This is a genomic window from Scytonema sp. PCC 10023, from assembly GCF_963920835.1.
In the GTDB taxonomy this organism is placed as follows: Bacteria; Cyanobacteriota; Cyanobacteriia; order Cyanobacteriales; family Nostocaceae; genus Kalymmatonema.
This window is the reverse complement of the sequence record NZ_CAWUDP010000017.1, coordinates 1-57,227: the sequence shown is the minus strand read 5'-3', so window position 1 is coordinate 57,227 and position 57,227 is coordinate 1. Positions and strand designations below refer to the sequence as shown.

The following is a 57,227-nucleotide window of genomic DNA, read 5'->3' as shown; positions in this document are numbered from 1 at the left end:
TATAATAGTTTGTTAGGTTGAGTGCTCAAACTTGCTGCATCAACATTCCCTTTTGCCGATGCAGTACCAGCATTAACCGCAACAATCAATTCTTCTGTTCCCAAAACTCGCGCAAAGATGTAAAGTTCTCCTTGAGCATACAAGACTTTATAATCACCCGTACGCAAGCAAGGGTAAGCATGACGTAGAGCAATTAATTCGCGGTGGGTTTTGAGAATCTCCTTATCCCAACTGGCTTCTAGTGGAAAACCACGACGCGAGTCTGGATCTAAAGCTCCTGGTAAACCAACTTCATCACCATAATAGATACTGGGGGCACCAGGAAAGGTCAGGAGCAGTAAAGTTGCTAATTCCACACTCGCTTTATCATCGCCAGCAATAGTTAGCAACCGTGCTGTATCATGACTGGCAAGCAAATTTAATTGAGTCAGCGCGATTTCCCAAGGGTAAAGTTGCAGGAGTTCTTGGATTTTCTGAGCATACTCAGTGGCGAACAATGGTGGGTAGGGTTTGTAGTCACGGCTTTGGACTTGATCTAGGACAACGCGATCGCCTGCGCTAAAAGCGATCGTTGGTCCTGCAAACAGATAATTCATCACCCCGTCAAATTGAGTTCCATCCAACCACTCACGGGAATCTCCCCAAACTTCGCCGACAATATAAGCATCGGGATTAATCGCTTTGACTCGCTGACGGAACTCTTGCCAAAAACCAGGAGTTTTAATCTCAAAAGGCACATCTAAGCGCCAACCGTCAATGCCGAACTTTATCCAATATTCGGCAATTTCCATAATATATTCCCGCACCTCAGGGTTATCGTGGTTAAATACTGGCAACGCTCGATTTCCAGCCCAACCCTCATAATTGGCGGGAAACTCACCATTGTAGGGAGAAACGGGCCAATCGTAAATTCTAAACCAATCAACCCAAGGTGAATGAGGACCATTTTCCAAAATGTCGTGGAAAAAGAAAAAGCCCCGACTGGCGTGGTTAAACACCCCATCCAAAACAACTTTGATGTTCCTTTGATGAGCTGCGTCTAGCAATTCCTTGAAAGCCGGGTTACCTCCCAGCATCGGATCAACCTGATAATAATCGTGCGTGTGGTAGCGGTGATTGCTAGCCGATTGAAAGATAGGGGTAAAGTAAATCGCATTAATTCCCAGATCCTGTATGTAGTCTAACTGCTCGATAATGCCCCACAAATCCCCGCCCTTATAACCTTGGAGTGTTGGCATAGCTTCCCAATCTTCCCAACGAGCAGTGCGTAAAACCCGTTTGCGGGGTTGTTTGCTTATGGCAAATCGATCTGGAAAAATTTGGTAGAAAACAGCGTGTTTAACCCAGTCTGGTGTATGAATCTGCATGAATGCCTCTCTATCTCTCCATCGCAATAGTTGCAAATATCGGGTTGTTTGCAACTCACACTTGTGGTAGAAAAAGTGACTGCTGATCGCAATACTACTAGATAACTACCGCTGCCCGGAATTCAAAATTCAACTCCGTCGCGGCAAGGAGTCCCCATCCCTTTCTCCGCGTAGGGAGGGATTGGGGAGCTCGGGGTCCCCTGTGGGGATGAGGGGCAATGGGGATTAGGGATTGGGGACTGTTGCAGACTGTTCCCCAGTCCCAAATCCCGAGTCCTGGTTAAAAAGCTTTTTTTCTTTCCGGATGCTCTTTAACTTGTAACGGAAACCTGATAATAATCTCGTCCGCATGAGAGTAGTTGCTACCTGCTAACATCAAAATGGCTGAAAATTTATCCACCTGCTGAGGCGGGTTTTGTTTTCACCAACCTCGCCCGTCATGGACGAGGATTGACCAAACCAGTTTGGACAACGTAAGCGGTGAATAGCCCAAATTGAGCCTAATCCTGGCACAAACTTCCGGATGCTTCCCCAGTCCGGACTATCTTTAAGCTTGATTGGTCAAGCGTTGGGTAATGCCAAGCCATCTTGGATTAGGTGGGCGAGGGGACTAATTACGGGTTTGCTGGTTCCTGGGATTATATCCATTTAAAAACCAGCATTTAAATGTAAAGCCGTCCTACAAGGACGGGGTTTCAGACCCATAATTTTCAATGAGTCAGGAAAACATTAACCAACCCCGCTCGATCCCCAAACCCATTCCCCGACCAGACCGAGGTTCCCGACCAGAACGTGGTTCCCGACCAGAACGGAACTTTCAACAAGACTGGGACTCAGGACCAGAACCGGAACCAGTATTTGGGCAACATATCCGCTTGTTGGATGTTAACAAACCCGAAGGACGTGTCATTTGTGAGTGTTGGCATTGCACCGAAGGCGTGTTGATTCAGCACCAGCGAGAGCCACAACAAGAAGAAACCAGGGTCAGTTGTCCCCATTGTGGTAAGGTGGCGATTAAGTTACAGGTGGCAAAGATTCTGTCGGTGAATGCTATTCCGTCACCTTGGAAGTGAAAAGCATATACCACAAGCAAGGGGCACAGCATACTGTACCCCTGGAAACGACCTGTATTGCACCCAATTGAAAACGACTATATTCTCAGTCCTGCGTTCTGCATTCTGTGTCCTCAGTTCTCAATCTAACTGCTAGGAGTTGAATTCTGTAAATTTTTCGGAATCTCTTTTGGTACAGTCCAGAAGTAAACTGTTCTGCCATCTACTTGCTCGACTTTGTCAGCTTTCCAGTCGCCCATGTCAAAAGCGTGGGACACGATACGTGTACCTGGTGGAAGTTTCAACAGCTTGGGTCGCAACTTGACGTTGAGTTCGGGGAGCAGGTAAAGGGAGATCACTGTGGCATCGCTAAAGTCACTCGTAAACAGGTCTTGTTGGAGAAACTGTACCTTACCGGTAAGTCCTGCTTTTTGAGCATTTTCGTTAGCCTCTTTGATGCGTTGTGGGTCAATATCTATACCAACAGCCTTCTTAACTTTATACTTCTGTACTGCGGCAATGGGAATCCGTCCATCCCCACTACCAAGGTCATACAGAACATCATTTTTGCCAACCTTGGCAATTGTCAACATTCTATCGACAACTTCCGGAGGTGTTGGAACGTACACGACATCAGGCGTCCGTTGTGCAGTTTGAGATGCACCTGGAGACTTCTGCTGCACTTCCACAGTGGAAGGAGACGCTTCATCCTGTTGCTGAGAACTCACTTGCTGATTGGAAGTGCAACCAGCCAGCATTAGGCTACTTAAACTTACTGTTGCAAACAAAACCTTTAACGTTGCCTGTAATTTCATGACATCTTTCTCCATGAATTAAGGGTTTGTGGAAGTGGTTCGTTGACGGTTGAGAAGCAGTAAAGGAATACCTGTTAAAAGAACTATCAGACCGGTAATACCTCCGATACCTGCATAAGTGAGACTGGAGTATAGTAGGTAGCTACAAATAGCACAAAACAGTAATGGTGTCCAGGGGTAAAGAGGCACGCGGAAAGGACGGGGTACGTCTGGCTCTCGGGAGCGTAGCACCAGCAATGCTACCCCAGACAGGAGAAAAAAGAACCAGAAGACTGGAGCAGTGTAGTCCACCATTGTTTCAAAACCTTTGCGAGTTAGAGCCCCAAGTACCACCAACGCCAACGAAATTGCGCCTTGAACTATCAAGGCATTCTTTGGGGTACCAGTATTCTCTTGCCAACGTCCTAGGAAGGCAAACTTCCGAAAGTCCCTCCCTAAAGCGTAGTTAGTACGCGCACCAGTAAAAATAGTGGCATTGACTGCACCTAAGGCTGAAACTGCAACTAGTAAACTAACGAATCTTGCTCCGTTTTCTCCAACAGCGCGACGCATTAAATCAGCTGTTGGTGCTTCCGATGAAGCTAAACCTGCAAGTCCCAAACGGTAAATAAATGCCACGTTAATCAACAGAAAAATCACTGTGATGATGGCAATACTTCCCAACAATATACGTACCATATTGCGTTTGCCATTTCGCACTTCTGCTGAAATATAGGCAGCTTCATTCCAACCACCATAGGTTAGCAACACAAAAATCATTGCTTGACCAAATGCGTTGTTTTGAGCAGCCGCAGTTGATGTCTCTTGCGGCACTTGTCCAGCAAAGGCAAAACTCACAAGAACTATCAACAGCAAACCTAGCACTTTTGCCGCTGTTAGCCAGTTCTGAGTCCACTTCCCTTGCTGCACGCCTAAAATGTTTAAACCTGTCAGGCAAATGACTACACCTGCGGCGTAAATCGCTGAAGAGTATTCTCCTATAGGCAGCAACTGAGCAGCATAATCCCCAAACACGAACGCTGGTAAGGCGATGGAACCAGTTTGAATAACGGTCAGCCGCGCCCAAGCAAACAAGAAGGCAGGAATTTTGCCAAAGGCACGCATCAGATAGTGGTAAGTTCCCCCAGCATCGGGATAAGCGGTCGTTAACTCTGCATAGCACAGAGCACCGACGAAGGACATTCCTCCACCTAGTAACCACGCTAGCAGTGCAACCCCTGAACTTTGCGTGTTCCCTGCTACTAGGGCTGGTGTCTTAAATATGCCTACGCCGACTACCATGCCTACAATTAAGGCAACTGCGTCGATTGTAGAAAGTGTAGGCTTCGGCACTGTTACTTTTGTTGCCATAAGGTAAATCACCTGGAAATTTTGGTAATCAGCCAGGAGGAAACAACCTTAAAGCTTAGGATGCTGTTGACAAACTTTCAATCTGCACTAGGTATACTCTATCTTCCACATAGATTTAGGTGATAAAATTTAATCCATAGTCTTTGCTTTTTGTCAATAATATAAATTTATTTTGGTTTGAATAATGTTTATTGCTTCGAGCTTTAATAAGTCTTGTTAAGGCTCATGAATAACGAGAGGTTAGGGGATAGGTTTTTCCAAGATGACTAAATTCATGTTCTAGAAACTGGATTTCTAACGCACTGTGTTTTGGGTTTTGGCAAATTTAGTTTTCACAAAACCCAAAAATCTTCGAGAGTTTGCCCGAATAACTTTCCATTGCGCCAAAATATGAAGCAGGATAAACGCCAAAAATGTATAGGCGAGCCAAAAATGAGAGTTTCTTGCTATGTCGACAATTGCAGAATTTTGCGGAAATATGTCTGGTAAAACAATCCCGAAAAATTTTACGTTACTGCTTCGGTAGGAATTAGAGAGGAAAAAGCCAGTAACGGGAACCGCCCACATGAAAACATACAGACTTGTATGCAGGGCAAATGTTTTCAACCATTCCTTGGTAAACTTTGGCGGACGTTTTGTGTACTTCCTCCACCACACACCGAGTAGGATGAATACCCGCCAAGTCAGTAACGCCATTGTTAATGCGCCAACAGACTTATGAAAGTCATACAGTGAATCTCTAAAGAATAACTCTTCGGGCAACCGAGCCATGAACAAACCACTAACAAATATTACCAAATAGCAGACTGCCATTATCCAATGTATGGACATTAGTTGCTTAAAAGCAGAATTGATTCTAGATTTAGCGTTGCTTTTTTTGACTGGTTGCGGTGTACTCATAAAAATTCCAGTACCTAGTATGCAGCTTGTGTTACATTTCTTAATATAACTAAGTGACATAAATCGACAGTGAAATTTTTATGAAAGCCTTCGCAGACAAGGCTATAGCGCAGGAACAAAAGACCAGTAGCTATTGATTCATCGGCTGTTCCTCGTCATTTGCCGTATTTTCGACACATTTGTCTGTTTGTGACTTGTCCGAAACAATGATAAACTCAGTCTCTGTGTGAGACTTACTATCCCATTGATCCAAAACATCTTTTATCAACACTTCTTGCATCCAAATCTTCGCCACAACAGTTAGAGGTAACGCTAGAAACAAGCCTAAAAAGCCAAAGAACGTCACAAAAAATAGCTGTGAGATTAAGGTGATCGCTGGTAGCAGCGACACTTGATGCGCCATAACGATCGGCGTGATGAAATTGCCCTCAGTCTGCTGAATGATAAAATAGAGAATCAACACAGCCAAGACTTTCCAGGGAGCATCTAGAAGTGCGATCGCCATTGCTGGTATCACACTTAGTGTCGGACCAAGATTAGGGATCAAGTTTAAAAATCCCGCCAAAACTGCTAAAGCCAGTGCTGAACGCACGCGCAAAATTGATAAGCCAATTAAACTCATCAGTCCCACTGCACCCATCGCGATGGAAGCGCCTGTGATCCATCCCTCCAATGACACCTCGCATTTATCCAAAATTCCATCCACTCGCTGGCGATAAAACGAGGGAAACAGCCGCACAAATACTTTGCGGTAAGCTTCCGGGTTGGCTAAAAACATCCCTGTTAACACCAGCACTAAGAAAGTCTTGAGGAGAACTTCTAGCGAACCAGAGACAAAGGCGAAAGAGCTTCCTACTGCACGATTTATAATAGGCTGCGCTTGTTGGCTCAGGTTGTTAATATCAGGTATGTAAGGAGTCAACTGGCTGGGAACGCGAGTTCTCAATTCATCTAGCCAAGTATTAAAGCGCTCCAAACCTCTGGGAACCTGTTTTGTAAGTTCTTGAAACTGATCTACAAAAGGCGGCACAATCAGCCAGAAAAAACCGACAATTAAAGCTAAAAATATGCTTACTGAGAGGAATACAGCAAATCCACGCTTGATTCCTGAGCGTTGGAATCTTCGAGCCAGCCGATTTAAGGTAGTCGCTAAGACAACTGCGGCAAATATCAGCAACATGACTTCCCGAATCTGCCACAGAATGTACAAAGAAAGAACTATGGCGATTAAACCAATCCATTGACCTAGATTCACTCCCTGTCTCCCGGCTGTTGATGAGCTGCTATTTCCTCTGAATGCAGCTAGTTAGCTGATTCTAACAATTTCCACCTAGTTATTTTTAATTAATTTTGCTGTCGTTGTGATTGCGCTTTCCTTTGGGAGCAACCCTGAGCGATCGCTCTGCGCCATCGCCATAGTAAAACACTTGCCATAATCAAAGTCGGTAAAAAAACGATAATCACGGCGTTTGTCGCTGTCGCTGGAATAGATAAATTTGGCATAACGTACTTAATCAAGACAGACAGTCCAGAGGAGAGTAGAAAGACTTTTAGAACAAATCCAAGCTGATTTTGCATATAAGTACGGCAATTCCCATTCATCTGGGGGGTAGGTACGAAATAGAAGCATATGTCTCATTCTTTAAAATAAATTCAAGCAGACCAATAGACAACGCTCTGCTTGTACATCGCCATGATTTACTTGCCAGTGTCGCTCCTGCTATTTCGGGTGTTGTTACTGCTACTACCTTTTCTTTGGTTTCTTGCAGTAATAGACGTGGTGGAAATTGCAGTTACAAAATTAAAGTTTGCCCCTTCTATCGCCATTTTATGTACTAGCTGGGTTCTTGGAACTTTGATTAGTGCTGACTTACTGGTTCTTAAGGACATTTTACCTATGAGTCTAGGAGTCTTGAGTATAGGTGTTGCTGGCGTGTTTGATGGTATTGCTTGTGGTCTTTTTGCTCTTTTATTAACGTGAAATAGTCGCAAAATTGTGGTTAGTGGTTACTTAAAAAAACTAACGATGAGTAAGTAATAACAATAAGGAACAACATATTTTATTTGGATTCACGCACGAGCTAGACTAGTTGCTAATATTGGTTTTTGTAAGTTTGAAATTTGAATGAGCAAATTTTAAATTCTTTATTACCAGGAGGATCGAGCAAAAAATGCCAGTTGAAACTAATAACAATAAACGCCAAATGAAACCGCCAAAAATACGGCAATTGGGCGGCAGTTTGCTCATTCTGTTGACCCTTCTTTTTCTTCTGAACGCGATTGTTCCTAGCTTTTTTGGTCCCAAATTGCCGCAAGTACCCTATAGCGATTTTATTGCTCAGGTACAAGCAGGTAAAGTAGACCGGGCTGTTGTAGGGGGCGATCGCATTGAGTATTCCATCAAAACCCAAAACCCTGATGGTAAACCTGCTGAACAAGTCTTCGTTACCACACCGGTAGCGCTCGACCTGGATTTACCCAAAATTCTCCGGGACAATAATGTAGAGTTTGGTGCACCACCACCAAACGAAAATGGTTGGATTAGCACTCTTTTAAGCTGGGTTGCACCACCATTAATTTTCTTTGGTATTTGGGGCTTTTTGCTCAATCGTCAGGGGGGTGGTCCTGCGGCGCTGACAGTGGGTAAAAGTAAGGCTCGTATCTACTCTGAAGGCAGCACTGGTGTAAAATTTATCGATGTTGCTGGCGTAGATGAAGCAAAAGCCGAACTAGAAGAGATTGTCGATTTTCTCAAAAGTGCTGATAAATACACCCGCTTAGGAGCGAAAATTCCCAAAGGTGTGTTGGTGGTAGGACCTCCAGGAACGGGTAAAACACTTTTAGCCAAGGCAATTGCCGGTGAAGCTAGCGTACCCTTCTTCAGCATCTCTGGTTCTGAATTTATCGAACTTTTTGTTGGTGTAGGTGCGGCGCGAGTCCGCGACTTATTCGAGCAGGCAAAACAACAAGCTCCCTGTATCGTCTTTATTGATGAATTAGACGCACTAGGTAAGTCTCGCGGCGGTGCTGGTGGGTTTGTGGGTGGTAACGATGAACGCGAACAAACCCTCAACCAGTTGCTCACCGAAATGGATGGTTTTGATGCCAACACAGGCGTGATTATCATCGCCGCTACCAACCGTCCCGAAGTTCTCGATCCAGCATTGCGCCGTCCCGGTCGGTTTGACCGTCAAGTTGTTGTGGATCGTCCTGATAAAATTGGTCGCGAAGCCATTCTCAAAGTCCATGCCAGAAATGTCAAATTGGCTGAGGATGTAAACTTGGGAACCATCGCCATCAGAACACCTGGGTTTGCTGGGGCAGATTTAGCCAACTTGGTGAACGAAGCTGCACTCCTTGCTGCACGGCAAAATCGGGAAGCAGTGATCATGGCAGATTTTAACGAAGCCATTGAGCGTGTTGTTGCTGGTTTGGAAAAACGCTCTCGTGTTCTCAATGAAACTGAGAAAAAGACCGTGGCTTATCACGAAGTTGGTCACGCCATCATCGGTGCTTTGATGCCTGGAGCTGGTAAAGTCGAGAAAATCTCGGTTGTCCCGCGTGGCGTTGGTGCTTTGGGTTACACAATTCAAATGCCTGAAGAAGACCGCTTCTTGATGATAGAAGATGAAATTCGCGGTCGCATTGCTACCCTGTTGGGTGGACGTTCCGCAGAAGAAACCGTCTTTGGTAAAGTGTCCACTGGTGCGAGTGATGATATTCAAAAAGCCACTGACTTAGCAGAACGTTATGTCACCTTGTATGGTATGAGCCATGAACTTGGTCCTGTTGCCTTTGAAAAAGTCCAACAGCAGTTTCTTGAAGGTTACAGCAACCCCCGCCGTTCTGTTAGCCCGAAAGTGGCAGAAACAATTGATCGTGAGGTGAAGCAAATAGTGGATAATGCCCACCACATTGCTTTAAGTATTCTGCATGAAAACCGCGACTTACTGAAGCAAACCGCAGAAGAACTGTTGCAGAAGGAAATTTTGGAAGGCGCACAACTGCGAGAACGTCTTAACCAAGCTAAAGCACCAGATGAACTGAATGAATGGTTGCGGACAGGTAAGTTATCGGAAGATAAGCCCTTGATGCAAAGTTTGCTGGTTTAGGGATTTTAACCGCAGATAAACGCAGATAATTTTCTGTTACATCTTTTAGATTGAATTCGTAGCGATCGCTCTTTAACAGGGCGATCGCTTTTTGTGTAAAGGAGTCTTAAAGATTTGCAAAGTTGCCAATTTACGGGGTAAATGGGTGTTTAATACATTGTATAAATTTATATCCATATTCCCAAAGGAGGCAATATATGTCTAAAATCAATTTGCAAGATTTGAATTCACCAGCGGTGCCTTTCTTCGCCCGCTACTTAGAAGGACAATGTGAAGAGCTATCTGTTGAAGAAATGGAAGCCGTCACAGGGGGATGCCAAGCCACGACAAAGAAGTACCCCTCTGATCTTGAAGATGGCGGTGGTGGAATAGTCACTACACTCAAGTACCCCTCTGATAATGAAGATGGCGGTGGTGGAATAGTCACTACGCAAAAGTATCCATCAGATGGTGATGACGAAGGTTTTTCTGTAGAGTAAAGCTTTGACATTGGCATTCCCTATTCTTCAAGTTATAAGTGCTAACTTTTGAGCAGGGTGCAAACGGAAAACGCCATTCCTTATAAAATGTTGTTGTATGCGCCTTGAACGTGATGTAGTTTTATTAATTACCCATAGTGGTGATTACTTTACAGTAGATAGAGTGGCACAAGCTCTATCAAGACGGGGCGCACGACCATTTCGCCTTGATACGGATCAATTTCCGCTTGTAGTGCAACTACAAGCCCGTCTCAGTAATCAAGGGCTGAATCACTCTTTGGAGTATGGTGGGCAGTCTATCAGCACAGAACAAGTGCAAGCGGTTTGGATGCGCCGTATTTGGCAGCCCCAGCTAAGCAAAGAATTAGCTCCACAGTTCCAAGCAGCCTGCGCTAGAGAATCACTAGCAGCTCTTTTTGGTTTCTGGGACAGCCTTAAGGATGCTCGTTGGGTGGATGATTGGCAGCGGCTCAACGCTGCAGAGAACAAGCTACGCCAATTGAGGGTTGCTTGTGAGGTAGGTCTTGTCATCCCCCGGACTCTAGTCACCAACAACCCTGAGGAAGTACGGGGGTTTTTCCAGGAGGTAGAGGGAAAAATGGTTGCCAAGCTATTGACACCTCTTTCTTATAGCATGAAAGGCTCCCCTTTCTTCGTTTACACCAGCGCAGTCAAAGAGGAAGACTTGCTGGATGCTGAGACGCTGCGCTATAGCCCAATGGTCTTTCAAGAGCAAATTCCCAAGCAGCAGGAACTGCGGGTAGTCTTTGTGGCGGGAAATCTTTTTGTGGGGGCGCTAGATGCATCTGGTTATGCAGCATCCACAGTCGATTGGCGACGTGCTACAACAGAGGCTTGTGTGTGGCAACCCCATGAACTCCCAATCGATGTAGTCCGTTGTCTCAATGCCTTTATGGCAAGGTTTGGGCTTGTGTTTGGAGCTTTTGACTTGATCCAAACACCATCAGGAGAATACGTGTTTTTGGAAGTTAACCCTACAGGAGAGTGGGGAATGTTAGAGCGAGATTTGGGCTACCCGATTGCGGAAGCGATCGCAGATGCTTTACTCTGTTAGGTCGGAGTCGCAAATGACTATTTTAATAATTACTCACAGCCAAGACAATCAAAGCATTCCTCTGGTTCTCAGTGCGATCGCAGATCAAGGAGGGAAAGCATTTCGTTTTGACACAGATAAATTTCCCACAGAAGTAGGGCTGGATGTCTACTATGGCAAAGGATGTGAGCGACTGATTCTGGAAAGCGACGACCAGAAACTAGATTTAAGTGAGGTCTCAGCGGTTTGGTATCGGCGCATCGCGATTGGGGCAAGAATTCCCAGCACAATGGATCGGCAACTTCGACAAGCCTCAGTTGGTGAATCTCGCGCCACCATTCAGGGAATGATTGCCAGCATCAAGGGGTTCCACCTTGACCCCATACCACATATCCGTCGAGCAGAGAATAAGCAACTTCAGCTCCAAGTGGCAAGGGAAGTGGGTCTTTTTACCCCGCGCACTCTGACTACGAACAATCCACTTTCAGTCAAACAATTTGCCTCTGAGTGTGAGCAGGGTATAATTACAAAAATGCTCTCCTCCTTCGCCATCTACGACGAGCAAGGGCGGGAGAACGTTGTATTCACGAATCCAGTTACACCCGAGGATCTCGACCACCTTGATGGGCTGCGTTTCTGCCCGATGACGTTTCAGGAGAAAGTCCCGAAGGCGTTGGAACTACGGACGATTATTGTGGGAAAGCGTGTGTTTACCGCAGCGGTTGACTCCCAGGCTTTGCAAAAGGCTCGTTACGACTGGCGGCGACAGGGAATCGCCTTACTCGACGCTTGGCAGCCCTACGACTTGCCCCAAGATGTAGAGGAGAAGCTTCTAAAACTGATGACTAACTTCCGCTTGAACTACGGGGCGATTGATATAATTTTGACGCCTGATGGTCGGCACGTATTCTTGGAAGTTAACCCAGTCGGGGAGTTCTTCTGGCTTGAGGGGTGTCCTGGTTTACCGATTTCCCAAGCAATTGCTGACGTTTTGCTCACTCAGTCGCAAAAGTAAAAACGCGAAATTTCGTGATTTGAGATTTGGGATTTCATTCAAAAATGACGAGCGATCGCTTTTTTTTATCCCAAATTTCCTCATTTGCAACTTGCCCAACCTCTGAGTTAACCAGCCAAAAATGTGTTAGGCTGATTCATCTATGGAAGAAGTCCTATTATCCCTGCCAAATATCTGATCCCATCTTGGAACGTATTTATAAATAAAAGTAGTTTTATTTATAAAGGTAGTGTTGGGCGATTGCTTCTGCCAGTGGGCACCAATCGCTTGTCAGGGCGCTGCGCTACAACCAGCAATGGTAACATTCGTTAAACTCTTTACACTCTCTTGTGTAATGAGCTTATAAACGTGTTCACCGATTGCTCTAGCAAGCTGTACTGGAACTGCATTTCCAATCTGTCGATACTTAGAAGTTGTAGAACCATAAAACACCCAGCCATCCGAAAACGTCTGAATCCGAGCGCACTCCCGCACACTTAAAGGACGCAGTTTTTCTGGATGGCACATATCTGTAGCTTTTTGATGCGGGCTTGTTGTAACGGCAGGAGAGGGCTTGTCCCAAGCTAGCCGTCTGTAAAAACCAACCTTGCCGCCTCCAGAGTTGTAGGCTCCTCCCATAGCTTCTTGCTTTAACTCGTCAGGCAAGTATCTCCAGTTCTGTCCAGTTTTTAGTAGCTTTAGATACTTGATGCGACTTTCTGAATAGGGAATAAACTCTGGCTTTGAGTCAACAAGTCCGGCAAACGCATCCTGAAGAGTGTGCCATTTAGGTAAATTAGTGCCATCTTCACAGTGAGTGGGTAGCGGGAATGACAGGGGTTCATTATCTCTTGAGCCAATGAAAATTACGCGCTGCCTGCTTTGAGGAACACCGTAGTCAGCTGCTTCTAAAAGGTTGTAAATCACGGAGTAGCCAACTTTCTCTATCTCTGCTAAAATCAGGCGCAGGGCAACACCTGGCATCTCGTCCGGTTCAAGCGGCAAAAAGCCTTTTCCCCGTTGTGAGTGGGGTCGGTGTCGAATCGGTGCAGATAGCAGCCCTCTGACATTCTCCATGATAAAAAAACGGGGCTGGACTTCTGCAATAATCCTCATAAAATCCATGAACAGGCTGCCGCGCGGGTCGCCAATCGATTGACGCTTGCCTGCGGTACTGAAGGGCTGACAGGGCGGTCCCCCAGTCACCAAATCAACTTCACCAGGGCGTAGCGCTCTACCCAGGTCTAACACGCGCCCTCCCTCCTGTAATAGAGTTTGGGCGGAGACTTGCTGGATATCCCTTGGTACAGCGCTCTCAGCTAGGTGTGGTCGGTTGCGAACTATGGTCTTTGTCGCGTCAGAATCTATTTCTACCACGCTTACCGTGTGGAAACCTGCCTGCTCGATCCCCAGGTCTAAACCAAAAGCTCCCGCAAATAGACTAATAGATATAGGTTTATCGTTACTCACCTAAATTACCCTCAAGTCCCCGCTTTAACAGGCGCTTATACTCACTATCTGCGATGCACGACTGCCGTCCCACTCGTATCCCAGAAATTATGCCGTGACGTTTTGATGAATCCAGAAGTGGGGAGGTGGAGAGGTAGAGAGAAATTCTCCCATCACTCCATCTTCCCCATCCCCTCATTACCCCGTCATACTTCCCCATACCTTAATTACCTCGTCATAGCGTGTGTAGCGAACTACTAGATTCAAAATTCGCGTCAATCATCCGCGCATAAATTTTCTATGAACTAAACTCTCTTTCTCACGTCTTATGAAAAGTAGAACTTTATGCAATATCAATCAATCTACACATTATAATAATTAATACATGAAAAGCGTCAACTTAACTGTAAAAACTACTATAAATTACTCAGAGTGGAACGATAAAATCGCACAGCATTTATTCAACCCAAAAATGGCTGAGCGTACTGTTTATCTTTACGTCACAGAGGATTTAATTAATTCCTTAGGCGCATCTAAAGGGGTTGCCTACCAAGACTTTATCCAAACAGTAAAAAATGCAGTCAGTATAAATGGTATCTGTAAAAAAGCCTCGGGGAGTATGCAAAACCCGCAATGGCGATACCAACGACAAGGTTATCCTCCATACATAGGCTACTTAGCTTTATTTGTTTTGGCAGCGGGTACTGAAGGTGATTTTTCTTCTAAAGCCTACTATCCCCGCTTGCGGGAATTACTGGGTGAAGAACCGACATCCCGACCATATCCCCACTTTGACCAGATGCAAACACTCTGGAAAGATTTAGAGAAATGGGCAAATGTCGATAAATCAGGTGAACTGGGCATTTTCAACGCCAACATTACTGGCAGGTTGGTTCACGTCGGTATACCTATCGCCCAAACTCTTTTGACGGAGAGGGAACTGAAGGCACTACCCGTTATTTTTGCAGAAGCAGGCTTAGAACCTATTTCCCTTCCCTCTGAAAGACATACAGCTTCTTTGTTAGTTAAACACGGACGTAACTATCTGCGAAGACGAACGTTGCGATTACTGGAAGAAACCAGCGAAGGCGATGAACTACGTCACGCACTGATTGAAAGGATTGTTGATGAGTTACGCACCTGGGATGGAACCACCGAAATACCGTCTGAAGGAAGAACTCAGGTTTACGGTGTCTTAAGACTATGTTGCAAACTCGACTCGATTGCCAAACGTGCTAGCTTCACCTTACGTTGTACGACAAAGCATGAATTTCCTGAAAATGGTCTGATTTTGAATTCTAATCACGATTCTTACTCTTGCACCGAACAGGGTAATGGTTGGTCTTCACCCATCCGCTTAAATGATAAAAATATTGACGCCTCCCAGTTCGATTGGCGTCAGGGTTTGAGGATGGAATCCACCGACAAACAATGGTGTTTTAAGTTGCCAGCTTCCCCAATCCGAGTGTTTGTTGAAGGCAGAAGTTTGGGGTTACCAGGACTTGTAGAAGTGGTGCGAATTCCTAAAGGTTTGCCCTTTTATTTAGCAGTTCAGCAAGAGTGTTGCAGTTTGCTAGAAAAATGGGGTGCATCCAGTTGCCAAGGCTTTGAAAAATTGCATATTATCAAAGGTTTACCGACCGGATGGCACTTATTTAAAGTGGCTGCTGCCCATAGTGATGAAATAGTAAAAAGCGAATATCCTATATTGTCATTTTCGACTAGCGTCAGACTTAATTTAGAAGGTGGTGTACGCCTTGACAAAGGAAATTATTTCTTCAAATTCGCACCACCCAAATTAGTTTTACAAGGTGGTGATGAATCAGTAAAAGTATATTGCAATGGCAAACTGTTACAAGACAAATCGGGAGAAGGTATTTATGAACTCTCTCCAGATATTCCACCCGACACCAAGCTTGAAATTGAAGCGTATAAGGGTAAAGATATTATTAAGAGTTTATCTCTATTTTTAGTAGAAGATTTTCCTTTAATCACCAGCATAAAAGCGCCATCTGTTGACAGTTTTAGTTCTGTGAGAAAAAATCAATATGACAACTCCCCAGGGGTAATTGGAGCATTGGTAAAGGGAGTTGATTGTCCTGCTTTTAACTTCAATACTCTCTTACCAATCCAAGGTAAGCAATGCATTGTTTTTGTAGGTAAACAACCCGGGCAAGTTGCAATTTATCCAGAAGAATCACTACCTATTGATTGGTATCCTGTTTGGGCTATTGCCAAAGGAAGTCTTTTTGATAGAGCAATGTTTTGTGGCACAAGCTTAAAAGAATCAGAGCCAAAGCTATCAACTTGTAAGGATAAAGAAAAATTATATTTATGGAGAAAAATGTTATTAGATAACCACAAACGAACTCTGCCTCCTATCGGCGATATTCGCCTGAATCAATTATGGAGAAAATTCCAAAAGGAGGCAAAGCGTGTTTAGGGATAGCGACAAACTACTCTATATCATTTCTGCTAAAAAAGAAATGCCTTGGTTATCTTTTAAACAGGCATTTAATTATCTTTACAGTCTTAATACAACTACTTGTAGTGAGGAGGGAGATGACATTAAAGACAAAAGATTATCAACTGTTCGCGCTCTGGATTCATTGGGTCACTGTGAATTTGATTTCACTGACAATAACAGAAAAGTTTATGCCACTCCCCCTGTATTAATAAGATTACCTAGCGCTGGTTTTCCCCAAGCTATTTTAGCAGGAATTAGAACACCAAACACTATAGACAAATTAATAAATGCTTGTCAATCGCTAGGACAACACATAAAGATTGAGGTAACAGAACAAAGGGGTGAATTAGTATTAGTACCTGAGCGAATAGCTGTGCAAGCTGAGGATGTATCAGAATTACAGGAAATTGCTTCTCAATTAGCAATAAATTTTATAGAAATACCATCTGCTTGGTCGCTTTTAAATTTTTCCGCCTCCCTTGAAGATTATTTAACTAATTGCCAGTGGTCTAATGAGTCAGAATTAAACTGGAAATGCCAAACATTTGACCCTAATATATTAGGCTTTCTCTCCTCTTCGTCATCAATGGGAGATGCGTCGGGAATGAGAGTACCGAATATCCGTCTCAGCCAATATCAACATCCCTCTCGCAATACCCAAATATATTATCTTTGGCAAGAAGAAAGATGTACCCAAGTTGAACGTGACTGGGGGCGATATGCTGTTATTAATGCTGCTAATATAAAAGTTCTGATTTACGACCAACGTCGATTTATGATGGCAGTTCCGGTCGGCGCTAAACTACCAAAACTGCTAGAAAGAGCTTTAACTTTATGCTCAGGATACGTACCAATATTTGTCGAAAAATTACCATTACAAAAACTCACTTCTAATTCTTCTATCCCAAAGCCGAAGGAAGTGGTCAACGGTTTTAATGTAAAAGGTTTCAACTTATTTCGAGACGTTCCCCCTCAAATAGCAGAAATGACTGCGGCTAAATTAGGTCAAACTCTATTACTACAATCTTTAGATATCAAATTGTGAGGATAAATGAAAGACCCTATCGGCGCTTTTGAAAAGTTACGCGACAACTTAATCCTTTATGTTAAAACGGCTTTCGGTACACAATTTCCTGAAATTGAGAAGGAACGGGAACGACGTTTGCGTGAACCGGGAGTATTTTATCAAGAACCTTGGCTCGAACCTTTACCTCGTTATCAAAAATCTGGGAAAACAATCAATAATTTACAACTTTCAGATGTTCCAGGTTTAGATGAGTCTGCACTGCTACATTTTAAAGAATTAGCTTCCTGTGGACTGGTTGGTGATTTTGAATTATACACCCACCAACTGGAAATGCTTAGTAAAGGATTAGCTGGTCAAGATGCAGTTGTTACTGCTGGTACAGGTTCAGGTAAAACTGAATCTTTCCTCTTACCGTTGTTTGCTTACTTAGCGAAAGAATCAAAAAATTGGGAAGCGCCGGGAACTCAGCAACCTCACATTAATGATTGGTGGGAAAACAAAGATTGGCAAAATAAATGCAAACCACTTCTCAATAAAAAACGCAGTTTTAAGCAATCTTATCGCGTACCTCAAAGGAATCATGAAAAACGAGATGCTGCGGTAAGGGCACTAATTTTATATCCGATGAATGCACTCGTTGAAGACCAGCTTACCAGGTTACGCCGCGCTTTAGATTCTGACGAGGCGCGAGATTGGTTTAAAAATAATAGAAAAGACAACAGAATTTATTTTGGCAGATACAACGGCGTCACACCTGTACCAGGGCATGAGTACAAACAAAATGGTAAACCTAACGGGGACAAGATAGAAGAACTTCTTGAAGAAATGCAGAAGATGCAGGAATCTGCTGATGCAGCTATCAAGCACTTTAAGGAAACTGGTGATGAGGATGTCAGGTTCTTTTTCCCGCGTTTAGATGGGGCAGAAATGCGCTGTCGTTGGGATATGCAGGATGATCCACCTGATATTTTAATTACTAATTATTCCATGCTCAGCATTATGCTGATGCGAGATATTGATAAAAATATTTTTGATAAAACAAGGAAATGGTTAAATAAAGAAGGCAGTGTTTTTCACTTAATTCTTGATGAATTACACCTTTATCGTGGCACCGCTGGGACAGAAGTTGCTTACCTGATTCGCCTGCTGCTGCAACGTTTAGGACTTTATCCCGGTCATCCTAAATTAAAAATTCTTGCTTCTAGTGCGTCTCTTGAACCAGATGACCCAGAAAGTTTAAAATTTTTATCTGAATTCTTCGGTACAGAATGGGATTCTGAACAAATTATCCCTGGTCATCCTGAGCCAATTCCAGCAATTGTCGGACAGAAATTTTTAGATAGTGAACCATTTATCGCCTTAGCAAACGCACCAGAGGACGCCAATTTTCTCAAGAAATGTTTACAATTATTGTCATCAAAAAGCGACACTGTTGGCGCTATAATGCTTAACGCTTGTAAGCTCGACAATACAATTCGTGCAGTATCTCTCACGCAATTTGCTAAAGGTATTTTTGGTGATAATTTAGATGAAGAAAATCTTAAATTAGCAGTAAAGGGATTGCTAATTGCTCGTGGTTTATGTGAAGACAAATCTTTAGAATCATTTCGGTTTAGGTTGCACTGGTTTTTTAGAAATATTGATGGACTTTGGGCTTGCACTCAGCCAAATTATGATTGTCATGGGAATGAAAGTAGTAAAAACCGACCAGTAGGTAGACTCTTAGTAAAGAATCCGCCAATAGTTCATGATGGATTTCGAGTGCTAGAAATGCTGTACTGCGAACAGTGCGGTACTGTCTTTTATGGTGGAAACCGCCTCGAACTAAAGGACGGTAATGGTTGGGAACTTTTGCCTACAGAACCAAATATTGAAAGCATTCCTGACCGCCAAATTGGTAATTTTTTAGAACGACGGACATATCGCGAATATGCTATATTTTATCCCTCTACAAATATTTATGACAAAGAATTAAGTATAAAAGGCTGGAACCAACCATCAAGAGGCGATAAAATTAAAGAAAAAGCTTGGTGGGATAAAGCCTGGTTAGACACTCGTAGTAGTCGCGTTACTTTAGAAGAACCAGACCCAGATGCGCCAAGTAATCAATGGGTTGAAGGCTATATTTATAACTTGCGAAATACATCACCAGAAACGCAAGAATTTATGGCAGCACAACCCTCTATTTGCCCATGTTGTGGTGCAGATTACACTAGACGAAGGTCTTGGAAATCTTCAATTAGAGGCTTCCGTACTGCATTTTCTAGGTTGAGTCAACTGCTGTCTAAGGAAATATTTTATCAGTTACCAGAAAAATCAGAGTCTCGTAAATTAGTCGTATTTTCTGATAGCCGTGAAAATGCCGCTTCAATATCAAATGGGATTGAACGTACTCATTACTATGACCTTGTTCGTGAGGCGATATTTGATGAACTTAACCAATTAGCTGTTGGTGAAGTTTACCTATTAGAAGATATTCAAGAACATGGTTATCCTGTTCGTTTAGAAGCAAGAGAATTTGCTCAACATAACCCCGATGCTGTCGAAAAGTTTAAAAAAGCTGTAAAAAATGCTAATAAACCTTTGCCAGAAGGTCTTGATGATGATGATTTAGAACTGTATATCAGTCGCCGAAATAAGGCTCAAAATCTCATCAATGAAATTCAAAAAACAGCTAAAACGCGCATTGTTCCACTTAAGGTGTTATTTGAAGGAGAAAAAGATACTCCAGGAGTACTTATTCAGAGATTAGCTGGTTTAGGCATAAATCCTTCTGGTAACGATATCAATGACCAAGAGTTTTATTACGACAACCAATGGCATCATTGGACAGGATTTTTTGATTTTGCGTCTCAACCACCAAAATGGAAAGCTGGCTCTTCTAGAGAAGCAATTGACAAGCGATATACTCTTATATCAAAAACACAGTCTGAAGTATGCGATGCCTTCTTTAGTCGTTTATTTTATAGTATTGAAGCATCAGGCTTAGGTTGTGCTTGTCTTAATTTGCCACAAGAAGAGGTCAACAAATTAGCTACACAATGCAAACTTTCACCAGAAGTTTTTCTCGAAATATGCAACGGATGCTTGCGCGTCATTGGTGATTTGTATCGGTATCCTAAGTATTATGTTGAGGATTGGAACAGTTGGCAAGATGCAAAAGCCAAATTGAAAAAATATGTCACTAAATGCGTGACACAGCATAAGCTTTCTGAGAAGCAATTATTTGATGCATTGTGGTCAGCTATTTGCCAACATGGTAAACATGACCATTTAAAAATTAACTTGCTGCATTTATGGGTTAGAGTTGCAGCCCCCGATGACCAAGTTTGGCAATGCATATCATGTGGACGCCCTCACTTACATCGTGCAGGCGGTATCTGTACAAATTGTCTTGCAGAATTACCCACATCACCTAATAAAAAATGCTCAGATTTATACGCTCGTAATTATTACGCCACAGAAGCAGTTAATAAGCGCCCACCCATGCGTTTGCATTGTGAAGAATTGACAGGACAAACCGACGACCAAGCAGAAAGACAGCGCCATTTCCGCAATATTGTTGTCAACATCGGCGAACAAGATAGAGATTTTATCCCAGTGGTAGATACTATCGATATCCTCAGTGTTACTACCACAATGGAAGTGGGAATTGATATTGGTAGTTTAATGGCTGTAGTCATGGCAAATATGCCACCCATGCGTTTTAATTACCAACAAAGAGCAGGTCGTGCAGGCCGCAGAGGTCAACCTTTCGCCATTGTATTAACTATTTGTCGTGGTAACAGTCACGATGAATTTTATTATCAACATCCCGAAAAAATTACGGGTGACCCGCCACCAGTTCCCTTTCTTTCGATGTCACAAATTGAAATTGCACGGCGTTTATTAGCAAAAGAATGTCTGCGACGTGCGTTTCTATGTGCTGATGTTAAGTGGTGGGATAGTCCCACGCCGCCAGATAGTCACGGAGAATTTGGCACAGTAAAAGACTGGCTAGAAAAAGAATCTCGTCGTCAGAAAGTTTGTCAATGGTTGCAGAGTTCACCTGAAGTTACCGAGGTAGTAAATGATTTGCTTATTGGTGTAAAAAATATCGACACGCTCACCTTTGAAAATTATGCGCGTCAGGACTTGTTTAACAAGATAAACGAGTGTGCAAATAATAAAGAATTGACAGGAAAGGGATTAGCAGAACGACTTGCAGAAGGTGGTGTTTTGCCCATGTTCGGTATGCCATCCAGAGTTCGGGATTTGTATCATCACAATCCATCAAAAAAGAAGAATATTGCTACTATCGACCGTGATTTAGATTTAGCCGTTGCAGAATTTGCCCCTGGTGCGGAAAAGACTAAAGATAAACGAATTTACACCTCTATTGGTTTTACTGCACCGTTACTTCCAGACAGTAAAAATGGCTTTGTTCCTGCTGATAATGACCCGCTTTCTCAGCGAAGATGGATGTTAAGATGTCAGCGCTGCCAACATACAGAAACTTCTGATAATGAATTTGAAAATACGGTCTGTCCCAAATGTGGAGCAATACCAGAACAAGGTTTTAAAGTTTTTAAATGGGCAGTACCTTTGGCTTTTCGTACTAGCCTCAACCGTGGTGCAGATGCCAAGGAAGAACATGATGTATTAATCTCAGGTACGGGTAATGTTGCTGAGTCACAACCTCAAAATTTTAACTTCGTAGATAACACAAATACTCAGACCGCTTTTTCTGAAACTGGCAGAGTATTCCGTGTTAATGATAATCGCGGGAATTTGTTTAAAGGAGCAGTGGGTAAAGCCTCCTTTGGACGTGGCGATAAAATTTTAGAATTTCAATGGATTGATGAGCGATTTCAAAATCAACCCAATGGGGTAAATTTTAAAGAACCTGGCGAATCTGAAGCACTGGCTATTGTTGCTCCGAAAACAACTGGCGTTCTCCGTATTAAACCCGCATCTGTACCCACTGGATTATGTCTCGACCCCATTGCACCCGGTTCTGCTATTAAAGCTGCTTTCTATTCTGCGGCTTTTATTATCCGTGCTGTAGCAGCACAGGAATTAGATATTGATCCAGATGAATTAGATGTTAGTGGCTTACGGCAGGTTGAACTAGAAGAAACTGGTGAAAAAGTAGGAGAAATTGTAATTAGCGATCGCCTACCCAATGGTTCTGGTTTTACATTATGGCTTGCCCAACACTGGCAAGATATCCTCATAGAAAAAATCATCAAAGTACAAAATACTTTTGTTGATACCATCATGTCACAGCAGCATCGTAATAAATGTGACTCTTCCTGTTATGAGTGCTTACGACACTACCGCAATATAAACTATCACGGCTTGCTCGATTGGCGATTGGGTCTATCTTTGCTCAGGGCATTAGCTGATAATAATTTTAGTTGCGGTTTGCACGGCGATTTTTCTGCCCCAGACTTAGAAAACTGGCTACAAAGAGCAACTGAACTTCGAGATGCTTTTTGTGCATCTTTTAGTAGTTGTTCTCCACAAAACATGGGAGAACTGCCTGGTTTTACAATGGATGATATAACAGTTATTATTGTTCATCCGTTGTGGAACCTCAATAACCCCATTGGCTTATTAACTGATGCTGTTGCTACAGTAGCACCAGACAGCCGAATTCGTTACATTGATACCTTTAATCTTTTGCGCCGTCCTAGCTGGTGTTATCAGTCACTGGGTTCGCCGCAGGCATAATCAAATCAGTATCTTTATGCTTTTTCTGGGGCAGTGTGCTTGATAGTTGCTGCCCTAGTTTCAATAGATAGGCGAAACCAAAGTTGACTTATGCAGGAAGTAGGCTGGCGATCGCCTCTCTATCTAATTTTTGAGAAAATATAAATAAAATTTGTTTTAAGTGTAGGGTGAACATACGTTTGATTGCCTGATTGAGTTTTTATAATTTTTGTGTATTATTAAGCTTCCAATTACAGAAATGCCACAGTGAGGATGTGGGGAGATGAAATTTAATCTACATCAATCCCGACAAAGAAACTCCAGTCCCAATAGACAAGAAAAAATGTAAGACTTCACGCAAAGACGCAAAGGCGCAAAGAGATTCTTGGCGTTCTCTGCGTCTTTGCGGTTCGTTTCCTAGCTTCGCTGCCAAATTTTAATCGTCTTATCCAAACTCCCACTTACCAAAAGTTCCCCTGAAGCAGTAAAAGCTAATGCTGTTACTGTGTGGGTGTGACCTGTAAAAGTAGTCAGCAGTTCCCCTGTTTCTAGATGCCACAACTTAATAGTTTTATCAGCACTGCCACTAGCGATAATTTGTCCATTAGGACTCAAAGCAACAGCATACACACCATCCCTATGTCCGTTAAGTGTGTGAAGCAATTCTCCTGTTTCTAAGTGCCAAATTTTAATTGTTTTATCGCGACTACCACTGACCAAAATCTTTCCATCCGTACTGACAGCCAAGGAACGAACAATATGGGAATGACCTGTAAACGAGTGCAGCAACTGCGGGTCGAAAGTTGCCGCCCCTCTGGGTCGAGAAATGTGCCAAACTTTGATTTTGCGGTAACTCCCTGTAACTAAAGTTTGCCCATCTGGACTCAAGGCAAGTGAATGGGCAGCTGTATCTTCTAGGGATAAGACGGTAGCAACCTGGCGCTCCATCAAATCCCAAAACATAATTGTTCTGTCATCTCCCCCAGTTGCCAACATTCGTCCATCTGGGGTAAAAGCAACGCAGCGCACCATTCCATTATGCTTGTGCAAAATATCAATCAAGTCTTGTGCCCCCACGTGCCAAAGCTTAATTGTGGAGTCTGCACCAGCACTGACTAAAGTTTGTCCGTCTGGACTGAAAGCAAGGGAATTTACTTCATCTACTAGCCCGGATAAAATCCAAGGATGTTCTGATAATGTCGCGATTAACTCACCTTTGGCCAAATCCCACAGCTTTGTCTCTCCACGACTACCACTTGCTACAACAGGAGAGGCGTTGCCGTTGTTACCCCTGTGACAGAAGGCTAGGCAATTAATTCCCCTGGTATGCCCTTTTAAGGTTTGCCAGCATTCCCAGTCGCCTACTATTGTCTTAAGCGGATGGTCTGGTGGCATCTGAATTGTCTGTGTGCTGGCAACCTCATTCAAGACTCGCTGTGTATCTTTTTTAATATTCAGTGATTCTAAATACCAACGAAATCCTCCCGCATATAATAACTGACTTGGTGTAATGTAGAGTTTTGGCTCAGGAAATTCAATTTGATTTTTAGGTAAAAACCCTGCAATAATCGCTTGTTTTTCGTAACCTCTTTGACCAGTAAATGGATAAAACAAACATAGGAAAATGAAAACTTGGTGATTTTTCAAATCCTCTTGTGTCACAGACCATCTAACTTTGTCTTTCTTGATACTGTTAAAACTTTCTCCATCCGTAACGTAAACTTGAATACTAACTTTCGGATTGTTGGCAAGTATGTAGGAAAATTTGCTTTCGCCACGCAAATTTCCCTCATCATCTAGAACCATGTTGTTCAAGGTATCTTGTGCCACTTTTTTAACCTGTTTGCCCCAGCGATCGCTCATCACTCGGTCAACGATTTGCTCTCGTAAAAGATAATCTTCCGCTTGCTGCTGGAAGTATCTTGGAAAGGGGATCGCCGACTCAAGAGGATCAGGATATTCGGGCGGTGTCGGAGGGGGATTTTTGGCAATAATTTCTGCTTGTTGGCGAGCAATCTCCAGCAGTTTTGCCAATGGTTCGCCCCAAAATGCCATAATTTCACTATGGCAGCCTTTGACTTGACTTTCTAGCAAAGATAGATCGTAAGTCTTGGGCTTTTTTACTCGTTGAAGGAAATCAGCTTGTTGAGCTTTTAGTAAGCTAATCCAATCCATTTGCATTCCTGCGGCGCAGCATTGCATACCTACATTAAGTTATGCCAAGGCAATTGCTCAAGTGAGTGTATCAACTTTAGTTATTTAAGAAGCCAGTCATCCCAGTAGTTAATCTAACACAACGATTTGTGTGGATAGACACCGAGCGACCTGTCCTTGGACATGGTCAAGTGATGACATAAGCTTGTTTGCCTTAAGAAAATTAAGATGATAGTGGATGATTTTAACTAACTTACACCACAAGATACTGTTTCACCAGAAGCAGTTTTGCTAGAAATTGTGCTCAGATTTTAGTTGAATTGCCTTAGCCGTTGATAATTTGCACTACCGAAACGGAAACATCAGGGAATGCAAGCGGTTGAATTGTTCCCCCAGTGAGTGTGAGTTTTGTGGCGTACTCTCCATCTAAAGGTTCTCGAAACACCACCAAGTGTAGCTTTTTGAGGTTGACAACCCAATATTCTCGGATACCGACTTCTGCGTAGATTTTGCTTTTTGTCTCTAAATCTTTTTCTAAACTGGAGTTACCATACTCAATCAGCCAGAAGATATTTTCTGGATAAGGGTGATGCTCTCGATACTCGCGCCCTAAGCGTTGGACAATAGCAATATCTGGTTCAGGTTCCGAATCGTTGGGCAAAGTGATAGGCTTGGCTTGACGTATTGTGGTACGGTTGCCTAACAACTGGCTTAGATACTCAGCGGCTTCATGACTAGAATAAGCATGGGGTTCCCCTTCCGGCGACATTTCGACAATTTCTCCCTTAAGTAGCTCAACTTGGCGATCGCTCAAAATGCCAGCGTCAATCATGCGGTGATATTCGTCAATCGTCCACTTAGCAGCGATAACGGTCATGGCGATTGATTCCTCCCAATGATTCTTTTTATTTTCTCATCTTAAAGCGGCTGCAACTCATTGCACTCTCGACTCAGCACCCGTTGTCAATGCAAAGACGCTTTACGAGTCTGGTGCAAATGGTAACGGTAAACTCGTTCAAAGGATTCAATTGCAGAGTTCGTCAGGTAGTCGAATTATTAGAGAGTGCGAAACTTTTACTTACAGTGTTGAAAGCAGAAAGCCCTATGCCTACGACACGCTTCCGCGAACGGCTTTTACCCGTGGGGCGTGTTAATATCTTGGAGAGTAAGGTGCAAGCGATGAAAAATGTCAAATTAGAAGCATGCGAAGAAAAAGTACTCAAAAGTTATCTTGATGGTATAAGCCTCATAAAAATTCCTGCTTCTCGCAAAAAACGCTTGGTCGTCCTCAGGTGGTTAGTCAGAAAATTTGAGCTAGAGGTAACTTATACAGAACGTCAAATTCTAGTTGCTCGTTCAACGGGGTTGGTGGTTTCGGGGGCATCGAACCCCACTCAACCACCCCTCCTATGCCTCCCCACCGCTCCCGGCGGATGGGGTATCTCGGAGGTTTTGATGAAGCAGACTGAGTTGTAGACAATAATCCTACGTTGGATAGTGCGATTGCCCTTTGGGCAGTGGACTTGTCCCAATCGCCCATTTTAAGGAGAAAATCAAGTCACAGTTCCAAGTATTGCAACACGTAAAGGAAGAGTGTATGGCATGGATTTATCTTCTGATTGCTGGTCTGTTTGAAGTTGGATGGGCAATTAGTATAAAGTATTCACAAGGGTTTACTAGGCTCGGTCCCAGTGTCGCTACAATCGCCCTGATGATATTGAGTTTTGGCTTTTTGTCAAGAGCACTCCGCACACTGCCACTTGGCACTGCCTACACTATATGGACAGGTATAGGAGCCATCGGTACAGTTTTTTTGGGTATAATTTTATTTCAAGAACCTATTGAAGTGCGCCGCCTGACTTGCATCGGCTTGATTGTCATAGGTGTCATAGGACTTAGGCTCGTCTCTCCACACTAATCCTCTTCTCCTACGTGACATCCTCCCGCACCAAATCAAAGATTATGGTGCGGGCTTCCTCAAATCACTTTGAGGATTTCCTGGTTACTCTCTTGCGAGATTTCGACACTTGTCTAGACTGATTTTCACTAGTCCCCGATAGATCGTCTGCACAGGCAGTTTCCGTTCCCGCAAGCCCTGCGGTACTAATTAGAGCTATTCCTCTATTTCTGATGATTTGACCGCTAGCAACATCCCTGTCAGTCGTGTAACCACACGCTTGACAGTTATGTACTCGTTGACTCAAATCTTTTCTAACTTCGGCTCCACACTCAGGACACTCTTGACTAGTTCCCCTAGCATCGACAACACCAAAAAACTTTCCTCGCTTCCAGCAAACGTATTTGACGATGGTACGGAACTGTCCAAAGGCTCCGTCTAGCATATGTTTGCCAAACATTCCTTTTGCACTGATGCGGTAATCCAAGTCTTCCATGAAAACCATATCCCCAGCATCACAAAGCGCGTGAGCCTGCTTGAAATGGAAGTGTTTACGAATGTTATCAATTGTATGGTGAAGCCTTGCTACTTTAATGCGGGCTTTCTCGTAGTTTTTCGACCGTCGTTGTTTTCTACTCAGTCTACGTTGCAGCAATTTCAGCTTGCTTTGCAACTGTTTAAAAAACTTGGGCGGTTTTACGAGAACGCCTTCACTTGTTGCCAAGAACTTCTCCAAGCCGATGTCAACCCCAATCGGATGACCGTGCGGCATCGGATCTGGAACTAACACATCGCATTGCAGATTGATAGAGGCGTACCACCTATCGGCTTTCCTGATGATGCGAACTTGCTTGACTACAAATCCGTTAGGGATAGGTCTGTGCAAGTTGATTGGGATTGCGCCAATTTTGGGCAATTTCAAGTGCAAATCGGTTACTGGGCTTTCCTTGAACTGAGGAAACAGCAACGACTTGAATTGCCCGTACTTCTTGAAGCGAGGAAAACCAAATCCCCGTTGTTGAAAATATTCCCACCCTCGGTGCAACTGTTTAATCGCTTGCTGCAAGACTTGAGAAGGTACAAGCGCCAAGCGCGAAAATTCCTTTTTAGCCTTGGGCAATGAATTAAGTTGATTGACCTCGCTAGGGAACTTTAGATCGGCAGGGAGGATATATTCTCGTTCAAGAGAGCATCTATCAATCGGACATTTACGACTATCGCACCAATCTTTCATCTCTCGCAGTGCATAGTTAAATGCACCCCGACAGATTTCCATCCACTCAACCAACGTTTGTTGTTGAGTAGTGTCTGGATAGATTCGATAGCGGTAGTTAAGTGTCAACATATTGAAATTATACTACATTTACTAGATTCGCGCTGTCTAGTAAATGCTTGCAAGGGCGGCATCGAGGAGGCAGCGCGTTGCGAGCAGCGCTGCAGGAGGGGAGCCAGTGCGTTGCGGGGGTTCCCCCCGTTGAAGCATCTGGCGTTTTCCCTCCGCAGGCGACTGCGAGGTTCCCTCTGTTGTAGCGACTGCTGTCCGCACTCGACTCGCTTGGGGTGTCCATGTATCCCCCACCAGAATCTTTGATTTGGTGGGGGTATTATAGCCCCCCAAACCCCCCACTTTGATAAAAAAAAAGATACAAAATGCTGTATACAGCTATTTAGGAGAACCCAGGAGAACCAGAATATGTTTAAGAGCGATGTACCTCGGCTTTCCACCATTAGAACGTACCAGAGAGTATGCGAGGTGGGTTGGTTTGCCGATCTGTGCGGAGGTGACACCGATCGCTTAGGAAAGCTTGATCCCTCTCGGCGTAGCAACTACGAACACTGCCGTGATATTGTACTCACCGCCGATTCTTTAGGCTATAAAAATATTCTACTGCCCACAAGCTATATGTTGGGTCAGGAAGTGTTACCTTTTGCTTCTGCGATCGCATCCCAGATACAGCAGATCAGTTTACTCACCGCAATACGTACAGGCGAGATCCACCCTCCGATGCTAGCACGTCATCTTTCGACGTTAGACCATCTGTTGCAGGGACGGCTCACCGTAAACATCATTAATTCCGAACTACCTGGTCTTGTTGAAGATTCAGAGTATCGGTATCAACGGTGCAAAGAGGTGATCGAGATTCTTCAACAGGCGTGGACGCAAGAAAGGATAGAGCTTCAAGGGCAGATTTATCGCTTTAGCTTACCTAGTTACCCAGTGAAACCGTATCAGCAACATGGCGGACCACTCCTTTACTTCGGCGGTATCTCACCAGGTTCTCGTGAAGTGTGTGCTCAATACTGCGACGTCTTCCTGATGTGGCCTGATACCGAAGAAGGGCTGTTTGAGAGTATGCAGGATCTCTCAAAAAGGGCTGGTACCTATGGACGGTGTATCGATTTCGGACTCCGCATTCATGTAATTGTACGCGAAACCGAGGAAGAAGCGCGTCTATGGGCAAAAACCTTGATATCCGAACTCGACGCATCTCGCGGTGCGCAACTCAAATCTCGCGCTCAAGATTCTCGTTCCGTAGGCGTGTTAAAACAGGATGCTTTGCGATCGCTTGGCGACAAAGACGACTACATAGAGAATAACTTATGGATGGGAATAGGACGAGCGCGTTCCGGATGTGGTGCAGCACTGGTGGGAAATCCCTCCCAGATACTTGAACGGCTACATCGTTATATGGATATGGGAATTCGAGCATTCATTCTCTCCGGCTACCCCTTGATTGAAGAATGTCACTATTTTGCAAAGCTTGTGTTACCTCATTTGCCAAATGTTAAGCTTGCAGAACTTCAAGGACGACTACCTAAGCTACAGCCGATGACACCTCTGACAACAGGAGAAATCCGATAGCCAGCACCTAACGGCTTGACTAAAGTTTCCTTGAAGACGACTCTTTTTAGGAAATGTAAGGAATATAGTGAACAATGCAGGGATAGGAAGATTTGGCGAAGTTGAACAGTACTCTCTCCGTGAATGGCAGCAGCTTTTTGATACCAACGTCACAGGTACCTTTCTGTTTTCCCGTCAAGTCGTACCGCATATGAAGCGGCAAGGAAGCGGACACATTGTCATAGTTGCATCCGATGTATCAAAACGGAGCTGTGAGGGAGGGTCAGCCTACTGTGCAACAAAATTCGCTCAAGATGCCTTTTCAATGGCTTTGCGCAAGGAGGTTCGACGATTTGGCATTAAGGTCAGTACAATCTTTCCCGGTCTGGTTGACACATCATTTCATGCGCAACCTGAGGGAGATCCGGCACATCAAGGATGGCTTCGTGCACACGATGTTGCAGATGCCATCTTTTATATACTCAATGCACCGTCACACGTGGTTATCGATGAACTAATGCTTCATCCACTGATACAGGAGTATTAAGCTGTGTTGACATTTGGCTTGAAATGTGGGAAAAATTACCCACCTAACCCAACAGCTAAGCAGACAGAAAACCTTGCTAGATTTGTCAGACACATATCAATGACACTCGAAAAAATTCTAAAATTAATGAAACACTTGTCTTGTAATCTGTCATAAATATTTATGCCGCCTCGTTGGCCTCGTGAACCTGATCGCAAAGACCCTGCTTACCGTAAGTTAGATGACCGGATGAATTTTGCCGTTCATGTGGCGATATTTGCGGCAATTAATTCCGGCTTGTGGTTTTTCCATAACTTCAATTCCGCTACTTGGGAGTGGCTACCTTGGTTAACAGCTCTTTGGAGCGTAGTACTATTGGGACATTTGATTTATATTTCGGCGATCGCCAACTACTCACAATCACCACCCACATCCACCTGAAGATGGACACCACAGGCTAGGGCGATTGTAACTTGTGGTGGTAGAACTAGTCTAGATATTTGAGCGATAATCTCTTATGAGATGAGAGTTGCCGCTCATTATATAGGATTATTTTTATGGCTAAGACTAACACAACAGAATTACTCGAAGCCCTAGCAGCAGAAATTGGCGAAAACGTTTATATAGATATTGCCAAGTGGCACCTTTACTTATCGGATGCCAAGCTGCATACTCTAGTTGCAGAACAAGTGTATCCCTTAATTACCGCCAGTAAAGCAGTGGAAGAGGAAGAAGTTATACAAGTCCTACAATCTATTCCTGTCAAAATTGGCGGTGGAAGAAGAGAACTTCCTCTGATTGATTTACTACCCCTGCAATGCCAGGTCAACCTAGTAGATATTTTAGAAAAATATCAGCAGGATATGTAATTATACTGCTCTGCTCGTCCCGTAATTTGCTGCTCTCTTTATTTAATAGGCAGTAATAACAAAGTATCAGTTCCATAATAAGTACACCTGAAAAAAACAGCAGACAAGATAGGACTGATAGACAGTGTAGTTTTGTATTTTGTGATTTTTATTAATAGCATCTCTCAGATGAGGGTGTTTTAGCAATCCACCCTAACTGCACCTAAGGCTAGTTTGTCGAAACTTGCCATGGTTTTCGTGTCAATTTATTGAGGCTCTTTCTATGCTTTTACAACTCAAAGATAGTGGTGAATTGGTGAAAGTTATTGATGTCCAGGAATTGATTAACCCTAATCACGATGTTGTGCATGCACAAGAACAAGAAGGTCAAGAAGAGCAACAAGCAGATTCTTATAAAAAAGAAAATCTAGTTTTTCCTTCTGGTGAAAGTTTACCGCGTTGTTGGTTAGATGCTAACTATAGAAACGCCAAAGCGTCGTGACTTCACTTGCTCCTCATAACCTGTACAAATTTGGACAGTTTATGAGTTTATGGCAGACCATTTGTCACGAATAAGCGTGAAGATACAACTAGGTTAAAAACAAAACCCCTTTACCTGCAGATAAAGGGGCTATAGAATATAAGACAGAGATATACCTTTGAATAGGTGCAGGTGAAATCGACTTATGCAGTAGAAGACATAGTCTCCTTCTCAAGCATGGTTACCCTACACCTCATTCTTTTTCATTAGAATCTGTCAGATAGAAAGGAGAATGCATACCTATACTAGCTTCTTTGGTTATATCACCATCGAAAAGCTTTACAGTGAGATTTCCATTGACCTGTTTTGCGAATGGAATCAACAAGGCATCAATATAATTTTGTGCATTCTCCACAGAATCAAATTCATAAAAACCACCAATAGTATTGGTTTTTACACCGCTTAACCAAGTTTTGGATTTTAACCCTGGAAATTTTTTCATTTCTATATTGGCTGGTTTCCAATCAATCTCACTGAAAGGAATAGATACTTGATACTCGGCGTATACAAATACTTGACTCATAGATATTTTTGACCATTACTTGAATTTTTATTCAATTATTTTCTCCTATTAAAGGAGATTGGTCTCTTAGTTTACATAATGATTCAAAATTGGGGGCATCGAAGCCCCAATTTTGACCCGCCTTTCATCCTCACCTAACATTCGTTTAGGTGGTGACTTCTCGGCGGTCTTGTTAAATCCTTCACGCGCAATGCCTTTGGTTCCTTGTGGGGCTTGATTTACAGTGTAGCCGTTACTGTTGAGTATCTGGTGATACCAATCTACGTTCTAAATTGTTTTTTCTGCCACCTCGGCGACTTCACCCTCACCAGGCGGGAAAAATTTCTTTGTTATCCAGTACGTGAAAATGTGAGAAAGTAATCCCAAAGGACCAGCAAACAAGCAAAGTGCCAACGAATGAATTGTCCAAACTCCTGTTTTCTGTCCTTCCAAATAAATATAGCGTCCGGTAAATAAATCCAAGGTCAAAAAATGAATCCAACCAGTTGCAGTCACTTTTTCATCTGCAAAAGCTTGGGCAATAACTGCTAATTCAGGGCTCGAAAAAGCTTGGGCGCTTTCTGGTGTGATACTGGTAACAAACAAATACAAATACGCTGCTGCTAAAGGTACAAAAGGAATATAGGATTCCATAACCCTTTGTGTCACTTTCCATTTTGGTAGGAAAATCATTAATGCCCAAAAGGGTAAAACAAAAAGATTAGCAACGTTGAAAATTTGAACGATAGACATAGTGTTTAAAAGTTAAGAGTTCCAGAAATTGTTAGATTTTAACTTACAAGAGTTAATTATATGAAACTTAAACCACAGATACACATTAGTTATTCATCTGTGTCCACCCCCCCTCATTCCCCCCTCAAGAGGGGGGAAGACAGAGGAAAAACTTTTATTTATTGTCCATCTGTGGTTAAAATTCAAAATCTAATTTGTTAAGCTTATCAGTTGTGACTCAATCTCAAAAGAGTTCAAATCACGACCAATGAAAACTAAACGAGTTTGCCTTGCTTCTTGTGGTTTCCAAGGGCGATCGTAAAATTGTTCAACCCGAGTTCCCACACCTTGCATCACCAAACGCATAGGTTTATTTGGAACCGCCACAAAGCCCTTGATGCGATAAATTTCTTGCTGTTGTGCTAGTGTTTGCAACTGATGCCGCAGTTTTTCTGGGTCAAAGGCACGGTCTAAAATGAGGTTAGTTGAGGTAATCTCGTCGTCGTGGTCGTGTTCTTCTTCAGTATCATGATGACTGGGACGGGTGTCTAGGTTGTCTTCGACTGCAGCTTGAAATCCTAATAGTATAGATGCGTCGAGCTTACCTTCACGACTCTCTACAATCTTCACAACCCTGGGCAACTCTTGTTTAATCAACTCCTCAACTCTTACCTTTGTCTCCCCATCAACCAAATCATTTTTATTCAACACCACCAAGTCCGCACAAGCAAGTTGGTCTTCAAACAATTCTTGCAACGGTGTTTCGTGTTCTAGACTATCATCTGCCTGCCGCTGCGCCTCCACCGCTTCTGGATCACTGGCAAACGTCCCTGCTGCGACTGCTGCACAATCTACCACAGTAATCACAGCATCCACCGTAGCAGCGTTGCGAATTTCGTGCCAGCGAAAAGCCTTCACCAGAGGTTTTGGCAACGCTAAACCAGAGGTTTCAATCAAAATGCAGTCTATGCTATCCCGGCGCTTAATCAGCTGTTGCATTGTCGGCAAAAACTCTTCTTGCACGGTGCAGCACAAGCAGCCATTAGTTAATTCAAAGATATTATCACTGCCATTACCATCTTCTGGGCAAATTTGGCAGGACTTCAACAATTCGCCATCAATACCGAGTTCTCCAAATTCATTGACTAAAACAGCAATGCGGCGTCCCTGGTTATTTTGTAGTAGGTGACGAATCAGGGTAGTTTTGCCACTACCTAAAAATCCGGTGATGATGGTAACGGGAATTTTTGTAGCCATTGTTTAATTGAAATTTTGCACAGAAGCTATGAAATGAGCCTTTTTGCATTTTCCCTGATCACCGAGTCGATTGGAAATCCAGAAGGTGTGACAAAAAGAGCTATGGTACAGAGCTAACATTTAGTCAATTAGGTGTCAGGAGTTGCTTCCAATCCATCATGGAGGTGTTTTGAAAGTAAGGTAGATAATGCCCTACAGCTTCAAGGAACAGGCAATGTCACTTTTCAATTGTACATACCCTCCTAAATAGGATACGGTACTTACTGAATATTCCAAATTTTCATACACGAAGGCACAATTGCTGTTTTATCCAAGCAGTGCTAGGAACTCATCGCGTGTAAGTTCGGCATCACGTAGTATCTTACGTAGCAATCCTTTTCCGAGAGTTTTACCAGCATGAACAGGTATTGTGACAACCCGTCCATCTTCATGTTGCATTCGCACATGGCTCCCCTTTTGTCGAACTACCTGAAAGCCTACTTTTTTGAGGGCACTAATAACTTCTTCACCTGTAAAAACTGGTAGTTTTGGTATCAAATCACTACCTTTTGAATACCTACAAACTCAGGTATCTTTTCATCACCTTCTTCTTCCAGGCAAAGTTCAATAACTTCTTTGATGTTCTCCATTAACTCATCAATAGTTTCGCCTTGGCTATAACAAGCTTTTAGCTGAGGGACTTCCCCAACGTAATATCCATCTTCATCTCTTTCAATAATGACGTAGAATTCCCGCTTAGTAACATCAGTCATGTAACGTCGAACATCCCTTGGTTATGCTTCTATGACTTGATTGTAGGCGATCGCCCTTTAGAAGCAGAGCGGTGGATGGCGCAAAGTGCAATCGCACTCTTCGCGGTTGGTTTCCTAAAAAACACTTGAACTATAAAGAGTTAATATAGAATTATTAAGGCTTGTTTACAGAATTTTCAAAACCACCCGAGTTCTGTTAAAGCATTCCAACTAGATATAAGTTCTAAAGTCCTCTCTAGATTTTATCCAAACGCGCATATGACGCTCCCAATCCGTAACGTCGCCATCATTGCCCACGTTGACCACGGCAAAACAACCCTTGTTGACGCTCTCCTGAAACAATCCGGCATCTTCCGTGAAGGAGAAGACGTTCCGGATTGCGTCATGGACTCCAACGCTCTTGAAAGGGAGCGGGGAATTACAATTCTTTCCAAAAACACTGCGGTTCGGTATGGAGAAACGCTGATCAACATTGTCGATACCCCCGGACACGCTGATTTCGGCGGTGAAGTCGAACGTGTACTCGGCATGGTTGACGGTTGCATCCTCATTGTTGATGCTAACGAAGGTCCCATGCCCCAAACACGCTTTGTTTTGAAAAAAGCCCTAGAAAAAGGACTGCGCCCGATTGTCGTCGTTAACAAAATCGACCGTCCCCAAGCAGATCCCCATGGTGCGATAGATAAAGTGTTGGATCTGTTTCTGGAACTAGGGGCAGATGATGATCAGTGTGATTTTCCGTACCTCTTTGCTTCTGGTTTAAGTGGCTATGCTAAAGAACAGTTAGAAGATGAAGCCAAGGATATGCAGCCGCTGTTTGAAGCTATCCTGCGCCATGTACCAGCACCAGTGGGTGATGCAGAGAAACCACTGCAACTACAAGTAACAACTCTGGATTATTCCGAGTATCTGGGACGGATTGTCATTGGCAAAATTCACAACGGCATTATCCGCATGGGACAGCAAGCCGCTTTGGTGAAAGAAAACGGCGAAACTGTCAAGGCAAAAATCAGCAAGTTGATGGGCTTTGAAGGGCTAAAGCGGATTGAAATCACAGAAGCATCCGCCGGCAATATTGTAGCTGTGGCAGGGTTTGCCGATGCTAACATTGGGGAAACAATTACTGACCCCAACGATCCCCAAGCATTGCCACTGATTAAGGTCGATGAACCGACATTGCAAATGACCTTCTGGGTGAATGATTCACCTTTTGCAGGTCAAGAAGGCAAGTTGGTGACATCACGCCAAGTGCGCGATCGCCTCTTCCGCGAACTAGAAACCAACGTCGCCTTACGCGTTGAAGAAACCGACTCCCCCGATAAATTCCAAGTTTCTGGACGTGGAGAACTGCACCTGGGCATCTTAATCGAAACCATGCGCCGTGAAGGTTATGAGTTTCAAGTATCTCAGCCACAGGTGATTTACCGCGAAGTCAACGGGCAACCTTGCGAACCTTACGAACTTCTGGTACTAGACATTCCTGAAGACGCTGTTGGCAGTTGTATTGAACGACTCGGGCAACGCAAAGGCGAAATGCAAGATATGCAAATGGGTGGTAACGGACGCACCCAGCTAGAGTTTGTCATTCCCGCCCGTGGATTAATCGGTTTCCGGGGTGAATTCATGCGGATGACTCGTGGTGAAGGTATCATGAACCACAGTTTCCTTGACTACCGTGCGCTCTCTGGTGATATTGAGGCTCGTAACAAAGGCGTCTTAATCTCCTTTGAGGAAGGCGTCTCCACCTTCTACGCCATGAAGAACGCGGAAGATAGAGGTGCATTCTTTATTACTCCTGGCACTAAGGTATACAAAGGCATGATTGTAGGAGAACACAATCGTCCCCAAGACTTGGAACTCAACGTCTGCAAGACAAAGCAACTCACCAACCACCGTGCATCCGGCGGTGATGAACTAGTACAGCTGCAAGCGCCAATAGACATGAGTCTAGAACGTGCTTTAGAGTACATCGGACCAGATGAATTGGTGGAAGTCACTCCCCAGTCAATTCGTCTGCGGAAGTTGGCGAAGAAGCTGGCGAAACGTTAGTTCATCATCTAGAGTCAAAAGTCAGTAGTAAAGACACAAGAGTGAAGAAAGAAGACACAATTTCTTCACTCTTCATTCTTTTGGTGGTTGACAGCTTGAGAAAACTTGTTGGTGTGACATCAATATGATTCGTGGACTCGTTTCCCGAATTTCTTACAAGTGAGAAAAAATCATTACCTTGATTCGGAGGTTTTTATTGACTTACTATTCAGTCATAAAATAGAATGTCAATATGACAGCGATATCATCGGGCAAAAAACAGTCATCACAGAACATGGCGGCTGACGCGACCTGATGTTTACGCAAAGGAGGTAAAAATGGATTTGCATCATAAAATTCAAGGAACAGGCGGAGCGATCGCCCAGTTTCTGTGCGAGTAGAAAAAATGCCGCGCACCCCAGCAGAGAATGAACGCATCCGTCGCGCCACTAAAGAGCAGATTCTCACAACGGCGATGACTCTATTTTGTGAGAAGGGCTACTATTCCACGTCGATTGAGGATGTTGCCAAACACGCGAAAATTTCCAAAGGACTGCTCTATCACTACTTCAAAGGAAAGGAGGATCTGCTCGCAGCACTGGTCGATATCCGCATCAACGATGTTTTGGTTGTGATGAATGCGGCAGCAGTAAAGGAAACGCCTGCTGAACAGATTCGGCATATTGCTGAAGGTGCACTAGAAGATGTCCGCCGCCAACCCGAAGTCTTCCGGTTTTACCTAAATCTGTTCACGCAACCGCGACTCGATCTGGTGGTGGCAAAATACAGCCAGAAGTTGATGGACGAGCAAGCCAAGCAGTTTGAAGTTCAAACTGAGATGTTCACAAAGCTTGGAGTCGCAAACCCGAAAGAGCGATCGCTTTACTTTTCCGCAACGCTCCAAGGCATCATGCTAATGTTTTCTACCTATCCAAAGAGCTTTCCGCTTGATGCGCTCAAGGCTCAAGTGATTGCAGAGTTTTGTGGTGAGGCGGATTCGTGAATGCTGACAGTATTAATGTAGGTCAGAACTCAATACTGCTCGGGTTTTGCCCAAAAAACAAAAGTGTGTAGGTTGGGTTGAGGAACTCTACCCAACATTTGGGACGCTTTGTTGGGTTTCACTTCGTTCTACCCAACCTACAAATATTCTTTAGGACTTACGCACTGTACAAATTTCTTATCTTATGCATTCACGAGAATATGTCGTTTGAGGCTTTTCTCAATCCTCCTTTAATCAATGGCGATCGCTTAAAAAGCGTCGAAAAATCGAGATTGAATGTCTGAAATCCACATAACATATTTGCCATTTTCTGTCAATGCGTAATTCCTATTCTTAACCGAGCAGTATTGGGTCAGAACTGTAATGTTGAGTCAGAGTGAGGGAACTTATGGTTTGGCAAGAGGTGATTGAAGGGGCGGATGTGTGGGTACACGAGTATGGCGTTATCGGTTACAGCCAAGTCAACGCTTTCGCCGTCCTCCTTGAGGATAAAACTTTAGCTGTCATCAGTCCACCAACAGGAATGTCTGAAGAGGACTTCGCAGCGATTGAGGAAAAGGGTCGCATTAGTGCACTTGTAGCGCCGCACTCTGGGCATGACCTTGGTCAAGCCGAGTGGCAAGCCCGCTACAGTAGTGCGAAATCCTATGCTCCAACCGCCGCATTGAGCCAACTTAACGCCCTTGGACTACGCCCCTTTGCGGGCTTGTCAAAGTTGTCTTCTACATCGAGCGTCGAGTTTCGAGAGGTTTTAGGAACAAAGAAGGGCGGAACCCTAGTGATTGTGCGTCGAGGCAGACGACCAATTGTCTACCTGGATGAATTGATTGGTAACTGGGCATCGCTACCGGAAGCATTCATAGCTAAGTTGCTGTTCTGGCTGAGTGACAGTGCACCTGGACTCAAAGTCAATCGTGTGTACTCAAAGCTGTTCTGTACCGATGTGCAGACTGTGGCTCAGACAGTGATTGATGCTCTGGACGACGATCCTGCGATCGTGCCTGCACATGGAGCACCACTTGTTGATATGGGAGATGCTGCGCGTGTGCGGACACTTGTAGAGCCATTGGCAGGATAGCAATGTGAGGATGGATTTGAAGTTCTCCGCAGGAACGAAAAGATAGTGAAGGTTATTAGCGATTTGTCCATCAAACTACTTTTGTAGTTTAGTGTAGTATAAACGAGGAAGAAGTTTCATTTTCGCTAAATTTCTCAGTAGGAGATAAAAATGAATGAAAAGATACTCAACGTGAATGGAGTCGAGATCTGCACTGAGAGTTTTGGCAACCCTCAAAACCCAACGATTCTGCTGATGATGGGGGCTACTGCCTCAATGATTTGGTGGGATGAAGAATTCTGTCACCGATTAGCCGATCAAAAACGATTTGTAATTCGCTATGACAACCGGGATACGGGTCGCTCTACGGTTTATGAACCAGGAACTTCTCAATACGTCATAGAAGACCTAGCGGATGATGCCGTTGGCATACTGGATGCTTACGGGATTAATCAAGCGCATCTGGTTGGTATGTCGTTGGGTGGCATGATTGCCCAAATTATTGCGTTGCGATACTCACAACGAGTCTTAACCCTGAGTGCGATCGCATCAAGTGTTTTTTCCGACAATCCAGATTTACCTCCAATTGATCAAAAAGTCCTTGATTATCACATCAATGCAACATCAGTTAATTGGTTAGATGAAAAAACTGCGATCAAGTATATGGTTGGAGGATGGCGTTTGCTCAATGGTACTCAACATCCTTTTGACGAACAAAGAACCTACAAACTTGCCAAAACAGAGGTCAAAAGAGCCAACAATCTACCAAGTATGTTCAATCACGCACTTCTACAGGGTGGAGAGGTTTATCTTGATCGCAGCAATGACATCAATGTTCCGACGTTAGTCATTCATGGCACAGAAGACCCTGTTTCTCCCTACCAACACGGGATTGCTCTCGCCAATGAAATCCCCAAAGCGACGTTACTGACGCTTACAGGAGCAGGACACGAAATTCACTTTGCTGAATGGGACACCATCATTGATGCGATCATCAAACACACAGGATAGTTATGTCATCTTCAAAATCAGAACTAATGGCTGCCTCAGTGTTTGTTGCTCACAAAAAGTAAAAGCGCTTTCGCCTACAGAAGAAAACCAGCAGGAACTTATCATGAAAGGAAGTTGTGCTTGTCAAGGAATTCAATACGAACTTGTTGGCGAGATTCTATTCATGAATCATTGCCACTGCTCGATTTGTCGAAAAATTCATGGTGCCGCCTTTGGAACATTTGGTCACGCCAAAGCAGAAGAATTTCGTTGGCTCAAAGGCGAAGAACTGATCGCAAGCTACGTCTCTTCTGAACACAACGTACCGGGTTTTGAGAAGAACGTGCGGAATTTTTGTCGGGTGTGTGGCTCAAATGTGCCTTCAGTGTTCCCGGCGATCGACTACGTGCGGATTCCAATGGGAACCGTGGATGATGACCCCGGTATGCGCCCTTCTGTGCATCTTTTTGTGGCATCTAAAGCCCCCTGGTCTGAAATTTGTGATCAACTGCCTCAACACGCGGAAATGCCAGAAACTTTTATGAATCAAGCAAAGCAGGCGTTGGAAGAAAATCTTAATTTGTAGGGTGGGCACCCCTTACCTTCCTCTGTCACTGGTATGCCGTGAGTGGACAGTGCCCAACGCCAGATGCTATCCTATGGCTGACGCCACGCCTTACGGCTATCGGGAAGCCTTCTGGTGGGCGTCTAAGCCTGTGAAACCCTAGTCGAGCACTGGCTCCCCTACGTTTATTCTTCACTCTTCACTCTTTTGGTGGTTGACAGTCTTCCCATTGCTCACAATTGCCAACGACGAACCCCAACGTCTCCTTTTTTCGCCATACAAACCCGACGAAACCTGGCGTGTTGACCATTTCAAGCAACCTTCTTCTGGCAGTTTCTCTTGTCCAATGCTGATTACTCGGTTCACCATTGAAGACCTCAACGGCTAAATCTGCACATTCATCAAGATACTCAGTGGTGAACGTTAGGATTTCTTCTGACATGGTTTTCGACTCTCAACAACCACTCCAAGCCGAGTTACAAAAAACAATAAGTTAAGAAATTCAAATTTCATGCATTCAAATTTCAAATAAACGCAAAGAAATAGCAACTGTATCTGATAAGGAGATTTTGCCAAGTCCACTATACTATGCTCCCCATCCAGTTTTCGCTTATTCAAAATCCAAAACCCAACATCCAAACCGCTGCAAATAGGGGGAATAATCCCTAGTTATAGCTCCCATAGGCTGCGGTACAATGCAAAGAAATGTTTAAATTATGAGTGCCGATCCCATGATTTCACCAGAAGTTAACACAAAATCCAGCGAACACAGCCTAGAGGCAATGCGGCATTTTTCCGAACAATACGCCAAGCGCACTGGAACGTACTTCTGTTCTGAACCCTCTGTGACAGCAGTTGTCATTGAAGGACTTGCCAAGCACAAAGACGAACTTGGAGCTCCTTTGTGTCCCTGTCGCCACTATGAAGACAAAGAAGCGGAAGTCAAAGCGACTTTTTGGAACTGTCCATGCGTCCCAATGCGGGAGCGCAAAGAGTGCCACTGTATGCTGTTCCTCACCTCAGACAATGATTTTGCAGGGGATCAGCAAGAAATCTCTTTAGAAACAATCAAACAAGTGCGAGATAGCATGGCATGAACGAAGGAATGCCCGATGAGTTTTGGCAAGGTGTCGAGCAGTTTAATGCTGGGCAGTACTATGCCTGTCATGACACCTTAGAGGCTTTGTGGATTGAAGCAGCAGAGCCAGAAAAAACTTTTTATCAAGGCATTCTGCAAATTGCTGTGGCGCTGTATCATCTAAGTAACCACAACTTGCGTGGTGCAATGATTTTGTTGGGTGAGGGTAGCAATCGCCTGCGACGTTACCCATCAGAATATGGCGGCATTGATGTAGACGAAGTATTAAGCCAGAGTGCGGCATTGTTGACCGCACTACAGCAAACACCAGAAAACATTGCTGCCTTTAACCTGGGTCAAGATAGAGCTTTGCCCTTGCCCAGGATTATACAAGTGAATCACGAAAAAGAGTAAAGAATTAGAAAAAATATTAAATAAATATTAAGATATTTTACATTCAAGCGAGTTGGCAGTACAAGCAAATCTGTGTGCTTTGGCAGTCAACAAAACAAGTTAGTTTCCAGACTAAGTAGCTTACTTACATTGCAAAGGACGGAACCCCACCCTTAAGCCCTCCGGTGCAAGCAGGGAGGGGAACTTTGGCGTCAGCCACTGATTGGGGTCGGGTTCTAGGGGAACTACAGGTAACATACCGGAGGTGATATGAAACCTTAAAGGTGGGGAAAGCGTCAATAGTCTTAATTTGAGCAGTTACTATCCAAACAAAAGTCCAGAAAGTATATTTTATTTGTGGTTAAAGTAGTTCAAATTGGAATAACAATCATAAATCATAAATTCTAAATTGCTATGATGCCCCACTATCAATTGCCTGAATTTCATAAGCGTCGTTTGGGCTTAGCTTTGATGCTACCAGTTGCACTTCTGGGTACAATGACATTTCCCCCCCAACTGCAAAGAGCCACTGCACAAACACCTCAAGCACCTGCTGGGCAAAATCGTCCTCTCTACATCCGTGGCAAACAGCAAGAGTATAACTCTAAAACACAAGTGGCAACTGTTCGCGGTGACGTAGAACTCTCTTATCCTGGACGAGGTATTCAGGCAACTGCTGCCCAAGCACAATACTTTACCCGCGAACGTCAGATTGTTCTCAGTGGCAATGTTTATGTTTTACAACAGGGCAGTAATAGTATAAAAGCTGACACAGTGACGTATCTGATTGACGAAGGGCGATTTGTTGCTACACCCAAATCAGGTCGTCAGGTAGAATCAATCTACATGATTCAGGACAATCAAATTAACAATCAAGCTCCTGGGTCTGCTCCTGCAACAGCGCCTTTAAAGAAAACTAACCAGTCACGATAACTGAGTCAAGGGCACCAGAAAGTGAAAATTGTCTTAGAGAATATCCACAAATCTTACGGCAAGCGACTCATTGTCAATCGCGTCAACCTTTCTGTTGCTCAAGGCGAAATCGTCGGGTTACTTGGTCCCAATGGCGCTGGTAAAACGACAACTTTTTACATTGCCACAGGGCTAGAAAAACCAGACCAGGGAAACGTTTGGTTAGACAATATGGATGTGACTCCACTGCCAATGCATAGAAGGGCGCGGCTAGGGATTGGTTATTTAGCGCAGGAAGCAAGTATTTTTCGCCAGCTCAGCGTGCGAGACAATCTTCTTTTGGTGCTAGAGCAAACTAATGTACCACGCTGGGAATGGGGACGGCGAGTGGAAAGTTTGCTACGAGAGTTTCGTTTGGAAAAGTTGGCTAATAGTAAAGGAATTCAACTTTCTGGAGGTGAAAGACGCCGAACGGAATTGGCAAGAGCCTTAGCAGCTGGAAGGGAAGGACCAAAATTTTTACTTTTGGATGAACCATTTGCTGGAGTTGACCCAATCGCAGTCTCAGAGATTCAGCAAATTGTAGCCCAACTGCGCGATCGCCATATGGGCATTTTAATTACAGATCACAACGTCCGCGAAACTCTTGCCATCACGGATCGCGGGTATATTATGCGCGAAGGGCAAATCCTTGCTTCTGGCACCTCCAGCGAGCTCTATAATAACCCGCTTGTTAGACAATACTATTTGGGCGATAAGTTCCAAGTTTAGATTAAAAATTTGAAATTAAATTTTTCAAATGTTTTTTGTTTTTTATTTTTAAATGGCTCATGACCCCTGACTAATGGCTAAATACAAGTCTTTCTACACCCTTAATTCGCTGCTGCCATTTTCGATCATGGATCGCTACCTAACGAGGGAATTGCTGCCAACATTTTTGTTTGGTGTTGGGGCTTTCGCTTCCATCGGCGTCACAATAGACGCTATGTTCGAGTTGGTGCGGAAAATTGTCGAGTCTGGGCTACCAGTAGGCATTGCCGTTCAGGTTTTTGTGTTAAGGCTGCCAGAATTTATCGTTTTAGCCTTTCCCATGTCTACCCTGCTGGCGACTTTGATGACTTACAGTCGTCTTTCAAGCGAGAGCGAACTGATCGCCCTGCGCGGCTGTGGGGTAAGTGTCTATCGCATGGTGCTAACTGCTGTGATGTTGAGTTTGGTAGTCACAGGAATGACCTTTGTGTTTAACGAACATCTTGCACCAGCTTCAAAATACCAAGCATCTCAAATTTTGGACAAAGCTTTAAAGTCAGAGCAGCCAAGTATTGTTAAGCAGCAAAATATATTCTATCCAGAATACCAAAAAGTCAAGCAGGAGGATGGTAGTAACAAAAAAATCTTGAACCGCTTGTTTTACGCCGACGAGTTTGATGGCAAGCAGATGAAAGGTTTGACGATTATAGACCGTTCAACAGAAGGTTTAAGTCAAATTATTGTCTCAGAATCAGGCGAGTGGAATCCATCTCAAAACCTCTGGGATTTTTACAACGGTACCATTTATTTAGTCGCCCCAGACCGCTCTTATCGCAACATCCTACGGTTTGAACGCCAACAAGTGAAATTGCCTCGTACAGCATTAGATTTGGCACAGAAAAGCCGAGACTATGGTGAGATGAACATTGCCCAATCGCTCGAACAATTGGAGATTGAACGCCTTGGCGGTGATGAGCCAAAAATTCGCAAACTTGAAGTTAGGATTCAACAAAAAATAGCCTTGCCGTTTGTCTGTGTCGTTTTTGGCTTGGTTGGTGCAGCAATGGGAACCATACCTCAGCGCACAGGGCGAGGCACAAGTTTTGGTATAAGTGTCATCGTTATATTTACTTACTATATACTTTATTTTATTACTGGTGCTTTAGCACAGGCGGGTATCTTTTCTACTTTTGTGGGAGCTTGGTTGCCGAATTTCTTAGGCTTAGGAATAGGTACATTCTTATTGATGCGGGTAGCACAAAGGTAAATTTTCTACTAAAATCCGCCTGCGGGTGATGACTGATAACTGTGGAGTAGGTAGGATAAAAGTAAAATTCAAGTTCGTTTGTAATATCTGCTCACGGTTTGGAGTATACCCAGTAACGGCGAAAAATTGCTTGGGGTTAATTGGGTACTCGCGAATCATAGAAAAATGAAAATTGCTATAAGTCAACGAGAAAAGCTTCATACGGAAACGACTGCTTTGAACTTTCCTCAAGTTTTGCCACTTTCTTTGTAAACCCAAACTCCATTTTGCTCATGTCACCCCGCCATTATCCTCCCGCTCACTTACGCTATCTCAAAGCTAGGTTATGGAACTTATCGCGACCTGGTTTTTGGGGAGCAGCAATTTTTTTATCGGTCGTAGGTCTGACCATTAAAGAATACTGGGCAAATCCAAGCTTTTTTACTGATTGGCAAAAAAACCAATTCGCTGCAAACCAGCCTGCCAAATCGTCTCTTTCAGAAGAAGATCGGGCAATTGCTGCGGACATTGATAGCTTACCAGTCCTGTTTAATACGGATTCGGGCAATGAAAATTCACCAGCAGCAAGAACGACCAAGCCCACGCAAAAGACTCAGGCAAAAAACAGCAGAGACATCTTATTAGAGGCTTTAAATAGCAAAAGCCAAACTTCTGCAACTGATGACAAATCAAAGGCTACCGTCAAGGAAGGTGATTCCGCATCTGCCCCAAAGCTGGAAAATCCTTTTGTTGCACAAGCAGAAAATTTATTGCAGCTAAAGAATTTTCAGAGTGGTAGCAACTCACAAGCAGTCAATGCTTTAACACCTTCGTTTGGTCAACAAGATCCAGTAAAAAATTCCTTTGGTTTGGGTACGGGATTAGCAGATACAACCAGACCTAATCAAAATATTGCCTCAGAAAGCGCTCTGCAAACGGCACTTAACCAATCGAAGAACCAGAATCAGCCAAACTTTGGCACCACATCAACTCAAAAAAATCCCTTTGAGCCATCCCAATTATCCAACCAAAACAAAAGTAGTCAGATTATTCCAAGCACTGGGTTAAGTCCAAACACAATCAATCCCAATACAGTAACAGGTTCTACGCAGTCGGGACTGATTTCTGGAACAGGTTACATACAACCGCCAGTCACCAATGGGCTGCAAAATTCTATTCCTGGAACAGGCTACTCTCAACCAGGTGCAAATAACCTGCTACCGCAAAATTCCATTCCTGGAACAGGTTACATACAGCCAAGAGTCACAAATCAACAGCAAAATTCTATTTCTGGAACAAGCTACTCTCAACCAGGTGCAAATAGCCTGCTACCGCAAAATTCCATTTCAGGTACAGGTTACCCTCAGCCGGGTTTCAATAATCTACTACCGCAAAATCCCATTTCTGGCGCAGCTTACCCTCAACCTCAACGAGGACTAAGAGGCATACCGCAAACTCCAAGTGCAGTCCCTGATCGCTCCGCTATTCTTTATGATCAAATTATGAGAAATAGGTTGAATATCACAAATAGCGGTCAGCCATTGCCTAGTGTTGCACAACCAGCATCGGTAGTCTCACCCAACACCTCTGCTACACCTAATAACATTGCTCCCTACTACACCCCCAATCAAGCTGGTGTTACTTCTAATACTCCTGTCATTCCTAATACTTATGGAAATTCAGGGTTGCAGCAATCGCCTGGTTCAGTACCACAGTCTATTTATTCATCTCCTGGTCAAATTCCAGGACAGTATACAGGTGGTGGACAGATAAATAGATACTAGTATCCTTAAGAGGTGGGGACAAATATCCATCCCCTTCTTAGAAAATAACTTGGCTCAAATCATCTACTGAGATGCTCGAACCCGGTAAACGCAGCGTCGCTCACCAGCAACGATATGCTCTGTTCTTTCAATAACCGTGTTCTGCCCTAGGACGGTCTGAAACACTTCTAGCTCCTTACGACAAAGTCCTGTACAAGCGACTGCCGCAGCACAGATAGGACAGTGATTTTCAATGAGTAGAAACGATCCATCCTCTAACGGTTGGATCTGTGCCATGTATCCTTCGTTAGTACGTTTTGCAGCTAACGCTTCTAGTCGCTGCTGGAGAGAACCGTCACTAGATACTTTCTCGCGGTACTCTGCAATTTGCTGGCGAGTTCTGATTTCTAGTAGGCGATCAAGTCCTTCTTCACCAAACGCTTCTCTCATGGAATGAAGTAGGCTCACGGTCAACTCTGCATAGCCCTCTGGAAAGAGACGATCAGCGGGTGGGGTTAATTGCCACAGCTTAGCAGGTCGCCCCATTGAGCGCTGCTCTTCTTGGTAGGTGACCAACTGTTCCTCTTGCAAGGCGTACAGGTGCTGACGCACTGCCATTGCTGTAATGTTCAAGCGGGAGGCTAAAGCCAGAGCGTCCATCGATCCCTCCTGCTTGAGCAGTTTCACAATTGCGCGTCGGGTACGGACAGTTGCTGATTTATTAACTGATTCAGTCTTCATAATCAACAAAATAAAGAAAAAGCTTTACAAAGTCAAGGACAAGTATTTATCATACTTAATAAAGATTTTTCTTTATTAAGTCGTGACAATTCAGTTGGTTAGGACATTGAATCTGTAATTAAGAGCTACAGGAATGGTTAGAAAAATTCAACGTATCAATCCAGTAGGGTTGTATGACCCATCTCCAAATGGCTACACTCATGTGGCGATCGCACCACCAGGAGCAACCATTATTTATGTTGCTGGTCAAGGTGGCGAGGACGAAAAAGGCAATCTTGTTGGTGACTTTGCTGCCCAATTGACGCAGGCTTTTGCTAATCTCCGCGTCGCTCTAACTGCCGCTGGCGCACATCCGGAACACGTGGTAAAACTTACTACGCTTGTGGTCGATCATAACGAGTCCAAATTGCAGCAATTAACGGCTGTAGTGCAGGCGATGTGGGGAGAACCAGCACCAACTCAGACGCTCATTCCGGTGCCAAGACTTGCACTTGATGGCATGTTGTTTGAAGTTGATGCTGTTGCAGTCATTGCAAATTCTTAACCATTAGGAGATTTATATGTCGTTACCCATTATCTTGCAACCAGGAGAAGGGCGAACAGTCCAAATTCGCACCAGCACTTGCACCTTCAAAGTGACAGGTAAAGATACACATAATCACTTTGGGCTATTCGAGTTTGTTATGGAGCCAGGAACCGAAGGCGCAAGTCCTCATATTCACAAGCAACTGACCGAAATATTCTATGTAGTAGAAGGCTCAATTGAATTGGTAGTGGATCAACGTAAAGTGACTGCCGCACCTGGAACTTTAATGCTTGTGCCAGAGAACACGACCCATGGCTTCTCCAATCCAGGACAAACGCGAGCAAAGCTGTTAATCATGTTCTGTCCTGCGGATTCACGGGAGCAGTATTTTGAGGGGTTAGCCGAACTGACTAAGAATGGAGGACAGCCCAGTCAAGAGGAGCTACTTGAATTGATGCAAAAGTTTGACCAATATCCAGTTCCGAACTCTGTTTAATTGATTCATGACTCACTTTTTAATCATTGGAGCCAGTCGAGGTCTCGGCTTGGGCTTCAGCATTGGTTTACCCGATCCGGGCGATACTGTGTTTCTTGTCTCCAGGACTCGCCCCCCTAGCCTTGATTGCTCAGATCAAGTTTCTAGATTTTGGATTCAGGCGGATTTGTCTGTTCCTCAAACTGCCGCAGTGAAAATATCTGAAGCGATTGGCACTCGTGCAGTTGACTTCCTGCTATACAACGCTGGAATTTGGGAGGAAAACGCTTTTGAGGCGACTTATTCTTTTGAAGAATCAACACCCCAAGAGATGGAGCAGATTATCCATGTGAATCTTTTGTCTGCTATCCTCTGTACTCATTGTTTGATTCCTAATCTGAAGCTCTCATCCAATCCACGTGTTGTTTACATCAGTTCACTTTCAGGGTTAGATAACTCAGGTGCTGCTGAAGTTGCAAACACGGCTTCCAAATTTGGATTACGAGGGGTTGTTCACGCACTACGGGAATGTCTACGTCAGCATCGCATCCCGGTTACATCTCTTAATCCGGGTAACATCGCGGCTGAAATTCCTTATGAAGCAGGTGCAGAAGAAGCGATCCAAACCTATCACGGTACGCAAATTCCGATGCAAGATTTGGTTCTCTTGTTGCGATGTTTACGTCAACTGTCTCGTGTTTCCTGTGTGAAAGAAATTGATATCCCAGCCATACCTGACTTGTATGCGTGAATGATGTGTGTGGAGATTGGATAAAGTGCGATCGCAATCTAACAGATAGAGTCTTAGCCCATCCAGTCTCAAACTGGAGAAAAGATTCCCCTGAGTCATGTGGTCGAGATGACTCAGACTGTTGCTCCTCAAACGAATACCCACTATAACCAAACGCTTTATCAATGCCTAAATGAAGGTAGTAGCTCATTATACGGAACTACGCCCACAATTGCATGAGTCACTTGTTCAGCAACTTGATGATTCCTTTTCATCAGCCAGATAAGCATATTGTTCATGAATGAGTGTTTCCTGAAAGATTTTATCCGCAAGCCAGCGCGGATCTCTTCCTCGAAATATGCCTGGTAAAGGCGTTGCCAATTCTGGGCTACTGAATCCTGATTGGTACTCATATTGATTGCTTGTGCAACATATAAACCGCTAAGAATGGCATTTGCGATCCCCTCCCCAGTCAGAGAATCTGTCAAGTTTGCAGCATCACCAATCTTGAGGATTTTTCCATTGCTAACTTTGTTCCCTTTCTTTGCAGTTGCTAGGGGGTAAACCTTGGGTTTATGCTGATCAACAATCTTGCTTAAGAGTTCCTTCGTTCTATCATTACGTTGGATGAATTGCTCAAAAAGCCGGATGATATTTGTATTCATTTTTTGGTATTCATCCATCCATATGCCTACTCCAACATTGAGTTTCACCAATCCAGTTTTTGTATCGGCTGGAAATATCCAACCGTATCCGTTAACCCCAAGAATTTTGTCAAAGTAAATTTGAGCCGTGGAAAGGTATGGCTCGAAATCTTCTGACTTAATACTCCAGTACGCTCTGATAGCGATCGCATCCACATCACCCGCACAAACGCCACGCGCGTCTATAATGTAATCAAAATCGCTGTGCAGCTCGGGATGGCGGTCAATATTGGTGATACTTTGGGTGAGAGCAATGCACCCTGCGTTTATAGCTATTTCATAAAGTAGGTTGTCAAAAGCGAACCGGGGGATGCAATATCCTTCAAGCTCAGTGTTATGCAGATTGTAACTTCCGTTCGAGACTCCGAGCAAAAGCCCATTTATAGGCGCAAACTCGGGCATCAAGCGTTTAATATCCTGCGGGTAGATCCCCATTGGGAACAACGCCTGAACCGACTTAAAACTAATTCCGTCTCCGCAGACTTTGTCTCTAGGAAAGCTCTGTTTATCTATAAGAGTCACTTGATGCCCACTTTTAGAAAGGTGATATCCTGCTGAGCATCCTGCTGGACCAGCCCCAATAACAACAATTTTAGACATAAGTAGAACTTTCTTGCGATTTTACGTAGCAATTCAGGTTAGTGCTAAAGGCAAAAAGATGGGAGAGGTACACTACAATTTTATGGTCTGACTTATCAAATAGATGCTGTTGCTATACAAACAGTTGGCATTAGCGAAGAAGAGCCATAACCCGACCATTTAAGAAAAAAAAGAACGTTGAACCGCCACCAAGGCGTATAAGATGTTTACTCATTTCTTGAACTTCCTTTTGACTTATGACTTTTTCATCTGCCAAATAAATCCCTATTAATGCTTGATTAATCATCTGATGAAAGTTTGTATGTGGTAAATGAGCTACACTTTCCTTAGCTTTTTTTACAAAATGTGTAAACCGCTTGGTCATTTCATTTCTGTTTTTATAATAAAAACAAAAATTCAAATCACCACCAAGACGGTCTTCCTCCTGATCAATCAAGTAATCAAGTAAAATATGTAACCCTTGCAACCAGGGAAAATAAGCATTTTTAATTTGCTTGATTAAGTCTTCAGTACAATTTTCATGGGAGGCATAAGCAATCAGACAGAAGATTCCCAGTGTTGAACCAGCACACGCCGAAAATTCATACCAACTCATCTCAGGAAGGTTATCCTGATGCAATTCAAACCACGCTTTTAATCGCGGAACACGCTCTTCAACCTGCACATGCTTATGTACTTGTAACTCACAATAATAGCTGGCTAATTCATAAAGAGCCGAAGATATTTTTGGATAAGCTGGAATTTTTTCTAACACATCCTGGCAAGTTTTAACCAGTTGTCTTAAATAGCCTCCATCTTCTTGATCCTGACGATAGCGATAGTAATTTACGCATTCTGCTCCTGGCGTTAAGGCATGAAACATTGATTCATGCAAAGCGCGAAAATCCTCAGGAGCAAGCGAGGTGCTTCGGTCACATAAATTATCTAAATAATCACTAATTGTTTGATAAGCAACAATAAAACGTATCAGTTCATCACTGTAGTTTTTCGCCAATAATCCATATATGGCTCCACCTTCACAGTGAAATGTTTTTGTTTCGATACTCATTAATGCTTGTTTGCGAAGTTCTAAATTTGGAATTTTATTTGCACGTTCTTTCCATTCATTTAAGTAAAAATGAACAGTTGGAAGGATATTGCGGTAAGTTCTTAACATTAATGTCCACGGGCAAGTCGGAATATTCATAAACTAAGTTGAATACTCTAATGGCTAAGTTTAACTACTGATTATTTGGTATTTGAAAATTTGCTAGTTCAGGTCTATCACCAACCTTTAAATAGTACTGGCTGAACCGTTATCGAGTGCTTTGATATTATGCCTGAATACTTTCTTTACAGCTTGTTGAGGCTGGCATTGATGAGAAAGTAGGCAATGATTTCGCGCTTGTACCAAAGCCGTTAGTACAAAAATTCGGTACACTCCCTCATTCAATTTGATTAAATGAGGAGGTAGCCTTGCCTGTTAGCTTTACCTTAGAGGCTTGATAGTACTAACGCCTCTTGCTAAAGAGGTAGCAATCGAACAAAAAAGTACGCGCTCGTCTAGAATGCAAACAGGTAGAGCTTTGTAGCCTACATTTCTTGCCTCAAGAGAGGAAGGAAAAATGAGATTGAGGTGTCGTCTGGACAATTAAGACGGCACCTCAATCCCAATAATTGCTAAATTGTTTGATCTAGCTAGAGCGCTGGTTCACTAAATTTAATCTCAAGAAACATTCAGCAGTATTGAAAGAAGTTCTGCCAAATTGTAAATAAAGTAGTCTGATTCAGCTTGCACTTTTTCTCGCACAGCGTATCGTCCAAATCCTACAAACACATTAATCACTGGTTTCATTTCTAAGTCGCTGACACCATCGCCCACTGCAAAGGTTAGCAAAGGTGAGTGTTGAGCAAGCAACTTTTTCACTATCTCAGCCTTTCCACCCGAACGTGTTGTCGGGTAGCTGCGATCAAAGTCGAGGTAACTGCCATCAGGGTTAAAGAAAAGTTCCACAGCTTCCACAAAGTCAATACCCAAGTATTTAGCTAGCGGTAAAATAGCCTGTAGATAGCCACCGCTGACGATAATCGGCACCCACCCGTCTTTTTTCAAAGCTGCGATAACTCTCTTGGCATTGGGTTCAACGGTCTTGATATATAAATCAGCAATTTTTGATACTGCCTCAATAGAAGGTTTGATCATCTCAAGACGGCTTGCAAATATGCTCTCAAGAGGTATCCTACCTTCCATAGAACTTTTGGTCATTTCTTCAATCTTTTGACTGACATCAAAATCGGCTGCTTGGGCGAGTTCGTCAATTCCTTCAATGCTGCTGAGAGTGCTATCACAATCAAAAATAATAATCTTGTTGTCAGGCATTAACAGTATCCTTTAAATTACAGGGGCTACCACCACGAAGATTTCGGTGTTTTGAGTTTCTACTATCATTGTCAAATTTAAAACAAAGCCGCACGAATAGATAAATCCTTGTCGAAGTACCTAAAAAGTCGTCAGGTTTGGTATGCTAGAAACCTGGAATAGCTTGGATTTAAAGTATGCCTGTGCCTTCCATCACCCCTCTCAGTACTGCTTTTCCCCTGACAGCCGTAGTCGGTCAAGAAGCGATTAAATTAGCCTTGCTGCTCGCAGCGGTAGACCCAGGGTTGGGAGGAGTGGCGATCGCAGGTCGTCGGGGTACGGCAAAATCTGTGATGGCGCGTGCTATCCACGCCCTACTTCCACCTATTGAAGTTGTTAAAGGTTCTATCAGCAACTGCGACCCCAACCGTCCACAAGAATGGGATGACAAACTTTTGGCACTCGTGGGGCAAGAAGAATGCCTGCCATTGGAGTCACCGGGACCAGATGCCTACCCCACAATAGAAACCGAAATCATCCCCACACCCTTTGTGCAAATTCCTTTAGGAGTGACAGAAGACCGATTGTTGGGTTCTGTCGATGTGGAACAGTCAGTTAAGCAAGGGGAAACTATCTTTCAACCAGGTTTGCTCGCCCAAGCACACCGAGGCGTTCTCTATATAGATGAAATCAATTTATTAGATGAGCAGATATCTAATCAGCTTTTAACAGTCTTATCTGAGGGACGCAACCAAATTGAACGCGAGGGCATCAGTTTTCAGCATCCCTGCAAGCCCTTATTTATCGCTACCTACAATCCAGAAGAAGGAGCATTACGGGAACACTTATTAGATAGAATTGCGATCGCCCTTTCTGCTGATGGTGTTCTAGGTTTAGATCAAAGAGTGCAAGCTGTAGAGCAAGCGATCGCCTACTCCCTATCTCCCCAAGAATTTCTCAAGCAGTACACCGAAGATACAGACGCCATCAAAACCCAAATTATCCTGGCACGGGAATGGTTAAAAGACGTTCACATCACCCATGAACAAATTTCCTACTTAGTAGAAGAAGCAATTCGAGGCGGAGTGCAAGGACACCGCGCTGAGTTATTTGCCGCACGCGTGGCACGTGTATCTGCTGCTTTGGATGGACGCACACAAGTGAATGCCGAAGATTTGCGACGTGCTGTGGAATTGGTGATAGTCCCACGGGCGACTGTCGTGCAGACACCGCCACCCGAAGAACCACCGCCACCTCCTCCACCTCCACCACAAAATCAAGAGGAACCCCAAGACGAATCGAATCAAGAACAAGAAGAACAAGAAGAACAAGAAGAAAATCAAGAACAGCCAGAACAAGAACCGCCTGGCATCCCAGAAGAGTTTATCTTTGACCCTGAGGGGGTAGTTCTTGACCCTAGCGTGCTTTATTTTGCTCAGATAGCCCAAAAACGAGGTAAGTCCGGAAGTCGCAGTATCATCTTTTCTGAAGACCGGGGGCGCTATATTAAGCCAATGTTGCCTAAGGGCAAAGTCCAACGGATTGCTGTAGATGCCACACTCAGAGCAGCCGCGCCGTATCAAAAAGCACGACGTCAAAGGTCTGAGAGTAGGGGAGACAATACACCATCATCCTCCTCATCCCCCTCATCCCCCTCATCCCCCTCATCCCCTTCATCTCAAAAAGGGCGGCGCGTATTTGTGGAACAAGGTGATATTCGAGCTAAGCGCTTGGTACGCAAAGCAGGTGCTTTAGTCGTATTTGTGGTAGATGCTTCAGGTTCAATGGCGCTCAACCGGATGCAGTCAGCTAAAGGTGCGGTAATGCAATTGCTGACAGAAGCATATCAAAACCGTGACCAAGTGGCGTTGATCCCCTTCCGAGGAGAACAGGCGGAGGTATTATTGCCTCCTACGCGTTCTATTGCTTTGGCGCGTAACCGCCTCGAAAGATTACCTTGTGGTGGTGGTTCGCCACTGGCTCATGGTTTAACCCAAGCTGTGCGCGTCGGTTCAAATGCCCAGATGAGTGGAGATATTGGACAAGTTGTGATTGTAGCGATAACCGATGGACGCGGCAATATTCCTCTATCGCGTTCTTTGGGAGAACCGCAAGAACCAGGACAAAAACCAGATATCAAAGCAGAATTGTTAGAAATTGCTGCCAGAATACGTGCTTTGGGAATGCAGTTATTAGTCATTGATACGGAAAGTAAATTCGTTTCTACTGGGTTTGCTAAGGAGTTAGCAAAGACAGCAGGAGGCAAGTATTACCATTTGCCCAAAGCTACGGATAAAGCCATTGCTGCTATGACAAAAGGAGCAATTGCTGATTTGAAATCTCGTTGATGTCAGCACCCTGATCTCCCCCATTTATCCTATTTCCCAAAAAGAACATCATGAGCTTACTGCTACACCGCTTGCGGTCTTAACATAGAGACTAAATCTTGAAGTCCCTTTTGCAAATATCGTGTCACTGTCATTGGACTTGTGCCAATTTTCTTAGCGGTATCTTTGCGAGAAAGTTCCTTCAAATACACCATTTCAACTGCCATGCGGGGCTTTTCTTCTAGCATACTTATTGCCCCTTGAAGTTGTTGCTGTTCTTCGTTTTGTTGTTGCACAGCAACAGAACGTTGACAAGGAAGTGCTTCACCTAAGGTTATTGGGCAATCAATGTTTTGGACTATGGTAGCATCCAAACTCAAAGGCATACGGTTTTGAACAGCTAATTTGGTTTCTTGCCATTCTTGCACAGATACCTTGAGAACGCTTGCAATTTCTGAATCCTTGGGAGGACGACCTAAAGTGGTTGCTAATTCTTTGCGAACTCTTTGCCCCTCATTATAGAGTTCTTGCCAACGACGAGGAATCTTTAATAGGGTACCGCGATCGCGTAAAAAGTGCAGCATTTCACCCCGAATATAGGGTATAGCAAATGAACTAAAAGCATATCCTTGTTTTGGATCAAAGCGCTCAATTGCTCTTATTAAACCAAAATAACCAATTTGCTCTAAATCTTCATATGGCTCATTGCATTGATGGCTGAATTTATGAGCCATCTTTCGTACTAAGCCAGTATGTAATTCTACAAGTTTATTACGAGTTTGTATACAAGGATTTTGATGGTATAACCGTAATAATTCCATACTATCAGATTGGATAGAAAACTGAGTTGTTGTCATATAAACTCCTTTTCTATAAAAAATGGAGTTGCCTAAACTTTATCAAAGCTGTCATTATTTTCCTTAGGAACGCTTAAGGACACAATTCGTTGTTTCACTGAACTTATAAGGATTCTTCCCCAAGGTTTCAGCATTTACACGGTTACTTTTTCTGGAGATTTTTGTTCAGTTTGAGATTATAAAATGTACATTTCAGAGTACTGAGTGCTACATAAGTAGGTAGGTTAGGAATAAACAGATCGCATAAGAACCAAAGTAATAACGCCTGAAACTCGCGCACTCTTACTAATGACTCATGACAGCCCTCTCCTGTCACCAGACGCTGCGCGCGAACACTCGTTAACTTTATTTGTGCCGACCTACTGAGTAATAACTTACGATTCAGCACTATCTTTATGGTCACTAGCTCTGGTTATCGGTAAAAATGGAAATTAACAGCAATGCTTGACTAAAAACCATTTGTAAAATATGAGCAATACCAGCAACTTCCGTGACGCATTTCGTCAGGCTAAAACTCAAGCCCTCGTAGGTCCCAATGTGATTGCCAACGCCTTGCCGTATGTAGGCGGTGGTCTGGTGCTAACGGCACTGGGAAGTTACGGCGGACTGGGTGTTCTCCGTACTAACCCCGGGCTATTCTTACCCACCTTCTTTGGTGCGATCGTCGTACAGTTGATTCTGTTCTTTGTTGCTCAGAACGTTGCTGAAAAAGGCAACAACAAAGTTGCACTGCCTCTATTGGCAACCTACAGCCTTCTCACTGGGTACACTCTCAGTGGTTTAATCTTTGTAGCACTGAAAAACCAAGGTGTAGGTATTCAAGGTATTGGGTTGGCTGCCCTCGGTTGTGGTGTTACGTTTATTGCCGCCCGTCAAATTGGCTCAAATCTCTCTGAGCAAGATGGTATGGCATTGACGAAAACGATTAATTTAGGGGTAATTGCCCTAGTTGCCGTACTCGTTGTCCAACTTTTGTTCACCGCATTTGGTGTTTACACGCCGGGTTGGATAGAAATTGCCATCTCCGGTCTGGGCGTGTTTCTCTTTGTGGGTGCATCTGTGGTTGACTTCTACATCCTGCCCCGCACCTACCGCAATGACCAATACTTGCCTGCGGCTTTATCGATGTACTTGACCTACATCAATTTGTTTGTTTTTATTTTGCGATTGCTCATTGCTCTTAACGGTCGCGATTAAGAACATTTAAGATTTTTTGGCAAGATTTTTTGGACGAAAAAATAAGCCGTGGTTTGACCTTGAAAACCACGGTTTTTTATCGTTGAACTGAAATGTTAGAGCGCAGTCCCCACCTAAAATTTTTAATTTAGGTGGG

At 43.8% G+C, this 57,227-nt stretch carries 53 protein-coding genes and 1 pseudogene (1 of these 54 running past the window's edge); 32 read left to right on the top strand and 22 right to left on the bottom strand.

Annotated features, from left to right (window positions below; translation table 11 throughout):
• Nucleotides 1-1,367 carry the 5' portion of a glycoside hydrolase family 13 protein gene (locus tag ACM0OZ_RS12695; RefSeq protein ID WP_414583192.1) on the bottom strand. The gene continues 91 nt to the left of window position 1, outside the view, so the window shows 1,367 of its 1,458 coding nt (coding positions 1-1,367); the start codon lies at nucleotides 1,365-1,367; the stop codon falls past the left edge of the window.
• Between the two features lie 713 nt (nucleotides 1,368-2,080).
• Here ACM0OZ_RS12695 and ACM0OZ_RS12690 point away from each other — a divergent pair.
• On the top strand, nucleotides 2,081-2,440 hold the full coding sequence (locus tag ACM0OZ_RS12690; RefSeq protein ID WP_414583191.1) for a hypothetical protein: 360 nt from the start codon (nucleotides 2,081-2,083) through the stop codon (nucleotides 2,438-2,440).
• A gap of 125 nt (nucleotides 2,441-2,565) precedes the next feature.
• Here ACM0OZ_RS12690 and ACM0OZ_RS12685 read toward each other — a convergent pair whose 3' ends face one another.
• The 5 genes from ACM0OZ_RS12685 to ACM0OZ_RS12665 form a co-directional block, all read right to left on the bottom strand.
• Nucleotides 2,566-3,234 carry a class I SAM-dependent methyltransferase gene (locus ACM0OZ_RS12685; RefSeq protein WP_414583190.1) on the bottom strand — a complete coding sequence of 223 codons (669 nt, stop codon included), beginning with the start codon at nucleotides 3,232-3,234 and terminating at the stop codon, nucleotides 2,566-2,568.
• Between the two features lie 18 nt (nucleotides 3,235-3,252).
• On the bottom strand, nucleotides 3,253-4,584 hold the full coding sequence (locus ACM0OZ_RS12680; RefSeq protein WP_414583189.1) for an APC family permease: 1,332 nt from the start codon (nucleotides 4,582-4,584) through the stop codon (nucleotides 3,253-3,255).
• A 294-nt stretch (nucleotides 4,585-4,878) separates the two neighbouring features.
• Complete coding sequence (locus ACM0OZ_RS12675) at nucleotides 4,879-5,484, bottom strand: cytochrome b (RefSeq protein WP_414583188.1); 606 nt, start codon at nucleotides 5,482-5,484, stop codon at nucleotides 4,879-4,881.
• 130 nt (nucleotides 5,485-5,614) lie between these two features.
• Nucleotides 5,615-6,739, bottom strand: coding sequence for an AI-2E family transporter (locus ACM0OZ_RS12670; RefSeq protein ID WP_414583187.1), 1,125 nt, complete (start codon nucleotides 6,737-6,739; stop codon nucleotides 5,615-5,617).
• 89 nt (nucleotides 6,740-6,828) lie between these two features.
• A complete protein-coding gene (locus ACM0OZ_RS12665; protein ID WP_414583186.1) occupies nucleotides 6,829-7,062 on the bottom strand; it encodes a hypothetical protein in 234 nt (77 codons plus the stop codon).
• Between the two features lie 199 nt (nucleotides 7,063-7,261).
• Between ACM0OZ_RS12665 and ACM0OZ_RS12660 the strand changes: the two genes are divergently transcribed.
• The 5 genes from ACM0OZ_RS12660 (at nucleotide 7,262) to ACM0OZ_RS12640 (ending at nucleotide 12,144) form a co-directional block, all read left to right on the top strand.
• Nucleotides 7,262-7,465, top strand: a complete 204-nt coding sequence (locus tag ACM0OZ_RS12660) for a DUF1614 domain-containing protein (protein WP_414583185.1) — start codon at nucleotides 7,262-7,264, stop codon at nucleotides 7,463-7,465.
• Nucleotides 7,466-7,655: 190 nt separating this feature from the next.
• The gene (gene ftsH, locus ACM0OZ_RS12655; RefSeq protein ID WP_414583184.1) at nucleotides 7,656-9,596 is read left to right on the top strand and encodes an ATP-dependent zinc metalloprotease FtsH; all 1,941 of its coding nucleotides are present in this window, start codon (nucleotides 7,656-7,658) and stop codon (nucleotides 9,594-9,596) included.
• A gap of 197 nt (nucleotides 9,597-9,793) precedes the next feature.
• Nucleotides 9,794-10,075, top strand: coding sequence for a microviridin/marinostatin family tricyclic proteinase inhibitor (locus tag ACM0OZ_RS12650; RefSeq protein WP_414583183.1), 282 nt, complete (start codon nucleotides 9,794-9,796; stop codon nucleotides 10,073-10,075).
• A gap of 97 nt (nucleotides 10,076-10,172) precedes the next feature.
• Entirely contained in the window at nucleotides 10,173-11,150 is a 978-nt protein-coding gene (locus ACM0OZ_RS12645; protein WP_414583182.1) for an MvdC family ATP-grasp ribosomal peptide maturase, read from the top strand.
• Between the two features lie 13 nt (nucleotides 11,151-11,163).
• Nucleotides 11,164-12,144: an MvdD family ATP-grasp ribosomal peptide maturase gene (locus ACM0OZ_RS12640; RefSeq protein ID WP_414583181.1), complete on the top strand. Its 981-nt coding sequence runs from the start codon at nucleotides 11,164-11,166 to the stop codon at nucleotides 12,142-12,144.
• Nucleotides 12,145-12,414: 270 nt separating this feature from the next.
• Here the strand turns inward: ACM0OZ_RS12640 and ACM0OZ_RS12635 are convergent, their stop codons facing one another.
• Nucleotides 12,415-13,593 (bottom strand): DNA cytosine methyltransferase, encoded by a 1,179-nt coding sequence (locus ACM0OZ_RS12635; RefSeq protein ID WP_414583180.1) that lies wholly within the window; start codon nucleotides 13,591-13,593, stop codon nucleotides 12,415-12,417.
• A gap of 451 nt (nucleotides 13,594-14,044) precedes the next feature.
• On the opposite strand from ACM0OZ_RS12635, the gene ACM0OZ_RS12630 reads away from it, so the two are divergent.
• The 3 genes from ACM0OZ_RS12630 to ACM0OZ_RS12620 are packed head-to-tail and all read left to right on the top strand — an operon-like array spanning nucleotide 14,045 to nucleotide 22,781.
• Nucleotides 14,045-16,015 (top strand): hypothetical protein, encoded by a 1,971-nt coding sequence (locus ACM0OZ_RS12630; RefSeq protein ID WP_414583179.1) that lies wholly within the window; start codon nucleotides 14,045-14,047, stop codon nucleotides 16,013-16,015.
• Nucleotides 16,008-17,084 carry a hypothetical protein gene (locus ACM0OZ_RS12625; RefSeq protein ID WP_414583178.1) on the top strand — a complete coding sequence of 359 codons (1,077 nt, stop codon included), beginning with the start codon at nucleotides 16,008-16,010 and terminating at the stop codon, nucleotides 17,082-17,084. The genes ACM0OZ_RS12630 and ACM0OZ_RS12625 overlap by 8 nt, the downstream gene beginning before the upstream one ends.
• A gap of 6 nt (nucleotides 17,085-17,090) precedes the next feature.
• Nucleotides 17,091-22,781 (top strand): DEAD/DEAH box helicase, encoded by a 5,691-nt coding sequence (locus ACM0OZ_RS12620; RefSeq protein ID WP_414583177.1) that lies wholly within the window; start codon nucleotides 17,091-17,093, stop codon nucleotides 22,779-22,781.
• A 396-nt stretch (nucleotides 22,782-23,177) separates the two neighbouring features.
• Here the strand turns inward: ACM0OZ_RS12620 and ACM0OZ_RS12615 are convergent, their stop codons facing one another.
• Both ACM0OZ_RS12615 and ACM0OZ_RS12610 read right to left on the bottom strand, forming a co-directional pair.
• Nucleotides 23,178-24,935, bottom strand: coding sequence for a WD40 repeat domain-containing protein (locus ACM0OZ_RS12615; RefSeq protein WP_414583176.1), 1,758 nt, complete (start codon nucleotides 24,933-24,935; stop codon nucleotides 23,178-23,180).
• A 304-nt stretch (nucleotides 24,936-25,239) separates the two neighbouring features.
• Nucleotides 25,240-25,791 (bottom strand): Uma2 family endonuclease, encoded by a 552-nt coding sequence (locus tag ACM0OZ_RS12610; protein ID WP_414583175.1) that lies wholly within the window; start codon nucleotides 25,789-25,791, stop codon nucleotides 25,240-25,242.
• Between the two features lie 89 nt (nucleotides 25,792-25,880).
• On the opposite strand from ACM0OZ_RS12610, the gene ACM0OZ_RS12605 reads away from it, so the two are divergent.
• Both ACM0OZ_RS12605 and ACM0OZ_RS12600 read left to right on the top strand, forming a co-directional pair.
• Nucleotides 25,881-26,390, top strand: a complete 510-nt coding sequence (locus tag ACM0OZ_RS12605) for a DUF2087 domain-containing protein (RefSeq protein WP_414583174.1) — start codon at nucleotides 25,881-25,883, stop codon at nucleotides 26,388-26,390.
• 121 nt (nucleotides 26,391-26,511) lie between these two features.
• Entirely contained in the window at nucleotides 26,512-26,832 is a 321-nt protein-coding gene (locus ACM0OZ_RS12600) for a DMT family transporter (RefSeq protein ID WP_414583173.1), read from the top strand.
• Nucleotides 26,833-26,896: 64 nt separating this feature from the next.
• On the opposite strand, the gene ACM0OZ_RS12595 is transcribed toward ACM0OZ_RS12600, so the two are convergent.
• Nucleotides 26,897-28,156, bottom strand: coding sequence for an RNA-guided endonuclease InsQ/TnpB family protein (locus ACM0OZ_RS12595; RefSeq protein ID WP_414583172.1), 1,260 nt, complete (start codon nucleotides 28,154-28,156; stop codon nucleotides 26,897-26,899).
• Between the two features lie 36 nt (nucleotides 28,157-28,192).
• Entirely contained in the window at nucleotides 28,193-28,390 is a 198-nt protein-coding gene (locus ACM0OZ_RS12590; protein WP_414583171.1) for a hypothetical protein, read from the bottom strand.
• 114 nt (nucleotides 28,391-28,504) lie between these two features.
• On the opposite strand from ACM0OZ_RS12590, the gene ACM0OZ_RS12585 reads away from it, so the two are divergent.
• The 5 genes and pseudogenes from ACM0OZ_RS12585 (at nucleotide 28,505) to ACM0OZ_RS12565 (ending at nucleotide 31,529) form a co-directional block, all read left to right on the top strand.
• A complete protein-coding gene (locus ACM0OZ_RS12585) occupies nucleotides 28,505-29,674 on the top strand; it encodes an LLM class flavin-dependent oxidoreductase (RefSeq protein WP_414583170.1) in 1,170 nt (389 codons plus the stop codon).
• 58 nt (nucleotides 29,675-29,732) lie between these two features.
• Nucleotides 29,733-30,200, top strand: a pseudogene (locus ACM0OZ_RS12580) (SDR family oxidoreductase); the annotation flags it as partial.
• Nucleotides 30,201-30,362: 162 nt separating this feature from the next.
• Entirely contained in the window at nucleotides 30,363-30,620 is a 258-nt protein-coding gene (locus ACM0OZ_RS12575) for a 2TM domain-containing protein (RefSeq protein ID WP_414583169.1), read from the top strand.
• A gap of 116 nt (nucleotides 30,621-30,736) precedes the next feature.
• On the top strand, nucleotides 30,737-31,048 hold the full coding sequence (locus tag ACM0OZ_RS12570; protein WP_414583168.1) for a DUF3181 family protein: 312 nt from the start codon (nucleotides 30,737-30,739) through the stop codon (nucleotides 31,046-31,048).
• 262 nt (nucleotides 31,049-31,310) lie between these two features.
• The gene (locus ACM0OZ_RS12565) at nucleotides 31,311-31,529 is read left to right on the top strand and encodes an acetyltransferase (protein WP_414583167.1); all 219 of its coding nucleotides are present in this window, start codon (nucleotides 31,311-31,313) and stop codon (nucleotides 31,527-31,529) included.
• Nucleotides 31,530-31,761: 232 nt separating this feature from the next.
• On the opposite strand, the gene ACM0OZ_RS12560 is transcribed toward ACM0OZ_RS12565, so the two are convergent.
• The 5 genes from ACM0OZ_RS12560 to ACM0OZ_RS12540 form a co-directional block, all read right to left on the bottom strand.
• Nucleotides 31,762-32,091 (bottom strand): YdhR family protein, encoded by a 330-nt coding sequence (locus ACM0OZ_RS12560; RefSeq protein WP_414583166.1) that lies wholly within the window; start codon nucleotides 32,089-32,091, stop codon nucleotides 31,762-31,764.
• A gap of 267 nt (nucleotides 32,092-32,358) precedes the next feature.
• Nucleotides 32,359-32,823 (bottom strand): ABA4-like family protein, encoded by a 465-nt coding sequence (locus tag ACM0OZ_RS12555; RefSeq protein ID WP_414583165.1) that lies wholly within the window; start codon nucleotides 32,821-32,823, stop codon nucleotides 32,359-32,361.
• Nucleotides 32,824-33,012: 189 nt separating this feature from the next.
• Nucleotides 33,013-34,059 carry a cobalamin biosynthesis protein CobW gene (cobW, locus tag ACM0OZ_RS12550; RefSeq protein ID WP_414583164.1) on the bottom strand — a complete coding sequence of 349 codons (1,047 nt, stop codon included), beginning with the start codon at nucleotides 34,057-34,059 and terminating at the stop codon, nucleotides 33,013-33,015.
• A gap of 306 nt (nucleotides 34,060-34,365) precedes the next feature.
• Nucleotides 34,366-34,593 (bottom strand): type II toxin-antitoxin system HicA family toxin, encoded by a 228-nt coding sequence (locus ACM0OZ_RS12545; protein WP_414583245.1) that lies wholly within the window; start codon nucleotides 34,591-34,593, stop codon nucleotides 34,366-34,368.
• A complete protein-coding gene (locus ACM0OZ_RS12540; protein WP_414583163.1) occupies nucleotides 34,593-34,811 on the bottom strand; it encodes a type II toxin-antitoxin system HicB family antitoxin in 219 nt (72 codons plus the stop codon). Before ACM0OZ_RS12540 ends, ACM0OZ_RS12545 begins: the two co-directional genes overlap by 1 nt.
• 258 nt (nucleotides 34,812-35,069) lie before the next feature.
• Between ACM0OZ_RS12540 and typA the strand changes: the two genes are divergently transcribed.
• The 5 genes from typA to ACM0OZ_RS12515 all read left to right on the top strand — a co-directional run bounded on the left by typA (nucleotide 35,070) and on the right by ACM0OZ_RS12515 (nucleotide 40,475).
• Nucleotides 35,070-36,860: a translational GTPase TypA gene (typA, locus tag ACM0OZ_RS12535; protein WP_414583162.1), complete on the top strand. Its 1,791-nt coding sequence runs from the start codon at nucleotides 35,070-35,072 to the stop codon at nucleotides 36,858-36,860.
• Nucleotides 36,861-37,245: 385 nt separating this feature from the next.
• Nucleotides 37,246-37,842: a TetR/AcrR family transcriptional regulator gene (locus ACM0OZ_RS12530; protein WP_414583161.1), complete on the top strand. Its 597-nt coding sequence runs from the start codon at nucleotides 37,246-37,248 to the stop codon at nucleotides 37,840-37,842.
• A 388-nt stretch (nucleotides 37,843-38,230) separates the two neighbouring features.
• Nucleotides 38,231-38,920 (top strand): hypothetical protein, encoded by a 690-nt coding sequence (locus ACM0OZ_RS12525; protein WP_414583160.1) that lies wholly within the window; start codon nucleotides 38,231-38,233, stop codon nucleotides 38,918-38,920.
• Between the two features lie 150 nt (nucleotides 38,921-39,070).
• Nucleotides 39,071-39,910, top strand: coding sequence for an alpha/beta fold hydrolase (locus tag ACM0OZ_RS12520; protein ID WP_414583159.1), 840 nt, complete (start codon nucleotides 39,071-39,073; stop codon nucleotides 39,908-39,910).
• A gap of 103 nt (nucleotides 39,911-40,013) precedes the next feature.
• A complete protein-coding gene (locus ACM0OZ_RS12515) occupies nucleotides 40,014-40,475 on the top strand; it encodes a GFA family protein (RefSeq protein ID WP_414583158.1) in 462 nt (153 codons plus the stop codon).
• 178 nt (nucleotides 40,476-40,653) lie between these two features.
• On the opposite strand, the gene ACM0OZ_RS12510 is transcribed toward ACM0OZ_RS12515, so the two are convergent.
• Nucleotides 40,654-40,896 carry a hypothetical protein gene (locus ACM0OZ_RS12510; RefSeq protein ID WP_414583157.1) on the bottom strand — a complete coding sequence of 81 codons (243 nt, stop codon included), beginning with the start codon at nucleotides 40,894-40,896 and terminating at the stop codon, nucleotides 40,654-40,656.
• A gap of 289 nt (nucleotides 40,897-41,185) precedes the next feature.
• Between ACM0OZ_RS12510 and ACM0OZ_RS12505 the strand changes: the two genes are divergently transcribed.
• From ACM0OZ_RS12505 to ACM0OZ_RS12480, 6 genes are all read left to right on the top strand, one after another.
• Complete coding sequence (locus ACM0OZ_RS12505) at nucleotides 41,186-41,551, top strand: ferredoxin thioredoxin reductase catalytic beta subunit (protein WP_069348604.1); 366 nt, start codon at nucleotides 41,186-41,188, stop codon at nucleotides 41,549-41,551.
• Nucleotides 41,548-41,946, top strand: coding sequence for a DUF309 domain-containing protein (locus tag ACM0OZ_RS12500; RefSeq protein ID WP_414583156.1), 399 nt, complete (start codon nucleotides 41,548-41,550; stop codon nucleotides 41,944-41,946). Before ACM0OZ_RS12505 ends, ACM0OZ_RS12500 begins: the two co-directional genes overlap by 4 nt.
• A gap of 393 nt (nucleotides 41,947-42,339) precedes the next feature.
• On the top strand, nucleotides 42,340-42,858 hold the full coding sequence (locus tag ACM0OZ_RS12495; RefSeq protein ID WP_414583155.1) for an LptA/OstA family protein: 519 nt from the start codon (nucleotides 42,340-42,342) through the stop codon (nucleotides 42,856-42,858).
• Nucleotides 42,859-42,879: 21 nt separating this feature from the next.
• Entirely contained in the window at nucleotides 42,880-43,608 is a 729-nt protein-coding gene (lptB, locus tag ACM0OZ_RS12490; RefSeq protein ID WP_414583154.1) for an LPS export ABC transporter ATP-binding protein, read from the top strand.
• A gap of 127 nt (nucleotides 43,609-43,735) precedes the next feature.
• Nucleotides 43,736-44,854: an LptF/LptG family permease gene (locus ACM0OZ_RS12485; RefSeq protein ID WP_414583244.1), complete on the top strand. Its 1,119-nt coding sequence runs from the start codon at nucleotides 43,736-43,738 to the stop codon at nucleotides 44,852-44,854.
• 272 nt (nucleotides 44,855-45,126) lie between these two features.
• Nucleotides 45,127-46,617, top strand: coding sequence for a hypothetical protein (locus tag ACM0OZ_RS12480; protein WP_414583153.1), 1,491 nt, complete (start codon nucleotides 45,127-45,129; stop codon nucleotides 46,615-46,617).
• Nucleotides 46,618-46,680: 63 nt separating this feature from the next.
• On the opposite strand, the gene ACM0OZ_RS12475 is transcribed toward ACM0OZ_RS12480, so the two are convergent.
• Nucleotides 46,681-47,337, bottom strand: coding sequence for a helix-turn-helix transcriptional regulator (locus ACM0OZ_RS12475; protein ID WP_414583152.1), 657 nt, complete (start codon nucleotides 47,335-47,337; stop codon nucleotides 46,681-46,683).
• A gap of 133 nt (nucleotides 47,338-47,470) precedes the next feature.
• Between ACM0OZ_RS12475 and ACM0OZ_RS12470 the strand changes: the two genes are divergently transcribed.
• The 3 genes from ACM0OZ_RS12470 to ACM0OZ_RS12460 are packed head-to-tail and all read left to right on the top strand — an operon-like array spanning nucleotide 47,471 to nucleotide 49,089.
• A complete protein-coding gene (locus ACM0OZ_RS12470) occupies nucleotides 47,471-47,881 on the top strand; it encodes a RidA family protein (RefSeq protein WP_414583151.1) in 411 nt (136 codons plus the stop codon).
• A gap of 16 nt (nucleotides 47,882-47,897) precedes the next feature.
• On the top strand, nucleotides 47,898-48,359 hold the full coding sequence (locus ACM0OZ_RS12465) for a cupin domain-containing protein (RefSeq protein WP_414583150.1): 462 nt from the start codon (nucleotides 47,898-47,900) through the stop codon (nucleotides 48,357-48,359).
• 7 nt (nucleotides 48,360-48,366) lie between these two features.
• A complete protein-coding gene (locus tag ACM0OZ_RS12460) occupies nucleotides 48,367-49,089 on the top strand; it encodes an SDR family NAD(P)-dependent oxidoreductase (RefSeq protein ID WP_414583149.1) in 723 nt (240 codons plus the stop codon).
• A 161-nt stretch (nucleotides 49,090-49,250) separates the two neighbouring features.
• On the opposite strand, the gene ACM0OZ_RS12455 is transcribed toward ACM0OZ_RS12460, so the two are convergent.
• From ACM0OZ_RS12455 to ACM0OZ_RS12445, 3 genes are all read right to left on the bottom strand, one after another.
• Complete coding sequence (locus tag ACM0OZ_RS12455) at nucleotides 49,251-50,372, bottom strand: FAD-dependent oxidoreductase (RefSeq protein WP_414583148.1); 1,122 nt, start codon at nucleotides 50,370-50,372, stop codon at nucleotides 49,251-49,253.
• 130 nt (nucleotides 50,373-50,502) lie between these two features.
• On the bottom strand, nucleotides 50,503-51,558 hold the full coding sequence (locus ACM0OZ_RS12450) for a tetraprenyl-beta-curcumene synthase family protein (RefSeq protein ID WP_414583147.1): 1,056 nt from the start codon (nucleotides 51,556-51,558) through the stop codon (nucleotides 50,503-50,505).
• Nucleotides 51,559-52,077: 519 nt separating this feature from the next.
• Nucleotides 52,078-52,731, bottom strand: a complete 654-nt coding sequence (locus ACM0OZ_RS12445; RefSeq protein WP_414583146.1) for an HAD-IB family phosphatase — start codon at nucleotides 52,729-52,731, stop codon at nucleotides 52,078-52,080.
• 176 nt (nucleotides 52,732-52,907) lie between these two features.
• Here ACM0OZ_RS12445 and bchD point away from each other — a divergent pair, with 176 nt between their 5' ends.
• The gene (bchD, locus tag ACM0OZ_RS12440) at nucleotides 52,908-55,058 is read left to right on the top strand and encodes a magnesium chelatase ATPase subunit D (RefSeq protein WP_414583145.1); all 2,151 of its coding nucleotides are present in this window, start codon (nucleotides 52,908-52,910) and stop codon (nucleotides 55,056-55,058) included.
• Between the two features lie 62 nt (nucleotides 55,059-55,120).
• Here the strand turns inward: bchD and ACM0OZ_RS12435 are convergent, their stop codons facing one another.
• Nucleotides 55,121-55,894: an RNA polymerase sigma factor SigF gene (locus ACM0OZ_RS12435; protein ID WP_414583144.1), complete on the bottom strand. Its 774-nt coding sequence runs from the start codon at nucleotides 55,892-55,894 to the stop codon at nucleotides 55,121-55,123.
• A 468-nt stretch (nucleotides 55,895-56,362) separates the two neighbouring features.
• Between ACM0OZ_RS12435 and ACM0OZ_RS12430 the strand changes: the two genes are divergently transcribed.
• Entirely contained in the window at nucleotides 56,363-57,091 is a 729-nt protein-coding gene (locus ACM0OZ_RS12430; protein ID WP_414583143.1) for a Bax inhibitor-1 family protein, read from the top strand.
• Nucleotides 57,092-57,227 lie beyond the last annotated feature (136 nt).

Excerpts from the sequence above, each read along its gene's own strand:
- ACM0OZ_RS12690 (WP_414583191.1), top strand. The coding sequence starts at position 2,081 with ATGAGTCAGGAAAACATTAACCAACCCCGCTCGATCCCCAAACCCATT.
- ACM0OZ_RS12685 (WP_414583190.1), bottom strand. The coding sequence starts at position 3,234 with ATGAAATTACAGGCAACGTTAAAGGTTTTGTTTGCAACAGTAAGTTTA.
- ACM0OZ_RS12680 (WP_414583189.1), bottom strand. The coding sequence starts at position 4,584 with ATGGCAACAAAAGTAACAGTGCCGAAGCCTACACTTTCTACAATCGAC.
- ACM0OZ_RS12675 (WP_414583188.1), bottom strand. The coding sequence starts at position 5,484 with ATGAGTACACCGCAACCAGTCAAAAAAAGCAACGCTAAATCTAGAATC.
- ACM0OZ_RS12665 (WP_414583186.1), bottom strand. The coding sequence starts at position 7,062 with ATGCAAAATCAGCTTGGATTTGTTCTAAAAGTCTTTCTACTCTCCTCT.
- ftsH (WP_414583184.1), top strand. The coding sequence starts at position 7,656 with ATGCCAGTTGAAACTAATAACAATAAACGCCAAATGAAACCGCCAAAA.
- ACM0OZ_RS12650 (WP_414583183.1), top strand. The coding sequence starts at position 9,794 with ATGTCTAAAATCAATTTGCAAGATTTGAATTCACCAGCGGTGCCTTTC.
- ACM0OZ_RS12645 (WP_414583182.1), top strand. The coding sequence starts at position 10,173 with ATGCGCCTTGAACGTGATGTAGTTTTATTAATTACCCATAGTGGTGAT.
- ACM0OZ_RS12640 (WP_414583181.1), top strand. The coding sequence starts at position 11,164 with ATGACTATTTTAATAATTACTCACAGCCAAGACAATCAAAGCATTCCT.
- ACM0OZ_RS12630 (WP_414583179.1), top strand. The coding sequence starts at position 14,045 with ATGGCTGAGCGTACTGTTTATCTTTACGTCACAGAGGATTTAATTAAT.
- ACM0OZ_RS12620 (WP_414583177.1), top strand. The coding sequence starts at position 17,091 with ATGAAAGACCCTATCGGCGCTTTTGAAAAGTTACGCGACAACTTAATC.
- ACM0OZ_RS12615 (WP_414583176.1), bottom strand. The coding sequence starts at position 24,935 with ATGGATTGGATTAGCTTACTAAAAGCTCAACAAGCTGATTTCCTTCAA.
- ACM0OZ_RS12610 (WP_414583175.1), bottom strand. The coding sequence starts at position 25,791 with ATGACCGTTATCGCTGCTAAGTGGACGATTGACGAATATCACCGCATG.
- ACM0OZ_RS12605 (WP_414583174.1), top strand. The coding sequence starts at position 25,881 with ATGCAAAGACGCTTTACGAGTCTGGTGCAAATGGTAACGGTAAACTCG.
- ACM0OZ_RS12600 (WP_414583173.1), top strand. The coding sequence starts at position 26,512 with ATGGCATGGATTTATCTTCTGATTGCTGGTCTGTTTGAAGTTGGATGG.
- ACM0OZ_RS12595 (WP_414583172.1), bottom strand. The coding sequence starts at position 28,156 with ATGTTGACACTTAACTACCGCTATCGAATCTATCCAGACACTACTCAA.
- ACM0OZ_RS12585 (WP_414583170.1), top strand. The coding sequence starts at position 28,505 with ATGTTTAAGAGCGATGTACCTCGGCTTTCCACCATTAGAACGTACCAG.
- ACM0OZ_RS12575 (WP_414583169.1), top strand. The coding sequence starts at position 30,363 with ATGCCGCCTCGTTGGCCTCGTGAACCTGATCGCAAAGACCCTGCTTAC.
- ACM0OZ_RS12570 (WP_414583168.1), top strand. The coding sequence starts at position 30,737 with ATGGCTAAGACTAACACAACAGAATTACTCGAAGCCCTAGCAGCAGAA.
- ACM0OZ_RS12565 (WP_414583167.1), top strand. The coding sequence starts at position 31,311 with ATGCTTTTACAACTCAAAGATAGTGGTGAATTGGTGAAAGTTATTGAT.
- ACM0OZ_RS12560 (WP_414583166.1), bottom strand. The coding sequence starts at position 32,091 with ATGAGTCAAGTATTTGTATACGCCGAGTATCAAGTATCTATTCCTTTC.
- ACM0OZ_RS12555 (WP_414583165.1), bottom strand. The coding sequence starts at position 32,823 with ATGTCTATCGTTCAAATTTTCAACGTTGCTAATCTTTTTGTTTTACCC.
- cobW (WP_414583164.1), bottom strand. The coding sequence starts at position 34,059 with ATGGCTACAAAAATTCCCGTTACCATCATCACCGGATTTTTAGGTAGT.
- ACM0OZ_RS12540 (WP_414583163.1), bottom strand. The coding sequence starts at position 34,811 with ATGACTGATGTTACTAAGCGGGAATTCTACGTCATTATTGAAAGAGAT.
- typA (WP_414583162.1), top strand. The coding sequence starts at position 35,070 with ATGACGCTCCCAATCCGTAACGTCGCCATCATTGCCCACGTTGACCAC.
- ACM0OZ_RS12530 (WP_414583161.1), top strand. The coding sequence starts at position 37,246 with ATGCCGCGCACCCCAGCAGAGAATGAACGCATCCGTCGCGCCACTAAA.
- ACM0OZ_RS12525 (WP_414583160.1), top strand. The coding sequence starts at position 38,231 with ATGGTTTGGCAAGAGGTGATTGAAGGGGCGGATGTGTGGGTACACGAG.
- ACM0OZ_RS12520 (WP_414583159.1), top strand. The coding sequence starts at position 39,071 with ATGAATGAAAAGATACTCAACGTGAATGGAGTCGAGATCTGCACTGAG.
- ACM0OZ_RS12515 (WP_414583158.1), top strand. The coding sequence starts at position 40,014 with ATGAAAGGAAGTTGTGCTTGTCAAGGAATTCAATACGAACTTGTTGGC.
- ACM0OZ_RS12510 (WP_414583157.1), bottom strand. The coding sequence starts at position 40,896 with ATGTCAGAAGAAATCCTAACGTTCACCACTGAGTATCTTGATGAATGT.
- ACM0OZ_RS12505 (WP_069348604.1), top strand. The coding sequence starts at position 41,186 with ATGATTTCACCAGAAGTTAACACAAAATCCAGCGAACACAGCCTAGAG.
- ACM0OZ_RS12500 (WP_414583156.1), top strand. The coding sequence starts at position 41,548 with ATGAACGAAGGAATGCCCGATGAGTTTTGGCAAGGTGTCGAGCAGTTT.
- ACM0OZ_RS12495 (WP_414583155.1), top strand. The coding sequence starts at position 42,340 with ATGATGCCCCACTATCAATTGCCTGAATTTCATAAGCGTCGTTTGGGC.
- ACM0OZ_RS12485 (WP_414583244.1), top strand. The coding sequence starts at position 43,736 with ATGGATCGCTACCTAACGAGGGAATTGCTGCCAACATTTTTGTTTGGT.
- ACM0OZ_RS12480 (WP_414583153.1), top strand. The coding sequence starts at position 45,127 with ATGTCACCCCGCCATTATCCTCCCGCTCACTTACGCTATCTCAAAGCT.
- ACM0OZ_RS12475 (WP_414583152.1), bottom strand. The coding sequence starts at position 47,337 with ATGAAGACTGAATCAGTTAATAAATCAGCAACTGTCCGTACCCGACGC.
- ACM0OZ_RS12470 (WP_414583151.1), top strand. The coding sequence starts at position 47,471 with ATGGTTAGAAAAATTCAACGTATCAATCCAGTAGGGTTGTATGACCCA.
- ACM0OZ_RS12465 (WP_414583150.1), top strand. The coding sequence starts at position 47,898 with ATGTCGTTACCCATTATCTTGCAACCAGGAGAAGGGCGAACAGTCCAA.
- ACM0OZ_RS12460 (WP_414583149.1), top strand. The coding sequence starts at position 48,367 with ATGACTCACTTTTTAATCATTGGAGCCAGTCGAGGTCTCGGCTTGGGC.
- ACM0OZ_RS12455 (WP_414583148.1), bottom strand. The coding sequence starts at position 50,372 with ATGTCTAAAATTGTTGTTATTGGGGCTGGTCCAGCAGGATGCTCAGCA.
- ACM0OZ_RS12450 (WP_414583147.1), bottom strand. The coding sequence starts at position 51,558 with ATGAATATTCCGACTTGCCCGTGGACATTAATGTTAAGAACTTACCGC.
- ACM0OZ_RS12445 (WP_414583146.1), bottom strand. The coding sequence starts at position 52,731 with ATGCCTGACAACAAGATTATTATTTTTGATTGTGATAGCACTCTCAGC.
- bchD (WP_414583145.1), top strand. The coding sequence starts at position 52,908 with ATGCCTGTGCCTTCCATCACCCCTCTCAGTACTGCTTTTCCCCTGACA.
- ACM0OZ_RS12435 (WP_414583144.1), bottom strand. The coding sequence starts at position 55,894 with ATGACAACAACTCAGTTTTCTATCCAATCTGATAGTATGGAATTATTA.
- ACM0OZ_RS12430 (WP_414583143.1), top strand. The coding sequence starts at position 56,363 with ATGAGCAATACCAGCAACTTCCGTGACGCATTTCGTCAGGCTAAAACT.